Source organism: Gammaproteobacteria bacterium, from assembly GCA_029862005.1.
GTDB lineage: Bacteria > Pseudomonadota > Gammaproteobacteria.
The window spans coordinates 230,686-288,356 of record JAOTYD010000002.1 but is presented as its reverse complement, the minus strand read 5'-3'; the positions used below and the strand labels follow the sequence as shown (position 1 = coordinate 288,356).

The window sequence follows — 57,671 nt, the reverse complement described above, 5'->3', positions numbered from 1 at the left end:
TTACCACTATTGAGTGGCGCATCGGTTTGAAGTGATTCGTTGCCACCCACGAATGTTGTGCCTGATATAATTCCGCGGGTGCCGGTAAAGTTCAAACCGGCAGGATGACCAAAGACGACGACGGGGTTACCCATCTCGGGCTTTTCGTTGCAGCCCAGCCTGGCTTCTGTTGCATTTTGCGGGATAGCTTCGCCGGGGATTCTTACCAGTGCTAAATCAATCTGTGGGTCGAGGTAGAACTTTTCTGCAGCAAAATAATCGCCACCCTTGAATCTTACATTGACAGAAGAAGGTGCTTCTGCAGCCACGTGACGATTGGTAAGCACCCAGCCTTTGGCTTTGTTGATCAGGAATCCTGCACCCGTAATGGTTCCATGCGTGTCGTTTATGTATGGATGCCTGGTTGTAGTCTCAATCTTGACCGTGTAAAGGGCGGCATCATCAAAAACAGTTTCGATGGACGCTGCATAAGTAATCGAGGCGTTTAATACAAGCAGGGTAAAGACAAAACTCCTTACCATCGAAGTCTTCATATTTCCCTCTTCTTAAAAATTTCGCAAGCCCGGATTTGTTGGCCGTTTAAAAAATAAAAGTATAGACGAGGTGCCCAGAAATGATCGGGGCCAGACCTTTCAGCATCTAAATTTACTCTTCCGGTTTACTTTTTGACGCCAAAAATAGCTTGATGATCAGCAGTAGCCATGGGGTTCCATGGAGCAATAAATCGAAAATGTCGAGGGGTTCGTTGAGCTCACCCGAAGCCAGCATCTTGAGCTTCTCCCAAAGATGCGGTTCAGGTGTGAAAGGAGCCAATCCCAGGGTGAGACACAACACGATCAGGATAGACAGGGGTAGGCGGTTAAATAAGCTGCGCATAGCGAATTCCGAAAGCAGTTCCGGAGACAGTATACCCAATCCTTTTTACCGCCGAGCGTTCCTGTAGAGCCGGCCTGCTGTCCCCTGACTATGAAAACCAGCCTTCCCCCTGGGATTCGTTGAAGAATCAAATATATCTGGGGGCTGACAAATTTGTAGAGAATGTCCAGTGCAAGAGTGATCCAGACCAGTCCGGGTTAGATATTCCCAGAAAACAGGAACAGGCGCCGCCCGAACCGCTTAAACATTTCGAAGAAAAATTTAGCAAGCGTCGAGAAGCTATGGCAATGGATTATCTGAGTGGGCATTGTACTCGGACCGTGGCAGGTGATTATTCTGCGTGAGTTACGCTATGGTCGGCCGTGTCGTAAAACCCAAGGAAGGTCGCGCTTGATTTGTGGATTGTAAAGCCTGACCCCACTACACTGTTAGCCATCACTTCGAATATCAACAAAATAAATAGAGAACAACATGGCGATTCCGTTCAAAAGCCCAGTTCCAAAGCATACCTACAATTCCACCAGGGAAAAGGCAGCTATTACCCGACATTTCAGCAAACGCACAGTTCCGAAATCTGTAAACGGACGCCTGCTGATAGCATCCTGGAATATTGCCAATCTCGGCGCGCAAGACCGAACGCCAAACGCCAGGAAACTGGTGGCGCATATCTTAAAACGCTTTGACCTGGTTGCAGTGCAAGAGGTTAACGACGAATTTAGAACCTTTGCTAAAATTGTTGAGATGATGGGTAGCAAGTATAAATTCATCATGTCCGATACAGCCGGTAATAATGAGCGTCTCGCATTCGTCTATCACACAGATAAAGTCACTCCGACTAATCTGTTCGGTGAGCTGGCACTAAGGCCCCGAGAGTATCCGAAAAGAACCGTCAAAGTCAGATGGACAGACTCAAATGGAGTCAATCGTATCGACAAGTTCCAGAATCACAGATTTGTCCCATTTGACAGAAACCCGTTTATCGGATCATTTTCGTCTGGAAAATTTGACTTTGTACTGGCCAATGTCCACCTGTACTTTGGGGAATTCCAGAACTCAAAGAAGAAAGAAGATCGGAAGAAGTACGCGAGGCGGGTTCTTGAGATTCACGCGCTTGCAAGATGGGCAGACCGTCGAAAGAACAAAGCGACCACATATGACAAGGACATCATTCTGATCGGAGATATGAACGTACCAGCAATGGAAAAGACGGAAAGCACCTACAAGGAACTAGTAAAGTATGGTTGGTGTCCAGTTGACTACACATCCAAGACGGGAGGTTCGAACCTGGGCAACGACAGGACATATGACCAAATGGCGTTTGCCCCAACAATTCCTAAAACAAGAATAACCGCACAAGGCGTTTTTGATTTCGACAAGGCTGCATTTAAGCCATTGTGGGAGAAACTTTTGAGTCAAATGCCGAAGAGCAAAGCAATTGGTCTGTTCAATCGACATGTAAAGCATCATATATCTGATCATCGCCCACTCTGGGTACAACTCGATATTACGTAGAGTAAACTGCTCAGGTCTGTCCCTTATTATAAAAAGAGACTTTTTTCTTCTTGTAATAGCAATACCTTGACCTGTCCGTAATTTGCGGCAGTATTTTGATCACAGGTGCTTTAGACAAAGCTATTTATAGACTGCGAAAGATCGGTCACCTGGTACTGAGGTAACTCTTTGAGCTGGAGATTGACTTGCTACCTAAGTCGAAATAGGACAAATATGAGGAATTTTTGATGGCCGCGAAAAATAAACAAAAGACAACACAAAAGAAACGTAACAATAGAAAAAAAACTCAATCGGTTAAAAAGCAGAAGATCTCCTTCAAATATTGCTGCCAGCCGGTCACCCCTGAACGAGAATTTGGACGACGAGTTAATAGCGACCGCGCGGCTCTTATACGGATCTCAGATAAAAAGTGGGCGAACGGCACGCGGCTTCACTACTATTTCTTTAAAAACGCGGGTCAACGAGGCACCGCGGCTGAGCGCGATGTTGTCCGTGACGCATTCAAGAGATGGAAAAATGTAGGAATTGGCCTTGAGTTCGTCGAGGTTGATTCGGCAGATGAAGCTGAAATCAGGATTGGCTTCAGGCGTGGTGATGGAGCGTGGTCCTACGTCGGTCGAGATGTTCTCGATCAGGGTATCAGTGATCAGACGATGAATTTTGGTTGGAATATCCGCAACGACATCGATACTGCAATTCACGAAATCGGACACACTCTCGGATTTCCACACGAACACCAAAACCCGAATTCGGGCATCGAGTGGGATGAAGAGGCAGTTTATGCAAATCTTGCGGGACCACCGAATTTCTGGAGTCGTGAAACAACCTTTTGGAATATAATAAGAAAGCTGGAGCAAGCTGAGGTACGCGGCTCTGAGTGGGACAAAGATTCCATCATGCACTACCCGTTCGACAAAGGCATGATCCTCAAGCCTGAGGAATTCCAGACCAGGCCACTGATTCCAAGACCGGGGCTATCAGCGAGAGACAAAGAGTGGTGCAATATCTTTTACCCTCCGCTGTCAGTCAATGACTATAAGGTTTTGAAACCGTTCAGGTCTGTCCGGGTGACCATTAACCCGGGAAAACAACTAAATTTCTATGTGAAACCGACGGCAACGCGTTGGTATGAATTTGGAACTTTCGGTAATGCCGATGCTGTGATGGTGCTGTTTGAAGAGATCGACGGCAAGCCGCGTTACAGGGTCGGCGATGATGACAGTGGCGAAGACTTTAATGCCTACTTCGAAGAAAGGCTATTTGCCGGTCGCACCTATATACTGCGTGTGCGCTTGTATTGGCAACACAGAAGGGGCAATTTTGGAGTAATGATGTGGTAATGAAAATCCGGAATTGAAATAGGCATACGGTCCCCTGTAATTCAGAATGTGCGCACCCATGGATATTGCACAGATTCGCTTCCGCTCCTGGCACCCTAGCTACTCCTGGCACCCTATCTAATATCGGCATTTTTAAAAAACGATCCTCCTGGTTAGGCCCGTTACTGCGAATGGAATTCTTTAGGGCAATGATTCGATACCGACCCGTTCGATTTCTTGCCTGCTCATCAAGATTTGAAGAAGCTCCGGTAAGAGGTTGATTTATATAAAAATTACTGCGCAGCCTCGAACGCAAGGCGAGTGCGGAGCACAGATTTTAGACCCGATCCACGCCCACCCACCAACCGTGACAGGTGCCACCGAAAATTGACCGTGGTTTTTTGCCAGTCTGGACTATTATTAATCTCGATATACACATATTAACCAAACAATCTGGAACTAACTGAAACGTAGCTCATGTTCAATACACCACCTGATACGAACAAGTCAAAGACGATCGATGCACTGATTCCGATGATCGATCTGTTCGCCGTGCTGGCGATCGTGTTCATGATTTACTCGAGTGATGAAATCATTGCCTCGCAGGAGAAAAGTCAGGAGACGATCGAGAAGATCACTGTCGATTACAAAAAACTGCAAGAAGAGCTTGCCGCGGCTGAAAAGGCCAGGCAGCAACGTCGCGAGATCCTGGCACAAAATGCCGTGAAGTCGTTAGAGGAAATTGAGGCCGAGAGAGATCAGAAAGCGAAACAATTAGTCTCTCAATTTACACAAATGCTGGCCGAGCAGCAAAGCCAGGCTTCGGAGGAATATGAACGTCTCGTCGCCAAGTTGGAACTTGAGCAAGAGCAGGAAGTGGCAAGGCAAACGGCCGAGCTTGAAGCACAAAAGAAAAGGGAAGTAGCTGAGCTGGAGCAACAAAAGGAAGCAGAAGTAACGTCAGTTAAGGAACAGCTAGAGCAGGTCGTTACGGCCAAGGAGACGCAACTCGAAACTACCCAGCAGGCACTTGTTGAAGTCGAGATGAAGCGGGTACAAGAGTTGCAAAGGAAGGAAGCAGAACTCGAGATGCAAAAACAAGTTGAGGTGGCAAAGGTAGAGCAGCAACGTATCGAGCGGGACACGCAAGCAGCCAGGGAAGCCGAGCAGATAAAACAGGAAAAAGAGCAGGCATTGGCAAAGGCAGAACAGGAACAAACCGAGGCTCTGGCAAAGCAAAAAGAAGAACTGGAAGCACAGAAACTGGCAGCAGCACAAGCAGCGGCAGAAGCCGCCGCAGAGGAAGCCAGGCAGCAGGCAGCAGCAGAGGCTGAACAGGCACTCGCACAAGAGCTGGCTGCTCAGCAAGCCAGGCTAGACGCACAACGTCAACAGGAACTGGCAGCCGCGGAAGCAGCCGCACAGGCAGCTGCACAGGCCGCGGCAGAGGAAGCCAGGCAGCAGGCAGCAGCAGAGGCTGAACAGGCACTCGCACAAGAGCTGGCTGCCCAGCAAGCCAAGCTTGAAGCGCAAAAAGCACGGGAACTGGCAGCAGCGGAAGCAGCGGCACAGGCAGCGGCACAGGCCGCGGCTGAGGAAGCCAGGCAGCAGGCAGAAGCGGAAGCTGAGACAGAAGCACAGGCAGCGGCTGAAAAGGCTAAACAGCGGGCACAGGCAGCGGCGGAAGCAGCCGCAGAGGAAGCCAGGAAGCAGGCAGAAGCAGAAGCTGAAGCAGAAGCGATAGCAGCGGCCGCGACGGCTAAAGAGAATGCCAAGGCAGAAGTTGAGCAGGAACACGCGGATGAGCTGGCCCAGCAGCTTGCCCAGCTCGAGGCAGCGAAGGATGCAGAGCTGAAGCCTTTTCTCGAGGCTGAGAAAGCCAGGAAAGAGGGAGAGAAGGTCAGGGAACAGATCGTCGACAACCTTCTCGAGAACTTCAAGGACTCCAATGAAGGAGACGTGGATATCGACCAAAAGACCGGCAAGGTCAGGATCAACTTCCAGGAATCCTATTTCGTGCGCGGATCCGCTGAGCTTTCGGACAGCATGAAGGATTTACTCCGGGTCATGATTCCCAAGTATGCGAGGAGTATTTACGAAAATGAAAACGCGGCCAAACAGATAGAGTCGCTCAAAATTTCCGGTCTGACTTCTCCGATTTTCCGGGGTAAATATTTCGATATCAACGATACCTCTTTCGAAGGGGAAGAGGCGCGTGAATACAATTTAAAATTGAGTAACGATCGCGCCCTTGCCATGTATAGCTTCATTTTCGATGCCACTGAAATGGGTGATTACGAGTACCGGGCTCAGTTGAAAGCCGACCTGGGCATTGAAGCATTGGGATACCGGACTGCAAACCCGGTTCCCAGTCATCTAGTGGGACAAAAGGCAAAATGTCTCGAGTACGATTGTAAGAAGGAGCAGGCGTCTATTCTCGAATTTAAACTATATTCGGAAGAGTAGAACACTATTTTAAATCCTGGCTATGGGTTAGGGAGCAACAATGTTTAAGTATATATTTTTGGTTATTCTCGCGGCAGCAGTGTATTTCGTGTTCTTTTTCGATATACAGCTCACCAACCAAATGATCGGAAGACTGTTTATCGGCGGTATCGCAGTTTGCTTCGTCGTGTTCCTGTTTTTCAAGTTCGGTTTGCATTACAAGATCGCTTCGCTCAGTCGTTTCACAACGGCATTCTATTACGCGGTTTTCGAGTACAAGAAAGTACAAACAACGCCTTCCGACCTGGACTACGTGGACAGTGTGCGACAGCAGGCCGAGGTAGCCCTGGCCGCCAACTTCGACCCGACGCTGTCGGCTTCCCAGTTGGCCATTCCCGTCACGCTGTATTCGGGCAAGGACCCTTATCTCGAGGAATTGCGCGCCAAGATCAAGGAGGCGGAAAAGCTCAAGCTCCAATCGCACAAACTCGATACCCAGGCGAACATTCTGCTGGATAAAACCCAGGAAGACCTAGTGGAAAAAAACCTGGTCACCGGAGAACAGCCCAAGCTGTTCGACCGCTGGTTCGATATGGTCAACGGCACCGAAGCGATTATCGATATGACGACCAACGAGTTGAAGGACCAGGATTATGGTCAGGCGCCGGATTACGAAATGATCAGCCGCATCGCGCTCGATCGGAATCCGCACTTCGGCACGACCTACAAGTTCTTCGATTCGGAGGCGATTGGCGGCCTGCTCGGCCGGGCGCCCTTCATGATCATTTTGATCGGTATTATCGGTACGTTTGCGGGATTTTACCTGGCGCTGAGCCAGGGCGGAGATCTCAAATCCGGTGCTGCCGTGGCGATCATCAGTTCGCTGGTCGGCCTGCCGACTGCGCTGATGATGGAATACATCAACACGCTGTTCCCGGACCAGGATCGGTACCACCGGGCGTTCAGCACGTATAAAGTTGCCCTGGAAATACTGTTCACTCACGAAAAGGAACTTTCGGGTATCAGGCAGGACCGCAGAAGTGAGGATAAATTACCTTCGCCTTATAAGCCTGGAGATGCCGATTCCTCACGCTTCAAGGGACCTAACTAGCGCCTGATTTCTCGCGATTGAAATCCCGGTTATAGTTCTACAGACCGGGATTGCTTTACCCACTGCCGCGTGGCTGCTCAGCTAGTCAGTCAGAAAGTAATCGGGGAAAGATAGTGCCCGTTAATTTCGGTCAATCGTATCGAGGCCGCGTCCGAGAATTTTTTTCCCTGGGCTCGAACCCATAAATCTCGGGTCCAGGTCGATAGGTGACAAATCCTGTACGACCTCTTCACCCCTGCCTTTACGTAGGTACGATACTATCCACTTTATGATGCGAATAAACGTGCCTCCAATTATCACGACTAGCTGAATAACCACCGTCAAAAGTAATCCCACCGTCAAGGCGACCATTACCAGGTTCAAATTGGCTATATAACTGGCAATAACCGGCGGCATAGTTTCGAAATACGAGTTTGACAAGTAAAGGGTAAACTCGGCGACATACGCGACAATACCCGGCTTCGGAACAATTACGGGCGCAATAAAATAGACGAATAAAAAAGCCAGTACCCCGATAGATATTGGAACCACGAGCAACCTGAACATGACTGATATTTCCCCTGATTAAGGAGTTCTGATTAACTTAATAGTTATCAGCCAGTGAAAATATTACAAGGTAAATTTTCTACTTCACCCCGATTAACCAGGTCTGATTATCCGGCTGCTTCAGTATTATGGTTACTATTCCAGGTTGTCCCCCGTGTGGGTCACGCTACTTTTAGGGTCTGCGCGAGAAGCTATCGCGAGGCCGCTGGTGGACGAAGATTGCCTTCCACCACGGTTTTATGAGAGTCTCCATCAGGGAAAACTGGCACTCTATATCCGATGATCAGCGGTGATTTACGAACCGAAACGAAAATAAGTCTGCTTGATTGACTCGGATCAACCGAAACGACAAGGTTTTACGCTAGGTTTTCAACATAAAAGCTAATAATCAACACCGTCAGTGGAGTTACATTCTTTAATCATGAATCAGCGCGTAACGCAGATAGCGCCTGAAACGGCTATTACTGAGTATCCGCATGCATTAAGTAGCGAACGGATCCTTTCTGGCCTCGATGCGCAGGCAACTGGATTGTCGAGCGCTGAGGTCACGCGGCGCCAGCAACAATATGGGCCAAACGCGCTACCTCGAAAAACACCGCCGGGACTGTTTGAAGTTTTTCTGAACCAGTTTAAGAGCCCCCTGATATACGTACTCGTTGCTGCTGCGTTGGTATCAATTTTAATCCAGGAGTTTTCGGATGCGATTTTTATAAGTGCCGTACTTCTGCTGAACGCGGTAATTGGTACAGTGCAGGAGTACTCGGCACAACGATCCGCCGATGCCCTGCAAAAGATGATGATCACGCGGGTGCGCGTATTGCGTGAAGGCGATGCATACGAAATTGACTCGGAAGAGATTGTGCCGGGAGATGTCGTACTGCTGGAATCTGGGGAACGGGTTCCCGCCGATATGCGCATTCTTGATAGTCACAATATTGAAATTGACGAATCCTTGCTATCCGGTGAATCGATCGCGGTTATCAAGCGGGCTGACGTCATCCTGGGCGAAGATACGGTTCTGGGTGATCGCATCAACATGGCTTTTGCCGGCAGCCTGGTTAACCGGGGCCGCGCTAGTTGTGTCGTGGTTGGTACCGGTCTGGCGACTGAACTTGGCGTAATCGCCGAATCGGTAATTGGCGATATTGGCGCCAAGGCCCCGCTGCAGGAGCGCATGGAGCGTTTTACGCAACGCGTCGCAATTTTCGTGGGTTGTGCGGTAGTCGTAATGGCGATAATTCTATTGTTCCGTGGGATGCCGGTCTCCCAGATTTTTCTTTCCTCGGTTGCACTGGCGGTTTCGGTTATTCCGGAAGGTCTGCCGGTCGCGCTGACCGTGGCGCTCGCGATCGGGATGCAACGCATGTCGCGCCGTGATGTCATCGTGCGGCGCCTGATTGCGGTCGAAGCACTGGGATCCTGCACTTACATTGCTTCCGATAAAACGGGAACCCTGACCGCAAACCAGCTAACGGTACGCCGGCTGGCGTTTCCAGGGCACGACAACTGGGAAGTTACCGGCGACAGCCATGAGCCCAATGGGGAGATTATTACCGAACAGGGAAAACCTGATGCCGACGAATGTAAATTGCTTGATGCGGCTTGCCAATGCGCGGTGCTCGCGAACGAGGGTTACCTCGGACACCAGAACGGCAGTTGGGCCAGTAACGGCGATGCGGTCGATGTCGCCTTGTTGATCATGGCTCACCGGGCGGGCTGGGTTCGAGCCGAGGCAATTAGCGCATGCCCGGAGATCGACAGCATGCCATTTGAATCGGAGCGGCTTTATAGCGCCAGTCTTAACCAGGTAGACGGCAAGACACGCGCGTTTGTCAAGGGCGCTTTTGAAAACCTGCTGCTGATGTGTGACAGGGTCGCGCTGGCCGAGGGCACCAGTGATCTCGATAAAGCCGCGGTAGAAGCCCAGGCCAAGGCACTGGCAGCCGGGGGTTACCGGGTTATCGCGCTGGCCTGCGGCGATGTCGTTGTCAGGGAGGATGAGGATTTTAACCATAAGCATCTTGTTAACCTGACCTTGATTGGACTGGTTGGGCTGATCGATCCACTGCGGCCTGAAGCGAAACCAGCGGTCGCCAAATGCAAAGCTGCAGGAATTCAGGTGGCGATGGTGACCGGGGACCATCCAGTCACCGCGTATGCGATTGGCCGCGAGTTAAATTTACTCGAGGATGAGTCGCAGGTAGTTACAGGACCACAGTTGAAAACAGCGGCCAATGAAATTGAAATGGACCGCATGACACGAGGTGCCTCGGTATTCGCACGGGTTGAGCCGACACAAAAGCTGGACATCGTGCAATCCCTGCAGCGCAACGGCCATTACGTCGCAGTCAGCGGCGATGGCGCCAACGATGCCCCGGCGCTGCGCATGGCGCATGTGGGTGTGGCGATGGGCGCGAGTGGTACTGACGTCGCCCGAGAAACGGCCGATATCATCATTACCGATGACAACTTCGACTCGATTGTCGATGGCGTCGAGGAAGGGCGGATTGCCTATTCCAACGTGCGCAAGGTGATTTTCCTGTTGATATCTACAGGAGCGGCCGAGCTGGTTCTGTTCGTGCTTGCAATGATTACAGGGCTACCGTTACCCCTGCTGGCGGTGCAACTGCTCTGGTTGAACCTGGTAACGAACGGCATTCAGGATGTCGCGCTTGCGTTTGAACCGGGTGAGGGCGGGGAACTCGAGCGACCGCCACGACCGCCCAGGGAGGCAATTTTCAACCGCATCATGCTCGAACGCGTCATCATTTCGGCGATTGTTATAGGCGTGGTTGCGTTTGGTCTTTTCAAGTGGTTGCTGGACCAGGGTTTCAGCCTGGAGCAGGCGCGCAACAGTACCCTGCTGTTGATGGTGTTGTTTGAAAATGTGCATGTATTCAACAGCCGCTCGGAAACCCTGTCCGTATTTAGGCACAATCCGTTGCGTAACAAGCTGTTGCTGGCCGGCACCCTGATCGCCCAGCTGGTCCACATTGGCGCGATGTATACTCCGTGGTTAGGCGATGTACTGGGTGCGAGCCCGGTTACCTTTGAGCAGTGGCTAACCTTACTGGGTCTGGCGCTATCGGTAATGTTCGTGATGGAACTGCATAAATGGATTAGATCGAGATTCGCTATCGGCGACCCGTACCAGGTTAGCCCTGGCATTAGCCATTCCAAAATAAATTAAGGTGACAGTTAACTTAATTCCAAATTCAAAGGTTCGAGTTAAGGTAACTGTCACCGTAATTCACATGCCTCTAGGAATGCGCTTCTCGGAATCGTAGAAAGGCAGTGCGACGATCTCGCAGGCAACAGTTTCACCCCGCAGGGTTTTCATCGATAGTGATTTGCCGGCCCAGTCGCCGGGTTCTTCGAACCTGACATACCCGATACCATTCTCGAGGAAGGGTGACCAGGCGCCGGCCGTCATCCGCCCCACGCCTGTAGGACCATCCATGATCTCATCGTGATCCTGCGGTGCCGTCGATGGGCATTTTACGCCGTAAAGCAAGGTCTCCCGGTCCGCTTGCAGCAATGCGTCCCTGCCTATAAAGTCTTCTTTGTCGAGTTCTATGAACGACCCCAGACCCGCCTGGTAAGGTGTCATCGAAGCATCGAAATCCGAAAGGTTATCCAGGATTCCCGCTTCGATCCGTCGAATCCCCATCGCAACCAGGCTCCCGAACACCATGCCATGTGGAGAACCCGTTTCAACCAGATGATTCCAGAGTAGGTCATGATCAGTTGTTGCGCCTTCTGAATATATTTCATAACCCAGCTCACCGGTCCAGCCTGTACGCGAGACATACAACAGCTGTCCCCCGATATCGAAGTAGCCCGAATCGAAGTACTTCATGTTTTCATCGATGGCGCCGTCAGAGGCATCCGACATGATCTTCATGGAGTTCGGGCCCTGAATTTGCAGTACCCGTGAAGCAGGATCAGAAATTTTTACATCGAAGTCGTCACTATGTGCAATCAACCATTCTTCGAGGGCCCCATCAGGCTGCACGTACCAAAAACGATTCTGTGCCAGTTTAAATAAAATGCCATCCATGAATGTGCCACCATCGGGGGTACATGCTATAGCGTAACGACCGCGTCCTTCCGCTAAAGTCCCGATCCGACGCGCGAATATCTTTTCCAGGAAAGACAGGGCATCGGGCCCTTCAATTTGCCAGGGTTTCTCCGGTACGTCGAAAAGAACTGCCTTGCGTCGCAGGGTCCAGTAGGTTTCTACCGGGTCTTCTCCATTGGAAGCCGCGTAGTAGCGACCTGCGGCAACGCCGAGCACTGTTTTTGGGTTCGCATAGTGCTTGTAGTACGGTGATTGCTCGAAACGACGGGCACCGATGCGTACCGTATCTGTCACATCGGAATGAATCGGGCTAGGCATTAATAATCGATCTGCAGGCTATTCCGGCATCGTGTTTGCGAGACTGTCGCGCTGCATGATCTGGTTGAACCATTGCGTCAGCGCAGGGCGTCCGGGGCGCCAGTCAGAGTCAGCAAAACGAAAGTCCCGATAGCCGAGGGCACAGGCGACGGTGAATTCTCCTATCAATGGCGATGGTTCGAACTGTTCGCAACGTGATTCCAGTGCATCGAGCCCGCGTTCAATCTTTTCATTCTGATGATCGATCCACTCCTGCCAGTGAAGCGCTTGCGGTCGCAAGGCGGTCTCATACCGCAAGGCAACCGAGAGATCGAGGATGCCGTCGGCGAGTGCCTGCAAACCAAGTGCCTGAAACCTGCGGGCTGGCTCAGATGGGAAAAGCGGCCCGTCCGCAACGTGATTAAGGTACTCGCAGATAACCGGAGAATCATACAGGCAATCCCCGTTGTCGAGCTCCAGTGCGGGTAGCATGCCCAGTGGATTGATTGCGTTCAGCATTGCATTATTGGAAACCGGTGTTACCACTCCGGGATCCTGCATTGTAACTGCCTCCTGAAGGCCCAGCTCGAGGATCAGAACGCGAACTTTGCGGGCAAATGGAGAGGCTGCGACAGTGACAAGTTTCATTCGGCGCTCCGTCAGTTAAATTTCCGTTGGAATAGAACGTGAATCCCCGAGGGGTGGCAAGGCTTGCTGAGACTGGTTGCTACCACGGAATACTGCTTCCGTCGTACTCGATGAACTGCCCGCTTTGGGCGAGCCCCGCAGATTGCAGAATGTTTTTTAACCCGGACACACTCGCGTCCGTGCTGATTTCCGCATTGGGCCCACCCATGTCGGTCTGAACCCAACCCGGGTGCAGGCTTATCACACTTATGCCGCGGTCGGCCAGGTCGATGGAAAGACTTTTCACGACCTGGTTTACTGCAGTCTTGGAACTGCGGTACATGTAACTTCCGCCACTGCTGTTGTCTGCGATACTACCAACCTTGCTGCTGATGACCGCCACCAGTTTTTGTTGGCTTGCCGCTACCTGTTCTACGAATGCCTGTACCAGCATTAGTGGTGCAATCGTATTGACTTCAAGCACATTGCGCCATTCCACTGCATCGATCTCACCAAAACTGGCACCTTTCGAACCATAGATACCAGCATTACTGAGCAGGATATCGATTGGTCTGTCACGAAGTTGATCTGCCAATGATGCCATTTGTTCATAGTTAGTAACATCTAGTGTATGTACTTCAATGGCCGTTCCTTGTTCGGTTAGCGCTTGCAATTCCCCGGCATCGGCTGGACTCCTGCAGCAGGCGAGTACTTGCCATCCGTCCTTTGCAAATTGTTCTGTTAGTTCCAGGCCAATGCCGCGATTGGCACCAGTGATTAAAATGGTTCGATTTGTCATACGAGCGCCCTCTGTTCTTTACCGATTTATCAACAAAACTGTGCCGGTTGTATTGCCACGAATTCAATGTGACAGTTAACTCCGATTCCGGGGACAGTATACCTGTTAACGGGCCGCTCGGAATTTCCTGATTGTCTCCCTTTACCTATCCCTGAAATCCCCAAATTCTTGAACTATATTAACTTTAACTTTCCTGTAACTCTTTGCGGCGGAATAATATGCTCACCTCACGTTATATCTCGGTACTTGCTACCGTATTATTTACACTCGGTACCTCCCTGGTCTTTGCTGGTGAAAAAGCGTTTACCAGTACAGGCGAAATCGTAATACTAAATTCAGATGGGACCTGGCATTACGAAAATCAGTCCCGAACTTCACAAGCTAAAGTTATAAAAACCAACTCGAAAAAATTTAAAAAACCATCGAGTGCCAGTTTTCCAGTCAAAAGCAAGGTTAATAACCTCGGTTTCTGGATGAACCCTGCCAAATGGGGATTCACAAAAAAAGGTGCTCTCAACCCGGAAGCCGAATACGAGTTAAAGCATAAGAAGCTGGAAATTTACGCCATGGCCATTACGGAATCGATCGAGGTGAATCTCGACAACCTGGCCGAAATTGCATTGGAAAATATGGAAAAAGTTGGCACAAACGTGAGAGTTGTAACTAAGGAATACAGAATTGTTAATGGGCAAAAAGTAATATTTATGGAAATGTCGGGCGTCGTAAATGGAATCAAGGCGACTTACATGGGTTATTACCACTCCAATTCAAAAGGCGCCAGCCAACTGCTCGCGTTCACGGGAACGGCGCTAGCCAATAAGTACAAACCGGAAATAATAAAGTTACTGAACGGGCTGGTTGTCCTTTAAAAACGGATCTACTTGAATCCTGGTGATCCGACCTGGAATACACGGAATACACCACCAATCGATTACCTGGTGCCGTTACAGGGCTCGCATCGATAGTAATAGAGCTGAAAGATACCTGGAAGCTACAATTTCGACAGCGGTAAATCGAGCCGAATATCATAAGCTGTTTTCTTGAAATTCCAGGTTCGTTTACCACCAGTAATTATGGCATTGCAGGCGATAATGGCTCCTTCCTGCCCCACTCGCTCGAGCCGTTTTCTGAACAATTTTGCATCCCCGGGTAACAGGTAACCCACTTTCCCGCCATTGATCACAACCCTGATTGCCTTGTTGTCGTAAGGATTACAATTTTCGTAATGCAATTTTGCGATTAACGCTTGCTGACCGCCTTGTTTCAAGAAGTGCTTATCGAGCATTTTAAGGTATTTTTGGCAGCGTGGTGCGCCGACCACCTCCAAATTGTAATGTCCGTCACCTGTCACAAATAAAGGTTTGATTTCAGTAACGAAATCTTTGTGTATCCCCATCGGATACCCTTTTATTCTGAAGCAGAGGCAAAAACTGCTTCGCCTTCATCTTCCATTTTTATTACTCCGATTCAGTATTCACGGAGGTTTCAACTTTAACCGAATCAATTAACAAATCTATAAAATAATTTAACATTTTTATTCTTCTGCCAGTTTGATTTGGGTCAGTTTTCATTAACATGGTTTCGTTTTATTAGCCGTATCGAGAAAACGGGTATAGGCGGATGCTCGAGCCACCCGGTATCGCCCAGGTGGAATCAGTCAATTCCGGCATATTTGTACTATTTGCCAATCGCTCGAGATTCGTTCTCACTCAAAAGCCGTAGACCAACGAGACTGAAAAGATTTTGTCTGTTTTATCTGTGCCGGAGGGAACGTCGGAATTATGTTTCACCAGGTAGCTTATCTTTGATGCCAGGTTGCCAACTATCTGCATTTTTAATCCTGTATCTGACTCTGAATGGGTGTTTTCATCACCACTTTCCACGTAAAATATTTGGGTAAAAGTTGCCGTTTCGCTGATTTTGTATGCATAGATGGCTTCCCCGGTAATAATGGCGTCTTCCTCCGAATCCCCGGTTTCGCTGTCTTTGATGCTTCGATAACCCAAACCGATCGATGCATCGAGGAGGTGCTGTTCATTTTCGATAAAGCGTGAGCCGACACCGAATGAGATCGATGTCTGGTAATCGTAACCACTGAATTCATCGTCCTCGTATCGCAGCTGCCCGAATGCATATGACTTCTCACCAAGTTTGTATTCAGATTTTTCCTTGAATAGCAAGCTATCGGCAGTAGTCTCATCTTCGGTGGTGTTCTTGATCGCTCCTAATGAGGCTGCATGTTTCCACTTGCCTTCTTCCCTGGAAATTCCCAGTTTCGCATTTAGGTTTTCTGAGTCTGTATTACCCGAAGTAGAAGTAAAGCCCAATTCACCTTCACCTTTCCAAACGCCTTGTTCTTCTTCAACACTGTTGGCGGCATTCGACACTAGTGGGATGAAAAATATAATCAATAACAGTTTCTTTAACATTTCTGTACTCACGCAAGTTTGATTTTATAAATTTTTAAAATGCTAGAAATTCTCTCCTGGTCACACGAAGAAGCCCGGATATGTGAATTTCTCGAATCACCCGTCATTGCACGGGTGGCTCGAGCATTTCATTGACAAAGAACAACTACCGCTTCAATAGATCGCGAATCTCGCCCAGCAGAGTTTCCTCGGCGCTGGGGCCTGTATCCGGAGCTGGTGCCGGTTCTTCTTCCGGCTTCTTCATCGAGTTCATCGCCTTGACGACAAGGAAGATCGCGAACGCGATGATGACGAAGTCGACTACGGTCTGGATAAAGGACCCATACTTGATCATTACCGGGGCCGTTTCACCGACAGCATCCTTCAGCATAATTGCCAGGTCGCTAAAATTTACGCCACCCATCAACAAGCCGATTGGCGGCATCAAAACGTCAGCAACGAAGGAAGATACGATCTTTCCGAACGCACCACCGATGACGATACCTACTGCCATGTCAACGACATTGCCACGCATGGCAAAGTCCTTAAATTCACTCATCATACTCATTGTTATTTCCCCTAAAAATTCTGATTTGTTGTTAATACCACAGATCTGATTAATTGCGGCCATTCGGATATTTCCGTAATGGCCGCAACCAAACTCACGAAGGTGGTGATATTCAGTACTTGATATTCAGAGCTTCAACCAGTTCGATGGTCAACTCACCATTACCAGGAATTTTGCTGTCCTGTTGGTATTTGCGAACTGCCTGGGTTGTCCGAGCGCCGTAGATACCATCAACCGGACCTGCCTGGTAGCCTTTCGTATTCAGTGCCTGCTGAAGCTTGCGAATAATGTCACCCGTCACATTGGTTTCGCATAAGATCGGCTCCCACTTCAGGTAACCATCACTAACCTTGTAAGAGGTTTTTACCGTCTCGTAAACCGGGGGCTTGCTGACCTTTGAGGTGCTTGCCGCCTTAACCAGCTTCTGTACCGCCACGGTATCGTAGGCAGCTGGAACTTTCCGGGTCACCGTCCGTGCGGGCTCTTTAACAACACGTGTTTTAACGGTCTTGTAAACCGCCTTCTTGACAACGACCGGCTTGGTGGTTTCCGGTGTTTTCAATACGCGTTTTTGTACCGTTTTGTACTCGGCCGGAATCTCTACCAGACACATGATTTCACCGGTGCTCTCATCAATTTTGGTGATCGGGCCGGTACCTTTTTTCCACACCGAATGCGCAGGTTTAACCAGAACCCGCTCTTGTACGGTTGCATAGACTGCCGGGACAACTCTTAACTCGGTAATTTCCGGGCTCACCAGCACTTTTTCCTCTTTCCAGCCATACACTGCCGGAATCACTTCTAAAACTTCCGTGGCTTCTTTAACCAATACCGTCTTGGGTTCCGAACGATAAACAGCGGGTGTGATTTTTACCTCGTCGTATCCATCTGCCTTGAGAACCTTCTCGGTTTCAGTTTTATATTTTGGCGGGGAGAATACGCGCGCAAAACACTGGCCTGCCCTGGCTTTGGGCGGTAACAATCTGGCCATCATCGAAGCATCGGATTGACCAGCCTGCTGGGTACCTGTGCTGGCGGTCATCATCGATACTTTTTGACTTTGATCCAGTTGCTTCTTTAATTCGCTGATTTCCTGGTCACGCGCCATCAGTTCCTTATCACGTGCGGCGATTTCCATGTCACGCGCTTCGAGCTCCTTGTTACGAGCATTAATTTCTGCTTCGTATTCGCTCTGGTTGCTTCCAAATTGTTGACTTGAGGAGCTACAGCCTGAAATTAGTGCGATTGAATATACTGCTACTACTACAAATAAAGTTTTCATTTCTACGCCTCTGTTATAGCTTGGTTCGTCTTCATCATATCAATCTGGGTAAACGAGATTGTTAAACCTTTGTGAAATGCTTTGAGCACCCGAGTCATCTTTTTGCAAAGCATTGGCCGATAATTCAGTAAACACCCTGGCGTCAACACAAGGGCTTAGAATCAGGCTTGCGGGCCTTGACATTCCGGGTATGAAGCCGACGATTATTTATTGATTATCCTGGATGCCCAGCTATCGGTAATGGCTTTAGCTGCGTCCTTGCCACCAAGGCCAAATGCGAGCGCCATCGCAACCGCAACACCACCGATGGTGAAGCCAAAAGCCATGTTGACGATGTTATCCGCCAGGCCCATAGATTTTAGACCCATCGCCAATACCAGTCCCAGTATCGCGAAGCGCGCGATATTAGCGATCGCAGCACTCGTTCCTGCCAATAATTTTGTATAAGCGAGGTTACTTAAAAAATATCCAATAAAGAGAATAATGCTGCCGATAAGAATGCCGCCACCAAACTCGATCACTTTGGCAAAAATAGACGAGATCACATCGATACCCAGCAGGTTGATGGCTGCCGTCGATGCTGACAGCATTGCGAAAAACATGATGGCTGCCCCGATCAGGCGCGTTACGGTAAATGATTCAGTAAACAGCCCCTGGACACCTATTTTTTCCGGTAACGAGTTGACATGCATGCCTTCGAGAAGCGTGTTCAGCATATGTATTACGAACTTGGTTACCAGGTAGGCGACCAGGAGAATGATGCCGGCGCCGATAATGTTTGGAACTGCGGCCATCAGTTTTTCGATCATCGCCGAAGCCGGCACAGATATCGCTGGAATATTCAACACGCCGAGCGCCGAGACAACGATGGGTAATAAAATGGCGAACAGCACCAGTGCACTGCCAAAAGCAGAAACTTTTATCTCATCGTTACCAGTCTTTTCAGCCAGTTTCTCGTCAAATTTGCCAAGCGCCATGGCGACGATCTGAGACACGATTTTCGCGATTATCCAGCCAGCGTAAATAATAATTCCTGCGCCAATAATATTGGGCAATGCGCTGGTTATTTCCGTCACCATATCCTTTAACGGTGCCAGCACATCGGTTAATCCAAAATGCTGTAAAACAGCCATGAGAACGAAGATTGTCAGTACCGCCTTGATTAATGATGCAATCGGCGAAGCCAGATCGGTGATCGAGCCATCGGTATTGGTGCGATATAACCAGTTAACTTTTTTAAGCATCCTGGAAAAAATACCGGCCAGGATTTTGACTACAAATAGCCCGACTACAAGAATCAAAAGACCGATGATGGCATGGGCCAGTTTTCCTGATGCTACTGGTCCCAGCATTTCTGTGAGATTGTTTATATATTCGTTCATTTGTATGTCTCCGGTTTATTGGGCCGGGTACTCCTTGTCGGGAATACCCGGTCGGGAATACCCGGTTTTTGTCGCACGGATTTTTCGAAATCAAAAAAGGTACAGCCTGGGCCACATCAATTCATTGCTGATCGCAGTGAAAATTTGTTATCGCCTCTCCGCGTTGAAATCGAATTAATAAGTGACAGCTGGCGCCAGTTTTTTTGCCTGGGCAACCCACCGTGTTACAGTTTTTGGGCTGGGCGATACCTTGCAAAGGCGCTTTACCTTATTCACTTCGGCCATCTTTTCTGCAAGGTTCTCTGCGTTACGGTTGCGCAGCTCTTTAACAGTATCAACTCCCGCGCCTTCCAGAAGTTCTGAGAACTGTCCAGCAACCCCTTTAATGCGAAACAGGTCGCACATGTTCACCCACTTCAATATGTGCTTCTCGTTGATCGACGTTTTCTCTGCCAGTAATTTTCGGCCGGTCCGGTCGCCGCCGACTGCAAGCAACTTTTCAGGTGAATGAATACCTTCCCGCTTTAGCAGTGATGCATACTTCGGACCGATACCTTCTACATCTTGGATACTTCTCGACATTTTTGTCTCTCCTATGCTGTCTGATATAAAGTTTAAAAAATTAGGCAATTTTGTGCTCTGTTAGCTAAATCGCTTTAGTATTCCCGGTGCCAATGAAGACACCGCGCCCATCAAGCCCTCACCTTTTTGTGCAAATGCCTGCGACAACACAGGTGCGATAGCAGCAAGGCCTTTTGTTACCAGGTCAGAATTCATGCCGAGTTTTTCGGCAATTGCATTTGCGTTAATTGCACTTAAGAATGGAGAAGGACCATCCGAGACCAGCTGCTGGGCTATATCCGCTACGTCCAGGCCCTGGGCTGATTCTAAGATACCCGAGGCGGCTTCAGGCAAAAATTGCCTGGCTTGATCAGCTGAAAACCCTGCCCCTTCCAATTGCTTGGTTAAGGCATCGCCATGCTCTTCAAAACAATCTTTTATAAAGTCCATCTGCATCTCCGTTACTGCAAAATTTACAAGGCCAGGTAAGTCACCTTATTTCGCGGGCACTATAGGTAAGGCGATCACAGTAGACAATGCCTTCGATCCATAATTAACAATTCGTAACAATTCAGCATGGGGAGCATTCTCAAGAATCAATTTTCGTATACCCCCGGGAGTGGCTTTTTTAGAGATCAGTAGATCCGGCAAGGCAAGAATAATGACAGGATGCCATCCAGGCTGTGTTCGGGTTTTCCTGCGTTCACGCGTAATGTCGAACATGAATCATCCAGACCGTATGCCTATTGTTAAATGTTTGTTAAATCTGGTGCTGACGTTAAATGTCGCCGAAAAATGCCTGTAGTATGCCGGCAACTGGAGCAGTGTATTGCTGTTATATGCGGCTCGAAAACATTTACCAATTGGTTGCCTGGAAGGTACTAATTATGACAAACAGTCAAAACCCGATACACGCTGACTTACCCTGGAAAATGTGGTGGCTGATCACTTTATCCGGACTCGTGTTGCTTTTTGTACTTATGATTTTGTCCAGGCAGGAAATAATCGAGACGGACCTGGAATACAGAATAATGGAAAAGTTATCGGTCGAGAAAATTGATTGGGTAACGATCGAGCTCGATGGGCGTGGCCGAGACGTTTTGCTGAAGGGAATGGCACCATCGGCCGAGTCACGTCAGCTCGTCATTGAAATGGTTGAAAGCGTTTACGGCGTTCGTGTTATTGATGATCAACTTGAAATTAGACCATCTTTATCCTCGTCAGAGCTATCCATTCAACAACAGGATGGTGCCGTTGTGCTCGGTGGTCGATTGGCGTCACAGGCGTCGATTGATACGGTGGTCAACGCGGCAAAAGCAACCTTCGGAAATGAAAATGTTGTAAACGAACTAATCCTGAGCGCGCAGGTAAAAACGGCGGACTGGCTGGATGCCACAACACAGTTATTACCCAGCCTGGTCAATATGGGAACCGCACAACTTAAAATTTCTGACAGCGACAGCCTGTTAACGGCCGAAGTCGAATCACATGGCGAACGATTAATGCTGGTTTACGAGGCCAAAAAACTGCTAGGCAGTAATCTTGATACAGAGGTTGCAGTGACTGGATCAGCGGCACCAGGAACTGTCCAGGAGAATACCGCAGATCTGAAGGCTGTTGTCGCACAAGAAGATCCTGCGCTTAAGGACTGTCAATCAAGACTCGATGCTGGGATCAAGGGTAAAAAAGTTCTGTTTGCATCTAATACGGCCGAATTACAGGCGACCAGCTATCCAATACTCGATCAAATTATTAGCACGCTTGAACAGTGTGATGAAGTGGTATCGGAAAATAAATTAATAATCGCCGGTCACACCGACAATAGCGGTGATGAGGCTTATAACCTGGCGTTAAGCCAGAGACGGGCAGATGCGGTTAAAGCCTATATTGTTAATGCGATTACCAATATTGGACTGATCAGCAGTGTCGGCTATGGCGAAAACCAACCCGTTGAATCCAACGATACCGTCGAAGGCAGGTCGCAGAATCGACGGATCGAATTTAAACTTGAACGTAAATAATTGGAGTAATAACAATGACTTACTTAATTTCAAAACTGCTAGTCTGGCTGATTTTGGCCTTTGTGTTCGGGATCGTTATGGGTCTTTTTTCTAAGGTTGGACAGGGTGAAAGGTCATGATTATGTTTATTTTACAATCCGCATTTTTGCTATTGTTGAGTTTTGTTATCGGCTATCTGCTTGGCAGGTTTATAAAGCGAATACTGCGCAACTGGGCCGCGCCAGGTAACAGGGAAGATCAGGTAATGAATGTTGCAACCGTAAAACCTGCAACGATCACATCGCCGGTCAGGGAAGGGAATGATACCGCGTTTTCGGCCGGAATTAAGGTTGATAATTTGCAGATTATCGAAGGAATCGGGCCGGCCATGGAATCGGTTTTGAAGGAAAACGGTATTGTTACCTGGTCGCAACTTGCTGCCAAAACTGTGCCTGAATTGCGTAGCATCCTCGACAAGTACGGCAAAAGGTATCAAATCATCGATCCGACGACGTGGCTGGAGCAGACCAGGCTGGCGGCTGCAGGTAAAGTAGACGATTTGATCAGATTGCAAAAAATGGATGGCGTATCCAAGCTGGAAAACATGCTGAATCGGGACAGGAAAAGTGGATTCGGAAAATACAGCCAGGACGATCTTAAAATAGTTGAAGGCATAGGCCCGAAGATCGAAGTACTGTTGAAAAATTCTGGAATAAATACCTGGAAAATACTTTCCGAAACGGAGCCATCAACTATCAGGAGTATTCTGCAGGCAGCAGGCCGGAGTTATCGCCTGGCTGTTCCGGAAAGCTGGCCCTTACAGGCAAGATTTGCGAACGATGGCGAATGGAGCAGACTCAGACAATTCCAGGACAAGTTGCGCGATTATGATCTAGCCCCGGTGGGCCGAGCTTCAACAGAAGCAATTGATTAAAGGATACTTGGATTAATTCTGTGTAACTGGCAGGATTATTTTAGCCAGTTACCCAGTTATAAAAAGGGGCGATCGCTTACTCTTCCTCGTCTATTTCATACACTGGTTCCAGTTTCGGGATTTCCAGGCAAAAAATCGAACCCTTGCCCGGGGTGCTTTCAACCTTTACCTGTCCTTGATGGCGCTGTGCGACCGCATCGACAAAAGCCAGGCCGAGCCCGATACCATATTTGCGTTCAACGCCGGCGCCCTGAGTTCGGCTAAAGCGCTCGAACAAATGTGGTAGCTCTTCGCTGGAGATACCCGGACCCTGGTCGATGACGCAACAGGAAATCTGATTCTCGTTCAGTTTCACGGTAACCCGAATACTGGAACCGGCATCGCTGTGTTTTATTGCATTGGATAACAGGTTCAGTATTGCTCGTTCGAGTAGATTAGGTTCGGCGTGCGTCCATAACTCATCCTGGTCAAATTCGCGCCTGATGGTTACTTTCATCTTGTTCGACAGTCCCCAGATCTGGTCAATTGCATTCATCACCACGCTATTAAAATCGACATCGTAGAAATTAATTTTCTCGCTGGTGTTCGCGCGCGACAGTTGCAGAAACTGCTCGGCAAGGTGTAGCGTCTTGTTGGTATTTTTTTCCATGCCGTCCAGCATGGAGTGCATCTCGTCGATACTGGTTTTGTTTTTTGCCAGCTCGATCAGGGCTATTATTGATGACAGGGGCGAGCGCAAGTCATGAGATAGAAAATTGAGTGCCTCGTTGCGCTTGGTTTCACTGGCCTTCAGCAAACTAATATCCGTGAAGTTGACGACAAAACCATCGAAGACATCACCGATAATCTTCAGGGGACTAATCTCTATCATCAGCTCGCGGCCTGTTTTATGCTGCGCATGTGCAAGCACGCGTTCTTGCTTGAACAGTACCTGTTGCAGTAAAGACTTCCAGCTGGCGCCATCTTTCAGGCGGATATGCTCCACCGCATGAACTAGCGACATGCCATTAAAATCGGCATCATCGTCGTCATACAGGTACCAGCCGGCTCGATGGTTGGACAACATCACCTGGCCTCGACTACTGCATATTAACAAGCCGTCAGCCATACCTGACAAACTGTCATCGATAATACGTCTGAGCTCTTCGTATTCGCCACCCAAAGCCTGCACCTGCTTAATTTTCGATTGCACAACATCCTCGATGTATGAGCTTTGACTCGATTCAGCTTCCCAGGGTGAACTAATCAGGCTGTTTAGCAGCCGCATTTCTTCGTCTGAAATCACCTCGTCTGGCTCGATATCCAGACCCAGCCTGCAGGGTTGGTTGTTGTAGCGTACCGGGGCCCAGTATCGACCGCTATCCACGGTCCAGCATCGCGGCGCTAACTGATTTGTTTTATCAGCAGGTACCGAACCTTCCCCAAAAAGATCCGAGCCCTTTTCATCCTGTAGCACCCAGCCCCTGATCGGGATGAATAATTTTATAAAACTCATCTCATCGCTAACATTCCGCTCGCCACGCATGCTCAAAGCTTTTTGCTTTGTGCTAAGCCGGTCCAGCTCGACATTAATATGGCGCATTGCGAGCACCAGCCGGCGCCAGCTCCACAACGGATAACTGATAAACTGGAACAGTAATATTGTGGAAACCGGCACCCATGCGTGAAATAACCACAACAACAATGCCACCAGGGTCAGAGTGCCACCAACGATGCCAAACAATACCAGCAAGGTGCTGGCGGGGTTCACGTAGGGGTAGATCAGCATGGGTAGGGCGACGAAAATAGCGGTAATCAAGATCAGCCAGATCGTCTCCAGCTCGAAAATACGGAGGTCATTGAGAATCGAATCAATGATGTTGGCAATAATCTCGACACCCGGCATACGACCGGAATCACCCGACAGGGGTGTCGGCAGGGCATCGCTCAAGCCCTGGGCAGTGGTTCCAATCAACACTATCTTGTCTTCAAACAAGCCTCTTGCGTATTGTCCGGACATGACTTGCGAATAACCGATCTGTCGAACATGTCCCGGTGGCCCCGCAAACGGTATCAGGAAAGGGTATTCTCGATACCATTGCATTGCTGAGTACTGTTCCTGTTGTCCGGTAAAATCAACTTCGCGCTCGAGTTCGGCAGCGTCATCAGTGATACCCAGTAATGCAAGGCTGAAATGCTTCCAGTAAGGCTCACCGATACCTTCCTTCAGGTATACCCTGCGCGCAATGCCATCGGCACCGATATCCAAATGAACATGTCCAAGCGCCGCGGCATTGCTGGCTAACCCGGGTAAAGGTAAAGCTTCTATCGGAAACGAGTTACTGCTTTTCTGGGACATGAACACCGGCAGCACAACCTTGCCACTGGACTGCATCGCGCGCGCCAGCAGTACATCGGACAGTGGATCGCTGGCATCAGGTTCGCTGAAAATAATATCCAGCCCGATGGCGCGTGGTGATTCGAGTTCGAGTTTGTCGATCAAGCTCGCATGGATCGATCGTGACCAGGGCCAACGTCCCAACTCGCGCAGGCTTTCGTCGTCAATGGCGACAATGATGATTTCGTCAGAAACGGGTCGAGTCCAGAATGACAACTGTGCGTCGTATAACAGGTTATCCCAGCGCCACAGCAGGCTGCTGTGAACAAACAACCCGGAAACGATCGCCAATATTGCAACCAGCAACAGGTGCTCGGTCACGCCCGAGTAGTTACCCCTGGTATAAATCAGGTTCACAGGACGAGTAGTAACATTCCAACCGGTATTATAATCTTCCAGGCGTAGAAATCTTCGTTAGACGGTTCCTCAATTACGAAGCTTTTAACCGATTCAAATCCTTCCAGTCGAAACTGATCAACCCCCCTGACCCGCAGGTAATATTGTCCGGGTAACAACTCATCCAGGCGGATTTCACTATCGTCGGTTCTGTCATCTATGGCAATCTGGTCAAATTTTTCATCTGTTGCCAACTGGTAACGATAGAATTCGGCGCCGTCGAGTATTGTCCACGACACCTGCAACTTGCTCGTGTCTGCGGACTGGTTGTTGCTGATTTCAGGGGGCGCCAGTAATTTTACCGGATCGGGAAGCGGTTTGCCTTCTTCGGCGACAATTCCGAAACCAGAGTTAACGTCTTTCTCTGCCTGGTCAGCGGATACGACAACCAGGCCCTCGGTAACCTCGGTTCTGCTGATTTGGCTATCATCCGAGGACAGCCTGAAAGTTGTGCCCCTGACAGCGGTTATCGCTGCAGGTGTTTTAATTTCATAACGATCGCCCGGTTTTTGCTTTATTACCCAGGTTCTAACGCGACCGCTATTCAGGCGGATTTGCGTATCTACCATGCCGGTCTCCTTAAAGTGACTGAGCTTGTCGAGCACGATTTCGCTATTGGCTAATACCTGTAATTCTGACTTGTCCGCAAACTGCATGCGCAGGCTTTGCTGGTCGCCCGTAACCACGCGATCCCCGCTGAACAACTCTGTGCCTACCGTTAAAACCGATTCTTCGCCGTTAGCCCGTACCAGCGTAGCAGCACCGTTTACCGCGATTACCAGGGCGGGGGTAGGTTGCAGCTTCAACATTGACACTGGAATTACGATGCGCGTCCCCGGCAGGATGGTTCGATCCGATGCCTCGTCTATGCTGTTTAGTTTCAGGAGTTCACCCCAGTTATTGACTGAAGTTGTATATTTTTCAGCAATTTTCCAAAGGCTGTCACCGGGCCTGAAGGTATATTCCCAGTACTCTTCGGCAGCAATAACCAGGTTGGGTAAACTGATCGCAAGCGTTAGAAGCAAGGTAAGTACTGGGCGCAACATACTGATTTATTCTTTTGTGACTCTGAACAAACGATAACCGCGTTGATAAATGCTACTTAGCTGCCAACCGACTGCCGGGTTAATTCCGAGCTTCGAACGAATACGACTGACGTGGGTATCGACGGTACGCGTATTAAGATCAGGACGTGTGCCCCAAATGTACTCGAGCAAATAGTCGCGTGAAACCAGGCATCCCGCGTTTTGAAACAGGTATACGGCCAGTTCAAATTCTTTATTGGTGAGTTTTTTCGCTTCGCCGTTCACGGAAATGCTGCGTTCCGATTCATTGATTTCGTACGGTTCGAAAACTTTAATCCCGGCCTCTGCCTCTAGTGCGTTGTTTTCAGCAGTTTCCCTGATCTGATTTCGACGCTGTAGTGCTTTGATTCTGGCAAGCGTGATACTTTTCTGCACCGGCTTGACCATGTAATCATCGGCACCGTGATCCAGTGCTTCAACCACGCTTTCCTCGCTATCGCGACTGGTAATGAAAATCACCGGGGTATTCGAGGCTTGCTCGTCGCGTAACCAGTCCAGCTCCTCGATACCCGTGGTATCGGGGAGATGCCAGTCAAGCACCAACAGGTCAAAAATTTCCCGGTTCATCGCTTCACGAAAACTTTTTCCTGTCGTGTAAGACTGCAACTGGTCGCCAGCCTCGTTAGCCCATAGGCTAATCAGTTCGATTTGACTTAAATCGTCTTCCAATAATCCAATGCGCACTCAATGTACCTCGCGGGGGCTTAATTCTGCACAAATATTGCCACATATAGCTTAACAATAAAGGCGCAAGAACGTTAACAAATGTAAATTTCCTGCGTACTCGTTTTCGATGCTCGGCAATCTCATTTCCAGGTTGAAATATTAAAAATTGTTAAATAATCCTGTTACTCACTGGTTTGAAATCGGTGTTTTTTGCCTGTTTTAAAAAGCTTTTGTCCGATTGCCAGGTAATATTGCAGCGCCTGAGCGCGTACCCCGGAACTTACATTTCTCATCGTTTTCGGGTAAGTTTCGCATTCCGTTTAACTAACCAAAAGTGGAAATTATGACCATAGCAAGAGTGACTGAAATAACCGCGTCATCCAGGAGAAGCTTTGACGATGCGATTAAGCAAGGGGTAAAACGCGCGAACGATACTATCGATGGCATCACCAGCGCGTGGGTGGCAGACCAGCAGGTGAAAATCAAGAATGGCTCCGTTTCAGAGTACCACGTACGCCTGAAAGTTACGTTCGTTCTTAAGGCCAGTCGCAAGAAAGCCAGGAAAAGATAGTTCGGCATACCGGTTCCGCTGCCAACTTTGCAGGGGCCGGGCCTAAAGGCAAGTAGCAGGAAGGCTTGCGGTTAACACGAGGCATGTATTGCATAAGCATAAATATGCCTTATTCAAATTATATTCAATAGGAGTATAGACATGGGATTATTTGATTTTGCTAAAGACATGGGTAAAAAGCTTTTTGGAGGTGATGATGATCCGGCAGAAAAAATTAAGGAAAGCATCGAACAGGACAATCCCGGTATCAACGATCTCGGTGTTGGCTACAATGAAGGCGTCGTTGACCTGAGTGGGAAGGCCGATTCTGCCGACGCGGTAGAAAAAGCTGTGTTGATCGCGGGAAATGTGAAGGGCGTGACCGAGGTTAATATAGACCAGATGGCGGCACCAGCCCCTGCGCCGGAAGTTGAGTACTACACGATTGTCAGTGGTGATAGTTTGTCAAAGATTGCCAAGAATTTTTATGGCAATGCAATGGACTACCCCAAGTTGTTCGATGCCAATCGCGAGGTCATCAAGGATCCAGATCTGATTTACCCGGGACAGAAAATTCGAATCCCTCCAAAAACCTGGTAGATGGTATCGTTTTGATAATGCGATGATGCAAAGTAATGGGGCCAGAGTATTAGGTTGCTCTGGCCTCATTAATTCTGGTGCGAGGAGTTTCTGACACGCTTCAATCATCCAGGGGAACTGTTGCATACTTTGAGTCAGGCCTGGTTTAACGATTTTCTGCTTTACAGGTAACGTTCTTATTAATTTGCGGGGTAGAACAATATGAAAATTGACATCGAGAATTTTCGAGTACCGGCAAAAGAGAAGCTGAGGCTGGATCAGTGGTCGACCCAGGTAGAACCGTATTATCAGTCCAAAAAGGAATACAGGAAACTGCTTGAAGCACAGGTTGAGGCGCTAAGCGAACAGCAGCAACTTCACTATGCGGACGATCGCCATGCATTGCTGCTCATATTTCAGGCTATGGACGCGGCAGGCAAGGATGGCGCGATCAAGCACGTGATGTCTGGCGTTAATCCACAGGGTTGCCAGGTATTCAGCTTCAAACGCCCGAGTGCCAGGGAGCTCGATCACGACTTTCTCTGGCGCACCACGCAAAGCTTGCCGGAACGAGGGCGTATTGGCATCTTCAATCGTTCTTATTACGAAGAAGTCCTGGTAGTGAGAGTGCACCCGAAAATTCTGGACAGCCAGAAACTACCCGAAGATCTCGTTGATCCTGAGACAATTTGGGAACAGCGTTATCGATCTATCATTGACCTTGAAGATCATCTGTATCGCAATGGCACCCATATCATAAAATTTTTCCTGCACTTGTCTAAAGAGGAGCAGCGCAAGCGTTTTCTGGCACGTATCGATGATCCCGGCAAAAACTGGAAATTCAGTTCTGCCGATATCGAAGAGAGAAAATATTGGCAACAATACATGCAGGCCTACGAAGCCTGCCTGAGTGCAACGAGCACAGCCACCGCACCCTGGTATGTGGTGCCCGCCGACGATAAAAAGAATGCACGATTGATTATATCCGACGTTATTCTCGAAACATTCAAATCCCTCAAAATGCAATACCCGGTTACAGAAGATACGCGTCGCCAGGAGCTATTGGCAATCCGCGAGCAACTGCAAAACGAAAAATAACCGCTTAAGAGTCTGACTCTAATCGGAAATAACCAGGACGTTTTATATTCCTTGCCAGTCGGCTGAGGATGAAATCGGCAGGGGCCTGTGGTAACTTCGCATGGAGTATGATGCTTCATCGGTAAAGGCAGGTACAACGCTATGAAATTGAACAGCACCTTGATAACCGGTTTTTTTGTCCTAACCCTTTCGTTTCCGGCTGCCGCCGATCAAATCAAAATCGTCAACTTTGGGGACGCGGTGGTGGTTTACGATTACCAGCCAGCAGGAGACGAGGCGGTGACACTTACGCTGAGTGCACTGGTTGCCGAGACCAATGATTCGCTGCGGGGCTTGAAAAATACGGATCGAAGGCGCTTGCGTAAACTCGGGGAATTGATATACCAGTGTAAGCTGTTGCTCTACAAATCCGCGAATGGTGATCCTGTTGTCGATCCTAAGGCCCCGATCCTGATCTCCCGGAACTACAGTCTTTTCACCGGTGTTGATCTTCCATTGGCCGCCGACGAGCGCGTAGGCATCCAGGCCCAGACGCTGGAAATCATCGATGTTAACAGCCTGTTCAGCCCCACCCTGGGGGGCAAGGATATTCATAAAAATTTCTGGGAAGACCTGGGCGCCGGGACTGCGACCAACCTGAAACAGGTCAATGTCAATGTATTAAGTGAAAACGATGCGATAAAAACTGCTGAGAATATCGACATCATGATCAGGTTCCCGGTCTTCCAGGTGGAAAAACCGGTGTCGCAATGGAGCTATAACTTTAAACTGAAAGACTTTAAACGGGCGGTTCAGCATGCCAATGACAATTGTACCCCCGACCAGTTCATGGCGCTGCTCGCTAAGATAAATTAAGATCGATCCCCCGTGATCCTGGCGCCGTTGCCATAGGCTTTGGTTTGGTGCATTGGCAACTACTCACCCTGCCAATTCATTTAACCGCAAACTCGGGGCCTCCCCGATTTAAGTCCAATTACTTGAGAGTCGTTTTGAGTAGTTAAAACAGGACTTTACGCGTTTACAGGGCCAGAAACGTCAAGTTATCTATAAATATCAGGAAAATAAAATTTTCCTGTTTATAATCAGCGGTGTACTACACTAAGTTCAGAGTTCAAATTAAGTTTGGTTAGAAAAGCGCTGGGCTATTGGTCACCACGTTGTTTTGTCACGGATTTGGAATCCAAATAGGGGTTAGTTATGAGAACGAATATTGCTGTTGTTGTTTTATCTTTACTATTTTTGATACCTGCCACGAGCAATGCAGCCGGCCGATATGGCGATAGTGGTAGGGAATTGTACACCGGAAAAGTTTATCTCGGAATCAAGTACGGAAGTTTAAGAGCGAAAGATCTATTAATTTTCAATCCGGCTACCGGCATGGACCAGGAGGAGGATTCCGACATTGGGACCATGGGTTTTGTGGCTGGCGGTCATATCAATGATATTCTTTCCATGGAGTTTGAGTATAACTATACCGTTTCCAAAGACTATTTTGGTTCGCTACCCGCCAGACTGGAAGGTGATGGCTGGGGACTTTACCTGGCTGCGAAAACCCAGGGTGACGTCTATTTCAAGGGAAGAGTTGGGTACACGCAAACAGAATTTGATGGCAGCGACGGATCGAGCAGTGGCTCCATAACCAACTATGGAGTAGCCGGGGGTGTCGGTGTAGGCTTTAAGCTCGGACCGGGTGCCCTGGAGATCGAGTACACCGTGTTTCCAAAAATCGATAGAATACTTGGCGAAGAACTGGACGACGATCTTGATAGCGATTTGATCACCATCGGCTACATGTTTATGTATGACTAATCAATTATAAATATCAAGTCATCTTAAAAGGGGCGCATTGCGCCCCTTTTTTTTCGATAGTCAGATTTCGCAAGGCTTTAATCACATGGTAATGACCGCGCCGGTAAACAGTTGCCATCTTCAGTTTGAAGCCCCTCCCTTAAAAGCAGCATAAGTCAGGCGAGTGAAGTATTTCGCGTTTGTGGAAAAAGTGTGGATAAGTTTGTCATTGTTTCTTAACATGGGCAGCGATTGCTTCCTTACCTTTACCTGTTGCAGGTGGAACACAAGCAAAAATGTTTGGCGATCCGAAGCAAGTCTGCCTCCCCGGCATACTAATTTTATGCAGTTTTTTCGTAAGCCCCGACTCGCCTGGGCGTGACATCAACATCGGCTATGCCTGTGAAAGAGAGGGTGCTACGCGCTATATCGAGGTAGTGACGGAACCGGGTTTCGCCTGCCGCGTCAAGTATACCAAGCCTGCCCTTACGACCTTTCCGTGGAATGCCCGCAATGACGCCAGCTATTGTGCACCCCGGGCTATCGGCCTGGCAGAGAAACTGGGTACTTCGGGATGGCAGTGCAAATCAATCGACGAGCTAAGCTCGATACCATCGCTTGAGGACGAAAGCTCGATACCGTCGGACGAGGAAGAGAGCTCACTACCATCGGTCGAAGAGGTAAGCTCACTACCATCGCTCGAGGAAGAGAGCTCACTACCATCAATCGAGGAAAAGAGCTCATTACCATCGATCGAGGAGGTAAGCTCGATACCGTCGCTCGAGGACAAAAGCTCAACACCATCAACCGGGGACGAAAGTTCGATGCCCTCGGACGAGGAAGTAAGAACTATTCTACTCGCGCAGATTGAACGCTATGGTCGGTACATAGAAAGCTATCAAGTGGTTGGCAAAACCTGCTATTTCTATCCCTCCGAAGCTGAATTCGGGAACCTGTGTGGCGACGAACGCGAAGAGGCGGTGATTGTTTATACCTGCGAAGTCGATGCCGGGGGTTGGGATCAACACCTGGCCGTATTTCATGAAATCGAGCCAGAGCCCCTGGTTACCGAGGTCGGTCGCAGCGGTTTTCGCCAGGTTAGTACCTATCACATCGACGACAAATTGCTGATGATGGAAACCGAAAAGTTTGCTCTGGTTGAGGATTCACCTTCCACCCAATTCGATGAGGAAGAGGCGACAATCCTCTGTCGCTATTCCGATGCTTCAGACTGGGAACTGATCGAACAGCAGTAAACTAGTTTCTATCGTAGTTTCGGTTACCGCTAGCGTCGACGATCCTCGCCCTTGCGTCGATCCGGTAAAATTGCATTACTTCTGAGGCGGGCACGACGCGCGGTATTTGCGCGGCGTGGAACTGTCGAACGTCGATCCACCGAGTTCCCCGGTTGAGTTTCTTCGGCTGCCGGGGCTTTTGAATCCGGTGACAGATAGGTTGTAACGCTAGTCCCGGCCAGGGCCCGTTTGAAAGAATCGGCCGTCGCGGCATCCATGCTCTTACCCAGCATGACGGCTTGCCCGTTGTATAGATCGGCCTGGGTCTCGGTATCGAACTCGAACAGGGCCTCGAGCGTGCGATGCGCCTCATCCTGGTCGTAGCCAGACTCTATCTTGCCCTCGAAGATTAGATTGAAGCGTGTTGCAGACAATGGTTTATCTCTCTTATATTGTTTCTTAGTAACATATCCTGACATAAGCCTTGTTGAATTAACGAGATACAGCTATCACTCTGGTTAGATCGGTCCGATCCAGCCCTTGCTGACAAACGTCACAATTATTCAGCTTGCCCTGGTCGTGGGAATATTTGCTGCCCGGCGCGGTTTTCAGTGTAACGGCTATTCAGGTATTTTCACGGAGGGCTTGAATTAGCTTGTGGCGGTGAGCCGTTTCAGGCGCGGGTCCTTGAAAGGTACCGTGCTGAGGTCGACAATGACCGGGCCGGGTGCGGCAACCGGCAGAATTGCCGCAGCTATTTGCTGGAAGTCGTTACGAAAATGTATGCTGCTTTTGATGGCGATGATATTTTGCTGCGCGGGCTCGATTCCCAGGTGCCGGAACATGGACTGATCCATGGTTTGAATTGCTTTCGAGCCAACCACGATGCGCACACCGCCGACCTGAAGTAACGCGGTCGGACCGAGATCCATTGCCGCGCCGGCGAGCATTGGACCGGTGGCGCTGAAACGACCGTCGGACAATCCCAGCACGCGGAATTCGGTGTCAAAGGACAGGCTGCCGGGATACCCGGATTTACCGCCCAGGCTGATGTTTACAAGCGCACCGGTTCCGGCTGAATGCGCTTTTTCTGCGGCCTGCGAATCATTAAGGATCCCGACGACGGCGTCCTGCGCTTCTTGCGTCACCAGGGCACGCAGTATTTCCGTGGTATCACCCGGGCCACCGCCCCCGGGATTATCCTGCGAATCCGCGAGCATTACCGGACCGCAGGCGTCGCAAGACAGTCGAATTGCCTCGCTGACCGCTTCTTCCGGGCCATACAGCCGGCCGCGAAATTCGCTTTCGCGTGCTTCGATTTCAGCCAGCAGGCTATCTGCTGTCGCGTTGACCGCGGTTTTATCGAAGCCGTAGGCAACCAGGGCCGGGCCTGCCTCGGGCACGTCGGAAAGCGGGAAGCCACAGGCCAGCGACACCCCCGCGATCTCGCCACGAATCCGCTCGCGCAAATGTTCGTAGATTGCCCTGGCCGGATCCACGAGGGTGCAGCCCCAAATCGGGGGAATCAGGAATTCGGTGCGTCGGATGGCATTAAACGGGAAGCGCGAAATTTTATGGCGCAGCAACAGGTCGAGAAGATCGGCCGCACGTGACCCGGTGTCGCTCATATCGATATGGGGGTAGGTACGATAAACCTCGAGCGCACTCGCCTGTGCGACCATCTGGTCGCTGATGTTGGCATGCAGGTCGAGACAGCCAATGACAGGGGTGTCGTCACCGACCGCACCGCGGATTCGTCGCAGCAATTCGCCGTCACCATCGGCGACGTGGCTGCAGACCATGGCGCCATGAAGGTCCAGCAGAACGCCATCAATGTTCGACGAATCGCGCAGAGCTTCCAGCATCAACGCCGAGATACGCTCGAAAGCCTCTTCGGTGACATGAGCGGACGGCGTTGCCGAGCACCAGATCAGGGGTACAATTTCATGTCCGAGCGCCGCAAGACGTTCGATCGCACCGGTAACCGGCAGGTTCATACCATGCACATTATCGAGCATTTGTGCCCCACCGCATAAGGGCGGCCACTCGTCGCGTTGCTCGAATACGCTAAATTCGGCCCGGTAGGGTGCAAACACGTTGGTTTCGTGTTGAACCCCGCCCACCGCAATTCTCGCCATGTGATTACGCCCCGCGCTGGCCAGGATTCATTAACGACTCGATATCGAACCACATGCGCCGAATCCTCATCCAAATTCCTCGAAGGCATCGATCGCGGTGCGGTCGTAACCGAGGCTCGCGGTCAATAACTGTTGGGTATAAGGCATGGTCGAGTTGTGTTCGCGTAATTGCTGAACGCTCATGGTTTCGACGATTGCCCCGTTTTGCATGACCGACAGGGTCTCGCACATATGCGCTACCACGGCGAGGTTATGACTAACGAGGATGTAGGTCAGACCGTGTTCGCGTTTCAGGCGCATCAACAGGTTAAGTACTTCGGCCTGCACCGATACATCAAGCGCGGAGGTTGGCTCGTCCAGCAGGATAATTTCAGGGTCGGTAATCAACGCACGCGCGACGGATACCCGCTGGCGTTGCCCACCCGATATCTGGTGGGGATAGCGAAATCGAAACGAGGCGTCGAGACCGACTTCCTCGAGCGCGTGTACCACGCGTTCCTCGATGCGATCGAGCTTATGCACCCGGGCCGGCTCGCTCAGAATCGTATCTACCGTATGGCGCGGATGCAGGGAGCCATACGGATCCTGGAATACCATCTGTACCCGCCGTCGAAATGACTGCGAACGTCGCTGCAACAAGGTTTCTTCGGCAACCGTCATTTCGCCGCTAACCCGGGCTACCCGCTCGAGTAAACCGGCCAGTGCCCGTAGTACCGTGGTTTTGCCCGAGCCTGACTCGCCAACCAGGCCGAAGGATTGCCCCTTCTCGACCAGCAGCGAAACATCGCGCACGGCGTGAAACACGCTCTTGCCATGGCCGAACACCACGTCCAGGCAGCGAATATCGATCATCGTACTACTCCCGGCGCCGTCAGCCAGGCCGGATCGCGTTTCAGAACCGGGAGTTCTTCGTGACCCCCGTCGAGCCTTGGCAGGCAGTTGACCAGACCCTGGGTGTAGGGATGTTGCGCCCCATCGAGGTTGGCCGCGGTGCATTGCTCGACCACCCGGCCGTCATACATGACCAGGATGCGATCACAGAACGAGGCAATCAGGTTGAGATCGTGACTGATAAAAATAAGCCCCATGCCGCGCGCGTTGATCATGTCATCGAGCACCGCCAATACCTGTAACTGTACCGTGACGTCGAGCGCTGAAGTGGGTTCGTCGGCGATGATAATGTCGGGTTCCGGAATCATCATCATCGCAATCATGATGCGCTGGCCCATGCCCCCGGAGACCTCGTGCGGATAAGCGCGGTAAACGCGTTCCGGCTCGCGGATTTTAACCGCGCGCAGCATCTCGAGGGTGCGCTCACGTGCCACCCGTTTCGAGGTGCGGTTATGAATCAGCAGGGCTTCCTCAATCTGGGAACCCACGGTCATCACCGGGTTCAGCGAATACTTCGGATCCTGCATGATCATCGAGATGCCGCCACCCCGGATCTGTCGCATCGTGGCCTGGCTCGCGTTGAGCAGGTTGGTGCCCCTGAATTCCAGGCGCTTTGCGGTAACCGTGCCACCGGGTGCAGTCAAACCGAGAATGGCACGCCCGGTCTGCGATTTTCCAGAGCCGGATTCGCCGACGATGCCAAGCTTTTCTCGCCCCAGGTCGAAACTCACACCGCTGACCGCGCGCACCAGCCCGGTGGGCGTGTTGTAGGTCACCTGCAAATCTTCTACGCGGAGCAGCGATGATTCAGTCATTGGTCAACTCCCACTCTTCGGATCGAACACGTCCCTGAGGCCGTCACCGAGCAGGTTAAAGCCGAGGCTCACGATGAGTATGGCGACGCCCGGAATTGTCGGCACCCACCATTGATCGATCAGGTATTGCCGGCCGAGAGAAATCATTGCGCCCCATTCCGGCGTCGGTGGTTGTGCCCCGAGGCCGAGAAAACCGAGTCCGGCCGCGGTTAATATGATGCCAGCCATATCCAGCGTAAGGCGAACGATGACCGAGGACATGCACAGTGGCGTGACGTGTCGCGCGAGAATGCCAACGGTGCTGATGCCCTGCATCTGCGCGGCGAGAATGAATTCACTGTTGCGGATGGTCAGTGCCTCGGCGCGGGCGATACGCGCAAACGGAGACCAGGTTGTCAGCGCAATCGCCAGTACGGCGTTTTCCAGACCACGACCCAGTACCGCGACCAGTGCCATCGCCAGGATCAATCGTGGAAAGGCGAGGAAGATATCGGTCAGGCGCATTAACACGCTATCGACCCAACCACCCAGGTAGCCGGCGACGGTGCCAACCAGCAGTCCGATCGGCACCACGATAATTGACACCAGCGCGACGATATAGAGCGTGATCCGTGAACCCCAAATGATGCGGTCAAAAATATCGCGTCCCAGTTCATCGGTGCCAAACCAGTGCTCGCGGCCGGGTGGCTGCAGGCGATTGGCAAGATCGAGTTCGAGCCCGTCGGAAGCCGTGATCCACGGTGCCAGCGCGGCGATTACCACCAGGCCTACGACAATCAGTAACCCGATCATCGCGATCGGGTTACGCTTGAAGTCGAGCCAGCCGATGAACACCCGCTGGCATCGAGCCTGTATTTTCGATTTCGGAATCTCCGCCAGCAACCAGCCGCGCAGTGTCGCTTCGGCCGGCATCAGCGAATCCTCGGATCCACCAGGCGGTAGAGCAGGTCGGACAACATGTTTATACCGACAAAGCAGGTGCCGACGACAATGGTGCCACCCAGTACCGCGTTCATATCGTTATTGAACAGCGAGTTGGTGATGTACTGGCCAATCCCGGGCCAGGAGAAAACCGTTTCGGTCAGCACCGAGCCTTCCAGCAGCGAGGCATAGGTCAGACCGATGATGGTGATCAACTGCACCAGCACGTTGCGAAAGGCGTGACCCCAAATCACGTTGCGTTCCGGCATGCCCTTGACCCGGGCAGTCAGGATGTATTCCTGGCTGAGCTGGTCAAGCATGAAACTACGCGTCATGCGTGCGATGTAGGCGAGTGCGAAAGTGCCCAGTATCGACGCTGGCAGTATCAGGTGCGCGAGCGCGTTGTAAAAGATATCCCAATCGCCGGACATCGCAGCATCGATCATCAAAACACCGGTAACCGGTTCGACAATCCCGTCGTAGAAAACATCGAGCCGGCCCGGGCCGGCAACCCAGCCGAGCTTGGCATAGAACACCAGCAGGGCCACCATGCCGAGCCAGAAGATCGGTGCCGAATAGCCGATCAGTCCAATCACGCGTACGATATGATCCGGCCACCGACCGTGGTGCACCGCTGCCAGCACCCCCATTGGGATGCCGACAAAGATTCCAAGCAGTGTCGCAACGGTGGCCAGTTCCAGGGTTGCCGGGAAAAAACGCAGGATGTCTTCCATCACCGGCTGTGCGGTCATGATCGAGGTGCCGAGATCACCCTCGACCAATTGCTCGAGGTAACGCAGGTACTGGATGTAAACAGGCTTGTCGAGCCCTAGTTGCAGGTAAACCTGGTCGTAAACTTCCTGCGACGCGCGATCACCGACGATGGCAAGAACCGGGTCGGCCGGCATCATGCGGCCGATCACGAAAGTAATCGCGGTCAGACCGATAAAGGTCAGCAGCAGGCTGGTCAGAACTCCCAGGATTTTCGCCAGGGTCGGCGGCAGTGTCATTGCTGACCCTGCCGCCCGATGACCGCTGGCAGAGGGTTTCACTACTGCTTGGTTACATTACGGTAGAACACGAGATCAAAGTTTGAACCCGAAACAAATCCGCGCAGGTTTTCACGGCGTGCCACCTGCTCGTTCTGCTGGAACATGATCACGAACGGTCCTTTCTTTTGCAGCATGGCCTGCAGCTCTAGATACTGCTCCCTGCGCTTGCCCAGGTCGAGTTCGTTACGAGCCTTGACGGCCAGCATGTTACTTGCATCATCCGCCCACGCGTTACGCCAGGCGAGTACCCCGGTGAGTTTCGCCTCCAGGCGATTATCCGGATTGTGCGCAAAAGCATCTGCATTCGAGTGCGGATCGACATAATCCGGTGACCAGCGCGCGAGAATAATATCATGCTCACGGGCGCGGTATTTCGGCCACAGGGTCTTTCCTTCAAGGGTTACGATGTTGACCTTGATGCCGCCCTGCGCCAGGTTCGCCTGCAGTGCCTGGGCAATCTCCGGAAACGGAGAATTGGTCAGGGTATGAATAGTCAGCTCGAAACCGTCACCATGGCCAGCCGCCTGCAGCAGTGATTTTGCCTTGGCCACATCCTGCTTGTACGGGGTATCTTCGAGGGCCCCCCAAAGACCACCCGGCCAGAATGCCTGGTGCACGACAAACTGTCCCGCCAGGAACGAATTGGCCATGCTTTCGTAGTCAACCAGGTGGCGTATCGCCTGCACGACCTCGTCTTTACCCAGGATCGGGTGACCCGCATTGGCGGCCATGTAAACGAGGGTGCCCTTGGGGTGACCATCAATCGAAATGTCGGAATTGTCCATCACACCTTTGACCTGGTCCGGGGTCAGGTTACGCGCCATGTCGATATCGCCTTTTTCCAGCAGCAGCCGTTGCGAAGAGGGCTCCGCAACGTGGCGCAGGATGACGCGCTTCATTCCCGGCGCGCCGTGGCGGTAGTTCGGATTCGCTTCGAGTGTGACGATCTCGTTGGCCTTCCAGGTCTTGATGCTGAAGGCGCCGGAACCAGCACTGTTGGATTTGAGCCAGTCGTATCCCAGGTCACCATCCTTCTCGTGACTCATAACCAGTTCCTTGTCGACCACGGACGCAACACCGGCAGACATGGCATTGAGCACCAGTCCGGGGGAAAATTCCTCGGAAATGGTAATCCTTACGTGGCTGTCATCGGTCGCCTTGACTAGCTCATCGATGTTTTCCGCAGTCCAGCCGAACTGGGTGATGATAAAAGCAGGGGTCTTGTTAAGCTTGACGACCCGTTGCAGCGACCACGCGACATCCTCGGCCCGCACCGGGTTGCCGGAATGGAACTTCAGTCCGGGGCGAATCTTGAAAGTGATGGTGCTGCCCTTGTTGCTAACCTCCCAGCTCTCGGCCACACCGCCGACCAGGCTTTGCAGGTCTTCCGGTTCGAACATCATGATTCGATCATAAACGTTGGCGATGATCTCGCCGGTGGTGAGTTCGAACACTTCGGCCGGATCCATGGTGATGATATCGGCAATGTCCTTCGCCATAACAAAAGTATTATCCGGCGTCGCCGCATGGGATGGGCCCATACCAAACGCGACCAGCACGGCAATACTTGTAAGTATTTGTCTTAATTTGAACACAACAGCCTCCTCGATGGTTGTATCGATGGTTATTTTATTTTATCCAGCAACCTGCCAGATGGCAGGCAGTGGAAAAAATAGTACCACAAAAGAATTTGTGCCGGGATAATAGTGACGAAATACCCGGACAGCACTCCGGATGGAGGTTTTGATGATACAGGCAGGTCGATTACTCGTCGCACAACTGGTTATTTTGTTATTTATCGGCGGTTGTGCCACGTTGCCGTCCGATTTCAAGGAACCGGGTGTCTCGGTGCTTTCGGTGACACCCAGAATATTGAATGGCGCTGCGCCGGAATTCGATATCCTGTTACGCGTGACCAATCCGAACCGCAAATCACTGGATATTGTCGGACTGTCATACACGATCGACCTGGTCGGAAACCGGATAATCGAGGGCGTCGCCAGCGATCTGCCTGAAATAGCACCCTACGGAGAGGCGGACGTCAAGCTCAGCGCCACTGCCGATTTGTTTGGTGGTTTACGGGTGCTTTCCCGACTGCTCACCAGTCCGGACGAACCGGTTGACTTCGAGTTCAACGCGGAGATCGATGTCGGAACTTTTTACCCGATGATTAACGTCAACCGGACCGGGGTGATTTCGTTGCAGTAGGTTGTTGCGGGTGGGGCTGCACTGTTAATTAGACAGTGACGTAAAGTGGAAGTCCTCGATTTTCAATGCCGGCATGGCCATGGCCATAAATTCGCCGGTGGCCACCGGCTTGCCACTGGCGACAACATGATCAAGCACCTTCAGTACCGATTCGTTCCAGCGCATATCTACCACCGGATGCGTGACCTCGCCATTCTCGATACGATAGGTGCCATCGCGGGTCATGCCGGTGAAGCCCAGTGTTCTGGCGTCGGTCGGGCGTATATACCAGAAACGCGTCACCAGGATGCCGTCGTCAGTGCTGCGAACGAGTTCCTCCAGTGGCGTACCGTCACCGGTTAGCACGAGGTTATTGGGTGCGGGCTTGACCGCAAGGTTGTTTTTACTGGCCCAGTAACGGCTGGTGAGCAACTGCTGCAGTTTGCCACTTTCTAGCCACACCGTTCTAACCAGGGCCTGGCCGCCACTTGAGAATGAAACGGTCGGAAACACTGGGTCGGCCGGGTCCGAGTAAAACGATTGGTGTCCGAGCGTTGCATCGTAGTCGGAAAATGCCGAACGACCCTCGTCCCTGGCGCGTTGATCGAAGCCATACCAGAACGCCATCGCCATCAGGTCGCCCACGGCCTGGGGTTCGAGAATAACCGTTACCGGCCTGGGCTCGAATACCTCGGGATGCTGCGCGCGGGCGCACTTTTCGATGGCACTGCGGGTTGCCGTCATAACGTTGTCCTGACCGATAGTCACGCCCTGATGCTCGGCCCAGCCGCTGCCGTTGTTACCGGTAGCGGTGACGTGGTAATCACTGCGATGGCTGCCTTCGTATGCAAAGCCCCCGGCGCTGTCACCGTAGGCACTAAACGTTTTCCCATGCGCAAGCAGACCGGCCAGGTCGATATCGGCCGCGGCCCCGGCCCGGCAGGCTTCGGCTGCCCAGGCACCGACGGTTTCAATTTCGATGGCCTCGGACTCGGTACTGTAGGCATATTCATGACTTTCGAGTACCTCGCCTGGCGCCGGCATGACTTCCTCGTCATCGGGCATGTGCCGGCAGAAGGCAAATGCCTGCTCGATGCTACGCTTGATCAATGCCTGGTCATCCAGAGTGTTGATGCTGAGCGACGTCTTCTTCTGCTCCAGGCGGGCGCTCAAGGTCAGCGTGGTTTGTTGCCTGAGCACGTTTTGCGATATGGCGCAGTCGTTGAAGCGCGTGCCCAGGCGATGCACCCCGTTGAGCAGCACCTGCAGTTCGCCTTCGCGCGGAATTTCGAGAATGCTCTCGATCAAATCCTGTGCCTGCTGGCGATTCATGAATCTCGCCCACGACAAATGCGGATGTTTCTGAAGCGGGTGGGCGCCGCACCGTGCGTCATCTGCGCAACCTGCATCGGGTCGCCCTTGCCACAATTGGTGATCCCGTGCGACTGCCAGTAATTTTCGTCGCAGGTGGCGTCGCAGGCGTTCCAGAAGGTTGGGGTCCGGCTCTGGTAGAGTGCGGCCTTGAGCATACCGGCTTTCCTGCCGTTTTTGATCTCCCAAACCGCGTTACCGCCAAACTGGAAATTGAGGCGCCACTGGTCGATGGAAAAACTGTCCATCCCCTCGAAGTAAATTCCGTGCCCGACGTCGGCCATGAGTTCTTCGGGACTGAGCGGGGTCTTGCCCGGCATCAGGAACAGGTTAGGTATGCGCACGATCGGAATGCTCGACCAGTGGTCGGCGCGGCAGGATCCCCGGCTGCGTTCCTCACCGATGTAATGTGCAAATTCACGTCCACTGCTGTAGGTCTGAAAAATCCCATCCCTGACAATTTCCCAGCGTTGACCGGGTACGCCGTCATCGTCAAAACCCTGGGTGGCGAGGCCGTTTTCAAGTGTGTTGTCGGCCATCAGCGTTACCTGGTCACTGCCGTATTGAAATTCGCGCTGCTTGTCGCGGGTCACGAATGACGAGCCCGCCATCGATACCTCGTAACCCATGACGCGATCGAGTTCTGTAGCATGGCCTACCGATTCGTGAATCGTCAGCGACAGGTTTTCCGAATCGGTAATAATATCGAACTCACCCTCGGGTGAGAGCCGTGCCGAGAGTTTTTCCTCGGCCTCGGCGGCGACGCGCTCGGCCTGCTTGACGAATTCTTCCTTTTGATAACATTCGAATCCCTGGTTAGTGGCCGGCGCCTTCCAGTTGCGCTCCTGGAAATCTTCATTGCCAACGGCAATGGCCCAGATCGCAGACTCCGAGGACGTTACGTCGCTGTACAACTCGGCCCCCTCGGTGTTCGCATACCAGCGTTTTACCTGCTTGAACGACAGGAAGCCCTGTGCACGTTTGACGGTTTTATTTTTCAGCATGATCTCGTTCGCCGAGATCAGCAAGTCAGCCTTGTCTTCGAGTGTGACCGTGAACGGGTTATATTTGCAGCTGGATTTAAAGTCGAGGGAAAGTGCCGGTTCCGGTGCCCAGTTTACCCCGTCTTCGCGCAGCGCCAGGGCCGAGGCCCGGGCAATGCGTATTGCCAGCGCAACCACTTTTTCGATCTCGTCTGCGCTGTAGGTCGGTGACGATGCAAATCCCCAGGCGCCGCGGTACAACACCCGCACGCCGAAGCCGCGGTCGTCGCGGTCGCTGCAGCTGGACAGGGCAAGGTCGCGTGACACGACACGCTGTTTGCGAATCTCGAGGTAACGCGCATCGGCAAACTGGCAGCCAGCCTTATCGGCTATATTGCAGGCAAATTTCAGCAGGTCAAACATGGGCTGGCGCGGTTCACCGGGGGCAGGGATTTTCAGAGTATACGATAAGCTCGAATAGTACGGATCATTATCCACCAAATCGGGATTGCAAAGGGATATTACGCGGCGCGCGCCATCAGCGGGGGCCTGTGTTCAGGGTTGGCTTAGTGAGCGGTAATAGTCGGCGACCATTGACTGGTAGGCATCGGGCAATTCTGTTGACCCGGAGACCAGTAACTCGGGATATTCGGGATTGCTCGATTGCATGCGTAACTTGAACTCCAGCTCCATCAGTGCCCACAGTGCCTGCTCGTGGAGCCGGGAGGTGGCGGCCAGATCGGTGTCATCCTGTTGCTGCGTCAATTCCCTGATCTTGTCGAGTACGGGATCGATCTCGCCGGACGCAACACCCAGTTCGTTGAGCCGTTGACCGAGGTCGTCAGCGCTGGCGACGATGCTTTCGAACTGCTGCCATAAGCCCGCGCTGCCGCCCCCGTTTGCGTCCGCCCTGTTTGCGGCCGCATCGCCCCGCGCGGCTTGCTTGCGCAGATTCTGAATCGATTGCAGCTCTTGCGCCAGGGCCCGCATGCGATCCAATGATAGTTGCATACCCCGCGTTCCCTGCTGGTCTATATTTGCCAGCGCAGACTCGATCCGTTCACGCATGCTGGTAATCCCTTGCTGGATTCGGGTTTCGTTATCAATGGCCTGTTCTTTTCTACCGAGCTGCACCATATCCCGGGTGCGACCGATACGATCATTCAGTCGATACTCGCGTCCGGCGCGGATCGCCTGTCGCAATGGCTGGCTTGCCTTTGGCTGTTCTTCGCGGGCCGTGGCCACCAGTTTGCTGAGTTCGCTCTCGAGTTCCGCCAGTTCCCCGCTCAATGCCTGTTTTTGATTATCGAGCTGTTCCAGCTGGTTTTGTTGCCGGTCTCCCCATTTTTGGTCCAGTTGCATCACGTCCTGCTTGATAGCCGCCTGTTTTCTTTCTGCCAGTTCTGCCCGCCGTAAAGTCCTTTCAATCGAATCGCTGAATTTCCGTACCCGGCTTTGATCGAGCAGGCGCTGGGCCTTGCGCAGGTTCTGCGCCGCCTGCCTGGCCTGGTCGGCGCTGGTCCCCCCGTTGGAGCCACTGGCGGCGGCGCGACGCATGGCTTTGGCCGCGTCTTTCATCTGGTTTATCGATTGCTGCAGTTGCGGATTGGGTTGCGTGCGTGACAGCCTTTCCAGCTGTCGGGCCATCTCTTCCAGTTCCTCGGCGAGGGCGAGCTGTTTTGCGTTGGGGTTGTTGCCCAGCGATTGCTCCTGGCGTCGCAGCTGTCGCTCGATCTCCCGCTGTTGTCGCTGTGCAAGCTCGCGCAGGCGTTCGAGCGCTTCGTCAATTACCTGTTCGGAGGATTGTGGTTGTCCGCGTTGTACGGTCTCGTACTGGTGGCGCAGTTTATCCATTTCGAGCCTGAACAGGTCGGCCAGGTCTTCGAAGCCGGCGGTGTTACCAGCCCCACCGCCACCCCGATTGGCGAGCGCGACATTAATTTCTCGAAATGCCGCGTCCGCTCGCTGCAGATGCAGAAGTGCGACCTGGGCACTCGACAGGGCCGATTCAATTTCAATTTGCTGCAGCTGCTTCTCGACCTCGACCATTGCCTCTGCGGCGCGCGGTAATTCGGTTATGATGACGCGGTATCTCTGATCCAGGTGCACCAGCGGACGATTGGCGAGACGACGCATAATGGCCTCGACGCGATCACGAATACGTGATTGTGCCGTGGCGAGCAATTCCAGGTTCTGCTGGTAGGTTTCCGCATCGTAGCTGTTGCGATCGCGAATCATCTTGAAGGTCGCCACGACGAACTGTTTTTGCTGGTCCGAGAGGTGCCCCTGCTGCTGACCGCCCTGTGCACCGCCACCGCCGCCCCCACCTTGCTGGTCGGCCTTGCGGAAATCGATGCTGAAGGGGCGCACCTGGTAGAAGAAGATATCGCTGGTTGCGGTTTTGACCAGCTCGGCTGGTGAATGATCCTCCGCATGCACGTAATAGGAAATCAAATCCCCGGGGACCAGGTTTAAATCTTCGAGGTAAATAACGTGTTCGGCGTCGAGCTCACGCCTGGCCCCCGTTCGGTTGCCGGAGGGCATTAACGCGATACGCTGCTCGTCGGCACCATTTACCGTCACTACCAGTTCCAGTTTGGCGATGCCAAGGTCATCGGTTGCCCGAACCTTCATCACGGGTTCTTCGATCATGCTGACTTTCGTATCCCTGCCGGGGCTCAGTATCGAAACATCCGGATACATGTCATCCAGCGCCGTAATTTGAAAATCGGCCGAGGCGTCAACGGGAATGCCACTCGCGCGCTGCAAAGAAACCCGGTAGCTGCTGTCCTGTGTCACCGTCAGTTCACCGATCCAACTCCCGCTTTCGATATTTTCCAGCTCGATGCGCTGGCCATCACCGAGCAGCAGCGCACCGCCGGGAATTTCAATCGTCGGTTCTATCAAAACTTCCACGCGTGTACCACGCAGTGCCGAAATGTCACCGGACCCATGGCTGGTTTCAGGTTCCAGCATCGTGTAGGGCGGAAAATGGTAGTGCAGGCTGATCTCTGAAATTGCCGGTATGTCGGCCACGTCGATGCGGTAAGTCCCGCTTTGCTGGCCCGCCCCGGTTACGTAGTAGTCGACAGCCTGGCCCAGGTCAAACAGAAAGGATTCGTAAAGGCTGGTGTCGCTACCCGCGGTCATCGTCGCCTGCTGCCACGAAATCCCGCCGTCGGTGGAAGTGAGCAGTAACACGTCGGATCCGTCGAATCCGGGAATGCGGGCACTGATGAGCTGATCGCCGCCGCGCGCAATTTCAATGTTACCCGGTGCCAGTTCGATCCGATACGGGGAATACTGGCTAGCAGTGGTCCAGGGTATTAACAGTGCCGTGGCGCTACGCCGCAGAAACTCGGGCGGCGATGCGGCAAGGCCGACAATAACAAGCAGCGCGAGACCCAGTTTCGATGTCGCCCGACGCAGCTTTTTCTGTTCGACCGGGTATCCGAATCCGACGTGTTCGCAAGCGTCGATGGCCTGTTCGACGAGGCGAGACGCGAGCTGGGGAGAGGTATCCGGTGTCGCCGATTGCCCGGCCTCGACTGCGCTCAGGATGATCGACTTCAGGCTGGGTTCGTGCTCTTGCAAATAGAGTGCAACCCGGGACTCGCTAACATCGCGCCGCAGCGGTCTGACGCAAAACTGAAACAGCAGACCAACCACGGTAAAGATCAGGGTGAAACGTAACAGCCAGACCGCTGGTTGCGCAAAATGCAACTGGTTTAACAGCCATGCCGAGATTACGATCAGCGCTATCATGACCACGAGGGTCGTGAACAGGCCGTTGAGTAAATGGCGCAATCGCCAGCGCCGCCGCAGGCGCTCGATTACCTGGGATAACCCGGGGCGAGTGTTGCTGTCCCGTTGCCAGGCCGGTGTCAACAGGTCGCCCAATTTGGTCGTGATGTTGCTGATTCCTGTCATGTCCATGTTGAGTTTGTCAGGCTCCGGTCCGTTTGTTGGTAGACCAGTTTTGCACGATCCAGTTCGCAGAAAATGCCTCGACCAGCATCAATACCAGTACCACGGATAGAAACGCGTGCCACAGCTGCTGAAATTGCTCGTACTCGGCGACCTGTCGCCGGGTAAGTAATCCGACCCTCTGTGTCGGTGCGACCGTGGCTCTAATTTCCTCTACAAAACGTTCGGGGTCAAGAATTTCGAGATTCGCTTCGACCGGATTGATATTCGCCGCCAGCACCACTTCCGCGTCCGCCGGGGTTGCGCGGTGGACCTGGTAGAAGCCGGGTTCAGTAACAGCCAGCAAAGGTGATTGCCGATCCAGGCGGATTTCCCCGGTCGACGGCGTTTCGACAACCACGGCCGCGTCATCAGCGGCAGCGACGATTGCATCACCGCCGGCAAATGCACGTGCATAGTGCATGACATCGATGACGCTACCGATTTCAAATCCCTGCGGGTAGGATTCAAAGTCTGCCAGGTAGCGCAGGGCCTGGTGCAGGAAAGGCAGGAAGGGCGGCTGCAGGGCAAGATCGTTCCAGTGTGTGTCGAGCGTGCTGGTCAGAACCAGCACGCGGCCTTGCTGTTGCGCTGTTTCCAGCAGCGCCGGAGCACCATCGCTATAGCGTGCCAGCACCCGGTCGCTCGCGCTGGTTTTAAAATTACGGTAGCTGAAGATCCGTGCCGACGACAGGTCGATACCCTTCGGGACCGAGGGATCGTTGGTGAGCGGATGATCGCTGACGATTTCCGAAATATCTCGTGCTTCGCCTGGTTTCGAGTCGACCCGACGTAACGGCGTCCCCGGCAGGAAACCGTCGTTGCCCGCCGGCCAGTTAGCCTGGAGGTTTTCCCCGGTTGCAACCAGTAAACCGCCCCCGGACACAACAAAATCCTGCAATGCCGAGCCCAGCTTGCCTCCCGGGATCGATGCATCGTTAACGATAATGACTGCCCAGGTCGCGAGGTCTTCCGGATTGAGTTCCTGCCAGCGCAGGCGCTTGATGCTGAATACGGGATTACGCGAAAGCCGCAACGCATTTTCGAGGTAAAGCGACTGGTTGGGGCGTGGTTGCGCGCTTTCGACGATTAATACCGGTACCTGTTGTTTGCTGGAATAGACGAAGAATGCGTTGTTATCGATTGACAGGTCATCGTCATTGAGGCTGACCACGCCCCGCACCAGGTCACCGCCGGTACCCAGGTTGTCAAAAGTTTCGCTCAGCATACTGCCGGGTGCCAGGTGCAAATCACGTGTTGCGAGTTGACGCCCATTTACCGTTAGCCGAAGTTGCTGGTCCAGCCTGTCTGTCGCATGGTTCGTGATCTCGACCCTAAGCGAATATTCGTCAACAGTGTTGCGCGTTGGCGGCCCGATGGTAAGCGATGAAATCGTCGTATTCGTCACGCTCACGACATCGACTGGTAGCATTTTTAGTTCGATATCCCGGTTGATTTTCGGGATTTCACCGGGCTTTACCGCACTCGCCTGGAAGTCGGATACCAGTAAAACCTTTCTGGTGCTTGCATTACTCGCGTCCAGCAGTCTCGCTGCCTGTTCCAGGCCCAGGCGCAGTCGGGTAGCGCGCATACCCGGCGCCTGGCGCCTGATCACCGTGCGCAGGTTTTCCGCGTTGCTGGAAAGGTCGCTGACGACGGCGGCGTTTTCATCGAATACGATGACAGCGATTCTATCCTGTGCCTGTTTCCGGTCGACCAGGTCCAAAGCCATTTGCTGCGCCTGCTGCCAGTGATCGGCAACGCGCATGCTGTAGGAGCGATCGATTACGATGACACTATCCGTACGTTCCGGGTCGAGCGCAACCGGTCCGGTCTCGCCGACCAGGAACGGGCGTGCAAACGCCAGCACGATGAGCAGCAGCAACAGGCAGCGCAGCAGTAACAGCAGCCAGTTTCTGATCTCGAGCCGACGTTTTTCACGCAGCGGGATGCGCTCGAGAAACATCAGTGACGGGAACTTGATACCGTTAACGCGGTGGCGTTGCACCAGGTGAATCAGTATCGGCAGGGCCAGTAACAGTGTGCCGGCCAGGTAGAGCGGGTTGATCCAGGACAGTCCCATCATCGCACCCGGTTCTGCCGCGCTCGATCCGACAGGTAGCGAAACAGCGTGCTATCGAGGGGCTGCGATATGTCGGTAAATATGTAGTCGATCTGGTTTGCGCCGAACCGGCTTTCCAGCTCGGCCTGGTGTTCCTGGACCAGCTGGCGATAGCTGTCGCGAAACTGCTCGCTCGCGATCGGTAAATTAACCCCCGACTCCAGGTCCTCGACGCTGGTGACTGCACCGAGATCGAGGCTCAGTTCGAGCGGATCGAGCAGGTGAAACACGATCAGGTCGTTACCCCGGTAATGCAGCTGGTTTATTGCCTTCAAAAGCCTTTCCGGAGTTTCGTACAGGTCCGAAATCAGTACCACGAGGCTGCGTCGCCGCAGCTGCTCGGCAATTTTTTCGAGTGGCCGATGATATTCACTGGCCCCGCCGACCTTTAGCTGGTCGAGCATATGTAACACGCGTTCGAAATGCCTGATCGATGTCGGGATGACATCGACGATATCGTTATCGAAGGTAACCAGGCCGATGCGGTCGCGCTGACGCCTGGACAGGTAGGCGAGACTCGCAGCGAGAAATTTCGCATAGCCGAGCTTGGTCACCGCACCGCTGCCGTAATCCATGGACCTGGAAACATCCAGCACCAGGTGCAGGTTCGCGTTGGTATCGGCTTCGAATTGCTTGATGTACAGCCGATCGGTGCGCGCGTACAGGCGCCAGTCGATGCGCCGTACATCGTCACCCGGCATGTAGGCACGGTGTTCGGCGAAATCCATCGTCATGCCGAGCAGCGGCGATCGATGCAGTCCGCTGATGAATCCATCCACCACGTTGCGCGCCACCAGTTCAAGGTTATCTATTCGAGTCAGCACCTCCGGGTCGATAAATCGTTGACCGGGTACCTGGCCGCCAGCTTCCCTTGGTTCCAGCATCGCGCTATTACCTACATGCCTGAACTCGGTAGCGGCACCGCGTCGACCAGTCGATCGATGAGTTCATCAGCACTGATCTTTTCCGACTCTGCATGAAAGTTACGCAGCACGCGATGCCGCAGCACGGGTTTGGCGAGCTTGACGATATCGTCGAAATCGACATGGTAGCGTCCGTCCACCAGCGCGCGCGCCTTGGCGCCCAGTACCAGGTATTGTGCAGCGCGGGTACTGGCGCCGTAGGCAACCCAGTTGTCAACAAAGTCGAGTCCGCCCGGTGATCCGGGCCGGCTGCTGCGTACCAGGCTCAACGCATACTGCGATATCGCCCCTGACACTGGCACCCGGCGCACCAGTTTTTGAAACTCGCGGATCTGCTCCCCGTTCATCGCGTAGTTGAAACTGACATCGCGTAGCGACGTGGTCTGGCGTACCACGTCAAGTTCTTCCTGTTCCGACAGGTAATCGATGACAATCTCGAACATGAAGCGATCGAGCTGCGCTTCCGGCAGGGGATAGGTGCCTTCCAGCTCGATCGGATTCTGCGTCGCGAAAACGAAGAACGGCTCGCCGAGATCGTAGGTCTTGCCCTGCACCGTGACCTGGTGTTCCTGCATTGCCTCGAGCAGTGCGGACTGGGTTTTGGGCGGGGTGCGATTGATTTCATCGGCGAGCACGATATTCGAGAATATCGGTCCGGGCAGAAAAGTGAGCTCGCGCTTTCCGGTTTCCGGGTTTTCCTGCACCAGGTCAGTGCCGGTGATATCCGAGGGCATCAGGTCCGGGGTGAACTGGATACGGGAAAAGCCGAGATCCAGTACCTGTGCGATGGTGTGAATTAACAGGGTCTTGGCGAGGCCGGGTACGCCGACGATGAGGCTGTTGCCACCCGCGAGGATGGTGAGTAAAACCTGCTCGACGACGCTATCCTGTCCGACGATCATTTTTGCCAGCTCTTCGCGGGTTTTCTGGTAGCGGGTTTTCAGGTCCTCGGCGAGCTGGATATCATCTGCAGCCTGCAGGGATTCAGTTTGCATGTCCATCGGCGTGTCTCTCATGCCTGTTATATCCTGGCAGAATCAACTGCCGACTGCGGTGTTCTGTCTTGATACACCGTCTATTGAGTCTCGGTCGCGGCGGGTACCAGGCCCCGCAACGAGAGCAATAATTCCTGCGCGGGGTGGAAATTAGGCGCGATCTCAAGCGCATATAATATCTGTTCACGTGCAGAAGATCGATCGCCCGCGCGATCATAGGCGTAGGCCAGCTGGTAATAAGCTTCTGCCTTATCAACCGGGTCCAGTGCCAACAGGGCACGCCGTTCGCGCGTAACCTTGCCCCAATCTCCCAGGCTGGCCTGGTGCCCTGCCAGTGCCCGGTGCAGCTCCAGCTCGTAGGGATAAATATAAATTGCGGCTTCGAGCGCCGCCGCCGCGCCGCTGTGATCGCCGAATTGGGCGCGCAGCCCGGCAAGCTGCAGATGCGCTTCAAGGTGTTCTGCATTGATCGCGGTCATGCTGGTCAGTTGTCGTTCGGCCAGCTCGTTCCTGCCCTGCCGCTGGTAGAGTTGCGCCAGTAGCCAGTAGCTGCTATCGGCACCCGCGTATTCCGGGAACAGTTGCTGTGCCCGGTCGAGAAACAACTCGGCCAGGTCCAGTTTGTCCTGCTCGAGCATTAAATTTCCGAGTTTGAGCTGATCAAAATACTGATCAGGTACCTCGGTATCCTGGGTTACCTGGTCGGGATCGATCGGTGGCTGCATCGATTGCCCCGGCTCGACCTGGTTGCCCAAGGCCCGTAACGCAGTCGCGTACTTGTCTCGCAGATACTTATCGAAAGCGGCGTCGAGCGCGGCTGCATCGAGTTGCAGGCGTGCAGGTAGCTCGTTATCGGGAGATTTACTGTCGCGAAAAGCATTCAGTGTTTCGCGGATGACATCGAAGCCCCAGCGGGATTCGATGAATTCAAATACCAGCGAAGCCTGGAAATAGGAATGAATGACCTGTTCCGGGTAGCTCGGGCGCACGAATCCATTGTTCAGCTTACTGAGCGGCAGCAGGCGGCCCTCGAGATAAGCGAGTAGAAATTCCGGCGTGACATCTCCTCCCCAGCCAGGTCGCGCGATGCGTTCCTCGTAGACGGCGAGACCTTCGGAAAACCAGCGCGGTACGCGGTTATCCGTCATCGACAGATGGAAGACGTGCGCAAGTTCGTGCCACAACGTCGAACCCCAGTTGAAAGCGCTGCGTTCGCGCGCGGCCGGGGAATCCATGGCCACCACCGGTCCGAAGCAAACCCCCAGCAGGCCGACTCCGGCGAGACCCACCGAGCGCACCGAGAAGTCGGCATGGTCCGGGTACAGTTCTACCCGGATGGATTTATCGGGTTCGTGTCGATAGCGCGCACTGAAATGCCGGTAGGCGCTGGCCGTCAGCTCATGTATGTATTCCCCGAGTAGAGCATTTTCATTGCGATGCAAAACAACCTGGAACTGGCCTTCGGTGATTTGCACATAGTCGTTAAAACTGTCAGCGAGCTGCAGCGTATTTTTTATCCAGATGTTATAGGGATCGCCGCTAAACGAGCGCTCGAGATTGGCCCTGCCTTCGGAGATCAGTCCCAGGCGCAGCTGGTTCATACCCAGCAGTCCATAACCCTGCCACGATTGCGAATCAAGCTTTACCGCGATGGCGGCAAAATCCTGTGCCTCGCGGTAGAGTCGATTTCGTGCCGCGAGGTCGGCGAGTGCAGTATATAGCCCGGCATACCGGGGATTGAGTCCGAGCACCCGCTGTTCGGCCGCAACGAACCCGACAGTGTTTCGCTCGAGGTGATGCACCACCGCCAGCATGGCCAGGGCCTCGAGCGACACGGGATTTACCTCGAGCGCCCGTTGAACCTCGAATTTTGCATCCTCATACTGTTCCAGCTCGAGGTACAGGCGCGACATGAACACCCGGGCCGGAACCAGGTTTGGATTGAGCTCAAGTACCTGCAATGCGGTCTGCATGGCCGCGGAGGAATAGTCGAAGTGCTGGCTCCTGGCCAGTCCCAGCAGCGCCAGTGGGTGCTTGTCGTTCCTTGACAGTACTTCTTTGAAAACTTCGAGCGCTTCCTGGTTGTTATATTTCTCGAGCAACAGTTCACCCAGTTCGATTCCGGCATCGACTTCGGACGGATTCATACGGCTCGCCTGGTCGAATAACTGTACTGCCTCTTTGAACAGCTGTGGGTCTGACCTGCCAAGCATGCGCGTGGCATTTGCGATGGCGTAAAGATCGCGGGAGTTCAGGTCGGGTTGCGTCTGGAAAGCCTCACGGATCTCGTGATAGAAGCCCTCCGCCAGCTGATGCTCGCCCCGTAGGTGATGAATCTCGGCGAGATTCCACTTTGCCATCAGCAAATCGACATCTGCCAGGTCGATGACCTGCTGGAAATGCGCAAATGCTGCATCCAGGTCACCGCTGATGTACTCGAGTTCTCCGAGCTCGTTTAGCAGGCGCGCGTTGTTATTGTCTAACCTGAGTTCGTCGCGCGCCAGGTCAAGCGCCTGTTGATAGTTTCCGGCGAGGCGCAGGGTCCGGAGCGTTTCAAGCGGGGAGGCACTGGCAACCGCGGCAAGTTGAACGCAGATCAGCAGCAATGCCAGGCCGGATTTCATTTATCCGCCCTGTGCCCTGATTTCCCGGCTCAACAGCGCCAGGTCGACCAGTAAAATTTCAAGTTCGGCGTAGTACTTTTCCGGGGTCAGATTGTCACGCTGCAATTTCAGTTCGCTGATCGATTGCTCGATCAACTGTTTACGCTTCAGCATCGCGATCAGTTTACTGGAGGCGCCCGTCGCCTGTGATGGGGGTTGCTGCAGGTAGGTGCGATTTGCAAGTGCACCGTCTGCTTTAAATTCACCGGGATCGAGGCTACCTGCGCCGTCGCCATTGTCGTCCAACATTGCATGTTCGGTCGGCAGGCGTTTTTCAGTTTCGAAACTACGCTTTACTTCACGTCGCGCATAGTCGAAAGCCTCCAGCATCGAAATTCTTTCATCCTTGTCCCGGTCCGCGTTCATTGTGGTGAAGGCGGCGATAAATAACTCACCGAATAGCGCCGCGTGGTACTCGCGTCCGCTCGATGTTGCGGTAATGACAACACGGTTATCACGGCTCAGCGGTTTTAGAAAAGGGCCGCTTGCCGATGCCGTGTTGACAATAACGCTCGTGCGATCGTCGAACCCGGACATTGCCTCGGCGAGTTCTTCGGCCGATATGTCGGGGCCGGGCAGGTTGAATACTGCGCTTTCGCCGCGCGGATTTCCATGGCCGATCAGCACCACGAATATCCGGTCTTCGGCACTAGATCTGGCGCCGATTTCCAGCAAAGCCTCCTTGATCGTTGCCTTGTCAGCCCGCCGATGATTGACCGGCGTCTCGATTGGCGAATCGGCGGTCAGCAGCAGGATATTGCCGGTGTCGATACCAGCCCGGAGTGCCGCCTCGACCAGGCTCGAGGATGCGCGCGAAAACTGTTGCTTATAGTTTTCGGTTCCACCCAGGCCACTGATTATCAGCAGATGGTGTTGCAGTGCCTGCGCCGGCGCGGTCAGCAACACCAGGCAGATCACGAGTCCGATTTTCATACCAGGTTGCACCAGCGTCGATATCCCCACTCTGCGCATAAAAACAAAATCAGCAACAGGAATATTGATGGCATATCCCACAGTTCATGGCGAACCAGCGTGGTTGTCCCGCGTTGATGCGCTTGCAGTGCGTCCGCCAGCTTGTCGGCCTCGTTGGCGTTGAAAAAATCACCACCGGTGTCGACCGCCAGTTTACGCAGCAGTTTTTCGTTCATTTCTGAACGATAGTATTCACTGCCCTCGTCCGTCACGGTGAAGCGGGATTCGCTGCTGCGGATTACCTTATCCGGCTGTTCGAGCTCGATGTGCAGCAGGTAATCCCCGGGATCATTAGCTGCTATTTCAGTCTCGTAAACACCGGGTTCGGACGGGTGTGGGGTAAGGGGCTTTATCTGCTCCAGTCCGGTCGGTGCCGTTAGCACTGCGTGCAGCTGGCGTGGAGCATCGGATTTTTCACCGAAATCCAGCACTTCGCTGCGCAGCCTGATGGTTCCGCCAGAATGGATATTCTGGCTCGACAGGGAGAGACCAACCTGTGCCGGGACGTCTTCAACCAGCCAACGTAGCAGCTGGCGCCATAGGATCTCGTGAGTCTGATCTTCAGGCTCGATATCCTGGTGCATTTGCCAGTTCCATGAATTCTGTACCGCAAACGCGATTACCTTACCACGACCATAGCGCTGAGAAGCCATGATAACAAATTGATCTTGCTGTGCCTGCGGCGCACTGGTCAGCAGCAAGGTTGCCCCCGGTTTAACCTGTTGAATCGGATTGACAATGGTGAGCGGGGGCAGGGTTTGCCAGCGTGCAATCGATTTCTCATTATCGTCGGCAATCAATAACGCGGGTTGCACCAGGGCGGCCGCGGTCGGCTGGACCTTGACCTCGCGGCTGAACTCGGGTTGTGCCTGTTCGGCCATCACCACCGGCGAGATATCGCGTAGCAGCGAATCCCGGTAACCGCCCTCGGAAAACGCGTGGCGGCCACCGAGCATGAGCAGGCCACCACCGCGATCGCTGACAAACTCGACGATCATTTCCTGCTGTTCCCGGCTCAGCAGGGATATTTCCACGCTGCCGAGGATCAGTGCGTCGTAGGCAAACAGTTCTTTACGCGTAACCGGGAAACCATCGCGCAACTCCTGCTGCGATTCGATTCCAACCCGGTAAAACTTCGCATCCGCGGTTCTAACCAGGCCTGTTACGCCGAGGTTGCGATCATCCTCGACCGCGCGTCGTACAAACTTCAATTCGAATCGTGGTTCTCCCTCGAAGTAGAGGATTCGCATTTTATCGTCGTTGATCGACAGCATTTCCTGTTGACTGTTATTTGCGACGATTTGTTCATCTGCCAGGTTCGCGAGATAAAACTCCAGCCGTCGCGTACCGCTATCTTCCGCGATCAGCGGTATCCTGAAAGACTGCGTTCCCGGTTCAAGCGTTATGGTTTGTTTTTGCAGGATACGGCCGTCATCCTCGACGATGAGATCAAGCGATTCCCCGTTATAGCCTTGCTGGGTCACGGCAACATCGGCGATAACCCGGCTGCCTTTCAGCACACGGCTCGGTAACCTGATCCGGCTGATCTCGATGTCACGCTGGTAGCGGGGCTGGCCAACGCCGATGCTGAAAACCGGAACCTGGGCCGCCCGCAGCGACAACAGCAGGGCGTCGAGTTGCGCCGTCGAACGAACGGCACCATCGCTGATTACGACCAGTCCGGCGAGGGGTTCGCCTTGCAGTGTTTGTTGCACGACCTCGAGTGCCCGAACCAGGTTACTGTCGCCGTCATCGTAATTCATGGCCCCGATCCCGGTTATTGCTTGCGTGTCTTCGCCGAACCGGAACAGGCGGATTTCGAATCTCTGCTGCAACGAACGCAGCAGGCTACCGGAGTCAGCGTCGAGCTGCTGCTGAATTACCCGGCTGCGCGGTGCGCCGGCGAAATCCTCGATTCGCATACTGACAGAATTATCGAGTAGAATCCCGATCAGGCCCGGTTGTTCCAGTTGTGATGTCACTTCGAGTAGCGGTCGCGACAGGCTGAATAAAACCAGCGAAATAGCAAGACTGCGTAGCAGGGCGATTACCACCCGATGACGGATACCAGTGCTACCGCGCAGGTTGAAATAACCGAGTACGATGAAGGCAAGTACCAGTATCCCGACCGGCATCAGCGCCAACTGCCACCCTGGCAGGGCCAGGATCAGCGAGCCCTGATCGAAAAACTTCACTGGGTACTTGAACAGGAATTCGAACATGGCCGCGCAGCTTCCCCGGGGTATTGCTAATGGGTCATTGCGTAGATCACGAAATTGATCCCGATTTCAAAGGCATAGGTCGAAAACTTGAGTGGGTAATCCGCGTTGTCCGCCCATTCCCACGCATCCCCGAGATCGGTATTCCAGTTGATCAACACCATCAGCCGGCCGTCGTCGTCGTAAATGCCGCGTACGTGGGGGACGATACCGTCATATTCGTGCGTCGGGCCGCCTTGTGGTGCACCCCATCCCTGGCGCACGTTCGGCACCTGGATCACGCGATCGATATTATAGAAGACATTAAAGACCGGATGCTCCGGTGGCAGGTCGACAATGGCGCGGTCCGGGAATACCAACTGCATCTGCGCAACGAGCTGGTCCCAGGCCCAGCTGCCCCAGAAATCGTCGATCACCAGGAACCCGCCGGCCAGCAGATAGTTGCGCAGCGCCAGCACCTCCGCCTCGCTCAACGACATCGATCCCACCTCGACCGCGTACAAAAAGGGAAAGCGACGCAACATCGGGTCGGTCAACTCGATCGCATTGTCCGAGCCGTAGGCGTCGACAATGCTGAGGCGCTTGAGCGCCACCAGGAACTGGTGGTCGGCCTTCGGGTAGTCTATCGCCCAGCGACCACCTTCGTCGTAATCATCGAATTCACCGCTGTAGATGCCGCGTGTAAAATAAAACTCGTGTGCATTACCGGGAACTTCCTGTAAGGCCCTGGCTGCGGATTCTGATTCGCTGTCGCCTTGATGTGATTCGGCAAGCGAGATTGACGGCAATTGCCAGAATGCCAGCGTGAAAAAAAGAACGATCCCATGTTTCATAATTATTTACCAATATGGTCGGGGCAGATGACAGCTTGTCGGCTGGAGATGGCGGTTGTTACCGCGGTACCAACACGATATCGAAGCGTCCGAAGAGG

General features: G+C 52.7%; 49 protein-coding genes (2 of these 49 only partly in view). 15 read left to right on the top strand and 34 right to left on the bottom strand.

Features of this window, described 5'->3' with window-relative positions; translation table 11 throughout:
* Positions 1-533: the beginning of a trypsin-like peptidase domain-containing protein gene (locus OES20_02950; GenBank protein ID MDH3633640.1), read on the bottom strand. 679 nt of this gene lie to the left of the window's left edge; 533 of the gene's 1,212 nt are visible here — the first part of the coding sequence; its start codon is at positions 531-533; its stop codon lies beyond the left edge, outside the window.
* 112 nt (positions 534-645) lie between these two features.
* Entirely contained in the window at positions 646-876 is a 231-nt protein-coding gene (locus OES20_02945) for an RND transporter (protein MDH3633639.1), read from the bottom strand.
* Between the two features lie 471 nt (positions 877-1,347).
* Here OES20_02945 and OES20_02940 point away from each other — a divergent pair, with 471 nt between their 5' ends.
* From OES20_02940 to OES20_02925, 4 genes are all read left to right on the top strand, one after another.
* On the top strand, positions 1,348-2,388 hold the full coding sequence (locus tag OES20_02940; GenBank protein MDH3633638.1) for an endonuclease/exonuclease/phosphatase family protein: 1,041 nt from the start codon (positions 1,348-1,350) through the stop codon (positions 2,386-2,388).
* A 227-nt stretch (positions 2,389-2,615) separates the two neighbouring features.
* On the top strand, positions 2,616-3,728 hold the full coding sequence (locus tag OES20_02935; GenBank protein ID MDH3633637.1) for a M12 family metallopeptidase: 1,113 nt from the start codon (positions 2,616-2,618) through the stop codon (positions 3,726-3,728).
* A 456-nt stretch (positions 3,729-4,184) separates the two neighbouring features.
* Positions 4,185-6,173 carry a hypothetical protein gene (locus OES20_02930; protein MDH3633636.1) on the top strand — a complete coding sequence of 663 codons (1,989 nt, stop codon included), beginning with the start codon at positions 4,185-4,187 and terminating at the stop codon, positions 6,171-6,173.
* A 40-nt stretch (positions 6,174-6,213) separates the two neighbouring features.
* A complete protein-coding gene (locus OES20_02925; protein ID MDH3633635.1) occupies positions 6,214-7,263 on the top strand; it encodes a hypothetical protein in 1,050 nt (349 codons plus the stop codon).
* 120 nt (positions 7,264-7,383) lie between these two features.
* Here the strand turns inward: OES20_02925 and OES20_02920 are convergent, their stop codons facing one another.
* A complete protein-coding gene (locus OES20_02920) occupies positions 7,384-7,809 on the bottom strand; it encodes a hypothetical protein (GenBank protein MDH3633634.1) in 426 nt (141 codons plus the stop codon).
* A 421-nt stretch (positions 7,810-8,230) separates the two neighbouring features.
* Here OES20_02920 and OES20_02915 point away from each other — a divergent pair, with 421 nt between their 5' ends.
* Entirely contained in the window at positions 8,231-10,999 is a 2,769-nt protein-coding gene (locus OES20_02915; protein MDH3633633.1) for an HAD-IC family P-type ATPase, read from the top strand.
* A 60-nt stretch (positions 11,000-11,059) separates the two neighbouring features.
* Here the strand turns inward: OES20_02915 and OES20_02910 are convergent, their stop codons facing one another.
* The 3 genes from OES20_02910 to OES20_02900 all read right to left on the bottom strand — a co-directional run bounded on the left by OES20_02910 (position 11,060) and on the right by OES20_02900 (position 13,613).
* Positions 11,060-12,208 (bottom strand): aminomethyltransferase family protein, encoded by a 1,149-nt coding sequence (locus OES20_02910; GenBank protein MDH3633632.1) that lies wholly within the window; start codon positions 12,206-12,208, stop codon positions 11,060-11,062.
* A gap of 18 nt (positions 12,209-12,226) precedes the next feature.
* Positions 12,227-12,835, bottom strand: a complete 609-nt coding sequence (locus OES20_02905) for a glutathione S-transferase family protein (GenBank protein ID MDH3633631.1) — start codon at positions 12,833-12,835, stop codon at positions 12,227-12,229.
* A 79-nt stretch (positions 12,836-12,914) separates the two neighbouring features.
* Positions 12,915-13,613 (bottom strand): SDR family oxidoreductase, encoded by a 699-nt coding sequence (locus tag OES20_02900; protein MDH3633630.1) that lies wholly within the window; start codon positions 13,611-13,613, stop codon positions 12,915-12,917.
* A 218-nt stretch (positions 13,614-13,831) separates the two neighbouring features.
* Between OES20_02900 and OES20_02895 the strand changes: the two genes are divergently transcribed.
* Positions 13,832-14,482: a DUF4962 domain-containing protein gene (locus OES20_02895; protein MDH3633629.1), complete on the top strand. Its 651-nt coding sequence runs from the start codon at positions 13,832-13,834 to the stop codon at positions 14,480-14,482.
* Positions 14,483-14,604: 122 nt separating this feature from the next.
* On the opposite strand, the gene OES20_02890 is transcribed toward OES20_02895, so the two are convergent.
* The 7 genes from OES20_02890 to OES20_02860 form a co-directional block, all read right to left on the bottom strand.
* Positions 14,605-14,898 (bottom strand): hypothetical protein, encoded by a 294-nt coding sequence (locus tag OES20_02890; GenBank protein ID MDH3633628.1) that lies wholly within the window; start codon positions 14,896-14,898, stop codon positions 14,605-14,607.
* A 424-nt stretch (positions 14,899-15,322) separates the two neighbouring features.
* Positions 15,323-16,042 (bottom strand): DUF481 domain-containing protein, encoded by a 720-nt coding sequence (locus OES20_02885; GenBank protein MDH3633627.1) that lies wholly within the window; start codon positions 16,040-16,042, stop codon positions 15,323-15,325.
* 145 nt (positions 16,043-16,187) lie between these two features.
* Positions 16,188-16,583: a large-conductance mechanosensitive channel protein MscL gene (gene mscL / locus OES20_02880; protein MDH3633626.1), complete on the bottom strand. Its 396-nt coding sequence runs from the start codon at positions 16,581-16,583 to the stop codon at positions 16,188-16,190.
* Positions 16,584-16,701: 118 nt separating this feature from the next.
* Positions 16,702-17,871 carry a peptidoglycan-binding protein gene (locus OES20_02875; GenBank protein ID MDH3633625.1) on the bottom strand — a complete coding sequence of 390 codons (1,170 nt, stop codon included), beginning with the start codon at positions 17,869-17,871 and terminating at the stop codon, positions 16,702-16,704.
* A 203-nt stretch (positions 17,872-18,074) separates the two neighbouring features.
* A complete protein-coding gene (locus tag OES20_02870) occupies positions 18,075-19,253 on the bottom strand; it encodes a mechanosensitive ion channel (GenBank protein ID MDH3633624.1) in 1,179 nt (392 codons plus the stop codon).
* 174 nt (positions 19,254-19,427) lie between these two features.
* Positions 19,428-19,835: a DUF4332 domain-containing protein gene (locus tag OES20_02865; GenBank protein ID MDH3633623.1), complete on the bottom strand. Its 408-nt coding sequence runs from the start codon at positions 19,833-19,835 to the stop codon at positions 19,428-19,430.
* A 60-nt stretch (positions 19,836-19,895) separates the two neighbouring features.
* Positions 19,896-20,264, bottom strand: a complete 369-nt coding sequence (locus tag OES20_02860; GenBank protein ID MDH3633622.1) for a hypothetical protein — start codon at positions 20,262-20,264, stop codon at positions 19,896-19,898.
* Between the two features lie 530 nt (positions 20,265-20,794).
* On the opposite strand from OES20_02860, the gene OES20_02855 reads away from it, so the two are divergent.
* Together OES20_02855 and OES20_02850 are read left to right on the top strand one after the other, a co-directional pair.
* Positions 20,795-21,835, top strand: coding sequence for an OmpA family protein (locus tag OES20_02855; GenBank protein MDH3633621.1), 1,041 nt, complete (start codon positions 20,795-20,797; stop codon positions 21,833-21,835).
* 379 nt (positions 21,836-22,214) lie between these two features.
* A complete protein-coding gene (locus tag OES20_02850) occupies positions 22,215-22,748 on the top strand; it encodes a hypothetical protein (protein ID MDH3633620.1) in 534 nt (177 codons plus the stop codon).
* A gap of 76 nt (positions 22,749-22,824) precedes the next feature.
* Here the strand turns inward: OES20_02850 and OES20_02845 are convergent, their stop codons facing one another.
* Genes OES20_02845 through OES20_02835 form a run of 3 tightly spaced genes read right to left on the bottom strand, consistent with a single transcriptional unit; the run spans position 22,825 to position 27,290 of the window.
* A complete protein-coding gene (locus OES20_02845; protein ID MDH3633619.1) occupies positions 22,825-25,482 on the bottom strand; it encodes a CHASE2 and HATPase_c domain-containing protein in 2,658 nt (885 codons plus the stop codon).
* On the bottom strand, positions 25,479-26,567 hold the full coding sequence (locus OES20_02840) for a FecR domain-containing protein (GenBank protein ID MDH3633618.1): 1,089 nt from the start codon (positions 26,565-26,567) through the stop codon (positions 25,479-25,481). The genes OES20_02845 and OES20_02840 overlap by 4 nt, the downstream gene beginning before the upstream one ends.
* Before the next feature lie 6 nt (positions 26,568-26,573).
* Positions 26,574-27,290, bottom strand: a complete 717-nt coding sequence (locus OES20_02835) for a response regulator transcription factor (GenBank protein ID MDH3633617.1) — start codon at positions 27,288-27,290, stop codon at positions 26,574-26,576.
* Positions 27,291-27,615: 325 nt separating this feature from the next.
* Here OES20_02835 and OES20_02830 point away from each other — a divergent pair, with 325 nt between their 5' ends.
* The 6 genes from OES20_02830 to OES20_02805 all read left to right on the top strand — a co-directional run bounded on the left by OES20_02830 (position 27,616) and on the right by OES20_02805 (position 32,543).
* Entirely contained in the window at positions 27,616-27,843 is a 228-nt protein-coding gene (locus tag OES20_02830; GenBank protein MDH3633616.1) for a dodecin domain-containing protein, read from the top strand.
* Between the two features lie 141 nt (positions 27,844-27,984).
* Complete coding sequence (gene lysM, locus OES20_02825) at positions 27,985-28,422, top strand: peptidoglycan-binding protein LysM (protein MDH3633615.1); 438 nt, start codon at positions 27,985-27,987, stop codon at positions 28,420-28,422.
* Between the two features lie 201 nt (positions 28,423-28,623).
* Positions 28,624-29,499: a polyphosphate kinase 2 family protein gene (locus OES20_02820; protein ID MDH3633614.1), complete on the top strand. Its 876-nt coding sequence runs from the start codon at positions 28,624-28,626 to the stop codon at positions 29,497-29,499.
* Between the two features lie 141 nt (positions 29,500-29,640).
* On the top strand, positions 29,641-30,354 hold the full coding sequence (locus OES20_02815) for a hypothetical protein (GenBank protein MDH3633613.1): 714 nt from the start codon (positions 29,641-29,643) through the stop codon (positions 30,352-30,354).
* A 342-nt stretch (positions 30,355-30,696) separates the two neighbouring features.
* Entirely contained in the window at positions 30,697-31,308 is a 612-nt protein-coding gene (locus tag OES20_02810) for a porin family protein (GenBank protein MDH3633612.1), read from the top strand.
* A gap of 275 nt (positions 31,309-31,583) precedes the next feature.
* Complete coding sequence (locus OES20_02805) at positions 31,584-32,543, top strand: hypothetical protein (GenBank protein ID MDH3633611.1); 960 nt, start codon at positions 31,584-31,586, stop codon at positions 32,541-32,543.
* Positions 32,544-32,572: 29 nt separating this feature from the next.
* Here the strand turns inward: OES20_02805 and OES20_02800 are convergent, their stop codons facing one another.
* From OES20_02800 to OES20_02770, 7 genes are all read right to left on the bottom strand, one after another.
* The gene (locus OES20_02800) at positions 32,573-32,956 is read right to left on the bottom strand and encodes a hypothetical protein (protein ID MDH3633610.1); all 384 of its coding nucleotides are present in this window, start codon (positions 32,954-32,956) and stop codon (positions 32,573-32,575) included.
* 216 nt (positions 32,957-33,172) lie between these two features.
* Positions 33,173-34,660: a M81 family metallopeptidase gene (locus OES20_02795; protein ID MDH3633609.1), complete on the bottom strand. Its 1,488-nt coding sequence runs from the start codon at positions 34,658-34,660 to the stop codon at positions 33,173-33,175.
* A 66-nt stretch (positions 34,661-34,726) separates the two neighbouring features.
* Positions 34,727-35,512: an ABC transporter ATP-binding protein gene (locus OES20_02790; protein ID MDH3633608.1), complete on the bottom strand. Its 786-nt coding sequence runs from the start codon at positions 35,510-35,512 to the stop codon at positions 34,727-34,729.
* Positions 35,509-36,366, bottom strand: a complete 858-nt coding sequence (locus OES20_02785) for an ABC transporter ATP-binding protein (GenBank protein ID MDH3633607.1) — start codon at positions 36,364-36,366, stop codon at positions 35,509-35,511. Before OES20_02785 ends, OES20_02790 begins: the two co-directional genes overlap by 4 nt.
* A 3-nt stretch (positions 36,367-36,369) precedes the next feature.
* Positions 36,370-37,278, bottom strand: a complete 909-nt coding sequence (locus OES20_02780) for an ABC transporter permease (GenBank protein ID MDH3633606.1) — start codon at positions 37,276-37,278, stop codon at positions 36,370-36,372.
* Complete coding sequence (locus OES20_02775; protein ID MDH3633605.1) at positions 37,278-38,297, bottom strand: ABC transporter permease; 1,020 nt, start codon at positions 38,295-38,297, stop codon at positions 37,278-37,280. Before OES20_02775 ends, OES20_02780 begins: the two co-directional genes overlap by 1 nt.
* 41 nt (positions 38,298-38,338) lie before the next feature.
* Positions 38,339-39,934, bottom strand: coding sequence for an ABC transporter substrate-binding protein (locus OES20_02770; protein ID MDH3633604.1), 1,596 nt, complete (start codon positions 39,932-39,934; stop codon positions 38,339-38,341).
* Positions 39,935-40,085: 151 nt separating this feature from the next.
* Between OES20_02770 and OES20_02765 the strand changes: the two genes are divergently transcribed.
* On the top strand, positions 40,086-40,547 hold the full coding sequence (locus OES20_02765; GenBank protein MDH3633603.1) for an LEA type 2 family protein: 462 nt from the start codon (positions 40,086-40,088) through the stop codon (positions 40,545-40,547).
* Positions 40,548-40,571: 24 nt separating this feature from the next.
* Here OES20_02765 and OES20_02760 read toward each other — a convergent pair whose 3' ends face one another.
* The 11 genes from OES20_02760 to OES20_02710 all read right to left on the bottom strand — a co-directional run.
* Positions 40,572-41,858, bottom strand: coding sequence for a metallopeptidase TldD-related protein (locus OES20_02760; GenBank protein ID MDH3633602.1), 1,287 nt, complete (start codon positions 41,856-41,858; stop codon positions 40,572-40,574).
* Positions 41,855-43,303 carry a TldD/PmbA family protein gene (locus OES20_02755; protein ID MDH3633601.1) on the bottom strand — a complete coding sequence of 483 codons (1,449 nt, stop codon included), beginning with the start codon at positions 43,301-43,303 and terminating at the stop codon, positions 41,855-41,857. Before OES20_02755 ends, OES20_02760 begins: the two co-directional genes overlap by 4 nt.
* Positions 43,304-43,435: 132 nt before the next feature.
* Positions 43,436-46,816 (bottom strand): hypothetical protein, encoded by a 3,381-nt coding sequence (locus OES20_02750; GenBank protein MDH3633600.1) that lies wholly within the window; start codon positions 46,814-46,816, stop codon positions 43,436-43,438.
* A gap of 10 nt (positions 46,817-46,826) precedes the next feature.
* Positions 46,827-48,932: a BatA domain-containing protein gene (locus OES20_02745; GenBank protein MDH3633599.1), complete on the bottom strand. Its 2,106-nt coding sequence runs from the start codon at positions 48,930-48,932 to the stop codon at positions 46,827-46,829.
* Positions 48,929-49,852, bottom strand: coding sequence for a DUF58 domain-containing protein (locus OES20_02740; protein MDH3633598.1), 924 nt, complete (start codon positions 49,850-49,852; stop codon positions 48,929-48,931). Before OES20_02740 ends, OES20_02745 begins: the two co-directional genes overlap by 4 nt.
* Before the next feature lie 11 nt (positions 49,853-49,863).
* The gene (locus OES20_02735; GenBank protein ID MDH3633597.1) at positions 49,864-50,907 is read right to left on the bottom strand and encodes a MoxR family ATPase; all 1,044 of its coding nucleotides are present in this window, start codon (positions 50,905-50,907) and stop codon (positions 49,864-49,866) included.
* A 59-nt stretch (positions 50,908-50,966) separates the two neighbouring features.
* On the bottom strand, positions 50,967-53,510 hold the full coding sequence (locus tag OES20_02730; GenBank protein MDH3633596.1) for a tetratricopeptide repeat protein: 2,544 nt from the start codon (positions 53,508-53,510) through the stop codon (positions 50,967-50,969).
* Complete coding sequence (locus OES20_02725; protein ID MDH3633595.1) at positions 53,511-54,482, bottom strand: C13 family peptidase; 972 nt, start codon at positions 54,480-54,482, stop codon at positions 53,511-53,513.
* Entirely contained in the window at positions 54,479-56,743 is a 2,265-nt protein-coding gene (locus OES20_02720; GenBank protein MDH3633594.1) for a VWA domain-containing protein, read from the bottom strand. The genes OES20_02725 and OES20_02720 overlap by 4 nt, the downstream gene beginning before the upstream one ends.
* Before the next feature lie 26 nt (positions 56,744-56,769).
* Positions 56,770-57,573, bottom strand: a complete 804-nt coding sequence (locus OES20_02715; GenBank protein ID MDH3633593.1) for a DUF4159 domain-containing protein — start codon at positions 57,571-57,573, stop codon at positions 56,770-56,772.
* A gap of 58 nt (positions 57,574-57,631) precedes the next feature.
* Positions 57,632-57,671, bottom strand: the final stretch of a protein-coding gene (locus tag OES20_02710) for a hypothetical protein (protein ID MDH3633592.1). The gene runs 509 nt beyond the window's last position; 40 of the gene's 549 nt are visible here — the last part of the coding sequence; its start codon lies beyond the right edge, outside the window; it ends in the stop codon at positions 57,632-57,634.

What these genes read in the sequence shown, in the direction of transcription:
- OES20_02945 (MDH3633639.1), bottom strand. Translation starts at nt 876, where the DNA reads ATGCGCAGCTTATTTAACCGCCTACCCCTGTCTATCCTGATCGTGTTG.
- OES20_02940 (MDH3633638.1), top strand. Translation starts at nt 1,348, where the DNA reads ATGGCGATTCCGTTCAAAAGCCCAGTTCCAAAGCATACCTACAATTCC.
- OES20_02935 (MDH3633637.1), top strand. Translation starts at nt 2,616, where the DNA reads ATGGCCGCGAAAAATAAACAAAAGACAACACAAAAGAAACGTAACAAT.
- OES20_02930 (MDH3633636.1), top strand. Translation starts at nt 4,185, where the DNA reads ATGTTCAATACACCACCTGATACGAACAAGTCAAAGACGATCGATGCA.
- OES20_02925 (MDH3633635.1), top strand. Translation starts at nt 6,214, where the DNA reads ATGTTTAAGTATATATTTTTGGTTATTCTCGCGGCAGCAGTGTATTTC.
- OES20_02920 (MDH3633634.1), bottom strand. Translation starts at nt 7,809, where the DNA reads ATGTTCAGGTTGCTCGTGGTTCCAATATCTATCGGGGTACTGGCTTTT.
- OES20_02915 (MDH3633633.1), top strand. Translation starts at nt 8,231, where the DNA reads ATGAATCAGCGCGTAACGCAGATAGCGCCTGAAACGGCTATTACTGAG.
- OES20_02910 (MDH3633632.1), bottom strand. Translation starts at nt 12,208, where the DNA reads ATGCCTAGCCCGATTCATTCCGATGTGACAGATACGGTACGCATCGGT.
- OES20_02905 (MDH3633631.1), bottom strand. Translation starts at nt 12,835, where the DNA reads ATGAAACTTGTCACTGTCGCAGCCTCTCCATTTGCCCGCAAAGTTCGC.
- OES20_02900 (MDH3633630.1), bottom strand. Translation starts at nt 13,613, where the DNA reads ATGACAAATCGAACCATTTTAATCACTGGTGCCAATCGCGGCATTGGC.
- OES20_02895 (MDH3633629.1), top strand. Translation starts at nt 13,832, where the DNA reads ATGCTCACCTCACGTTATATCTCGGTACTTGCTACCGTATTATTTACA.
- OES20_02890 (MDH3633628.1), bottom strand. Translation starts at nt 14,898, where the DNA reads ATGCTCGATAAGCACTTCTTGAAACAAGGCGGTCAGCAAGCGTTAATC.
- OES20_02885 (MDH3633627.1), bottom strand. Translation starts at nt 16,042, where the DNA reads ATGTTAAAGAAACTGTTATTGATTATATTTTTCATCCCACTAGTGTCG.
- mscL (MDH3633626.1), bottom strand. Translation starts at nt 16,583, where the DNA reads ATGATGAGTGAATTTAAGGACTTTGCCATGCGTGGCAATGTCGTTGAC.
- OES20_02875 (MDH3633625.1), bottom strand. Translation starts at nt 17,871, where the DNA reads ATGAAAACTTTATTTGTAGTAGTAGCAGTATATTCAATCGCACTAATT.
- OES20_02870 (MDH3633624.1), bottom strand. Translation starts at nt 19,253, where the DNA reads ATGAACGAATATATAAACAATCTCACAGAAATGCTGGGACCAGTAGCA.
- OES20_02865 (MDH3633623.1), bottom strand. Translation starts at nt 19,835, where the DNA reads ATGTCGAGAAGTATCCAAGATGTAGAAGGTATCGGTCCGAAGTATGCA.
- OES20_02860 (MDH3633622.1), bottom strand. Translation starts at nt 20,264, where the DNA reads ATGGACTTTATAAAAGATTGTTTTGAAGAGCATGGCGATGCCTTAACC.
- OES20_02855 (MDH3633621.1), top strand. Translation starts at nt 20,795, where the DNA reads ATGATTTTGTCCAGGCAGGAAATAATCGAGACGGACCTGGAATACAGA.
- OES20_02840 (MDH3633618.1), bottom strand. Translation starts at nt 26,567, where the DNA reads ATGTTGCGCCCAGTACTTACCTTGCTTCTAACGCTTGCGATCAGTTTA.
- OES20_02830 (MDH3633616.1), top strand. Translation starts at nt 27,616, where the DNA reads ATGACCATAGCAAGAGTGACTGAAATAACCGCGTCATCCAGGAGAAGC.
- lysM (MDH3633615.1), top strand. Translation starts at nt 27,985, where the DNA reads ATGGGATTATTTGATTTTGCTAAAGACATGGGTAAAAAGCTTTTTGGA.
- OES20_02820 (MDH3633614.1), top strand. Translation starts at nt 28,624, where the DNA reads ATGAAAATTGACATCGAGAATTTTCGAGTACCGGCAAAAGAGAAGCTG.
- OES20_02815 (MDH3633613.1), top strand. Translation starts at nt 29,641, where the DNA reads ATGAAATTGAACAGCACCTTGATAACCGGTTTTTTTGTCCTAACCCTT.
- OES20_02810 (MDH3633612.1), top strand. Translation starts at nt 30,697, where the DNA reads ATGAGAACGAATATTGCTGTTGTTGTTTTATCTTTACTATTTTTGATA.
- OES20_02805 (MDH3633611.1), top strand. Translation starts at nt 31,584, where the DNA reads ATGTTTGGCGATCCGAAGCAAGTCTGCCTCCCCGGCATACTAATTTTA.
- OES20_02795 (MDH3633609.1), bottom strand. Translation starts at nt 34,660, where the DNA reads ATGGCGAGAATTGCGGTGGGCGGGGTTCAACACGAAACCAACGTGTTT.
- OES20_02790 (MDH3633608.1), bottom strand. Translation starts at nt 35,512, where the DNA reads ATGATCGATATTCGCTGCCTGGACGTGGTGTTCGGCCATGGCAAGAGC.
- OES20_02785 (MDH3633607.1), bottom strand. Translation starts at nt 36,366, where the DNA reads ATGACTGAATCATCGCTGCTCCGCGTAGAAGATTTGCAGGTGACCTAC.
- OES20_02780 (MDH3633606.1), bottom strand. Translation starts at nt 37,278, where the DNA reads ATGCCGGCCGAAGCGACACTGCGCGGCTGGTTGCTGGCGGAGATTCCG.
- OES20_02775 (MDH3633605.1), bottom strand. Translation starts at nt 38,297, where the DNA reads ATGACACTGCCGCCGACCCTGGCGAAAATCCTGGGAGTTCTGACCAGC.
- OES20_02765 (MDH3633603.1), top strand. Translation starts at nt 40,086, where the DNA reads ATGATACAGGCAGGTCGATTACTCGTCGCACAACTGGTTATTTTGTTA.
- OES20_02760 (MDH3633602.1), bottom strand. Translation starts at nt 41,858, where the DNA reads ATGAATCGCCAGCAGGCACAGGATTTGATCGAGAGCATTCTCGAAATT.
- OES20_02755 (MDH3633601.1), bottom strand. Translation starts at nt 43,303, where the DNA reads ATGTTTGACCTGCTGAAATTTGCCTGCAATATAGCCGATAAGGCTGGC.
- OES20_02750 (MDH3633600.1), bottom strand. Translation starts at nt 46,816, where the DNA reads ATGGACATGACAGGAATCAGCAACATCACGACCAAATTGGGCGACCTG.
- OES20_02745 (MDH3633599.1), bottom strand. Translation starts at nt 48,932, where the DNA reads ATGATGGGACTGTCCTGGATCAACCCGCTCTACCTGGCCGGCACACTG.
- OES20_02740 (MDH3633598.1), bottom strand. Translation starts at nt 49,852, where the DNA reads ATGCTGGAACCAAGGGAAGCTGGCGGCCAGGTACCCGGTCAACGATTT.
- OES20_02735 (MDH3633597.1), bottom strand. Translation starts at nt 50,907, where the DNA reads ATGAGAGACACGCCGATGGACATGCAAACTGAATCCCTGCAGGCTGCA.
- OES20_02730 (MDH3633596.1), bottom strand. Translation starts at nt 53,510, where the DNA reads ATGAAATCCGGCCTGGCATTGCTGCTGATCTGCGTTCAACTTGCCGCG.
- OES20_02725 (MDH3633595.1), bottom strand. Translation starts at nt 54,482, where the DNA reads ATGAAAATCGGACTCGTGATCTGCCTGGTGTTGCTGACCGCGCCGGCG.
- OES20_02720 (MDH3633594.1), bottom strand. Translation starts at nt 56,743, where the DNA reads ATGTTCGAATTCCTGTTCAAGTACCCAGTGAAGTTTTTCGATCAGGGC.
- OES20_02715 (MDH3633593.1), bottom strand. Translation starts at nt 57,573, where the DNA reads ATGAAACATGGGATCGTTCTTTTTTTCACGCTGGCATTCTGGCAATTG.